This window comes from Arthrobacter sp. Alg241-R88, from assembly GCF_900537115.1.
Classification (GTDB): Bacteria; Actinomycetota; Actinomycetes; order Actinomycetales; family Micrococcaceae; genus Arthrobacter.
This window is the reverse complement of sequence record NZ_UNRG01000008.1, coordinates 115,344-167,766: the sequence shown is the minus strand read 5'-3', so window position 1 is coordinate 167,766 and position 52,423 is coordinate 115,344. Positions and strand designations below refer to the sequence as shown.

Here is a 52,423-nt window from a genome sequence, read left to right as displayed (position 1 = left end):
GCGTTCCACCGCATGTACGCCCGGTACCGGCGCTCGAACTCCTCGTTGCCCGGGAACTGCGCTTCCTGGTCCACCGGGATGGTGTTCACGTAATCGGTGGTGGTCACCATCGGCACCCCGACGCTCTGCGCACCGGCACGCTGCAGCAGGCTCCGCATGATGTATTGGGCACGCTCGGTACCATGTTCCCTGATCAACGAATCCAGGGACTCAACCCACTCGGCGGTCTCTTCCGGATCACGATCAGGCAGCTGGTTAGTCAACCCGCTGAGGATATGGGAGGTATCTTCTCCTGCAGCCACGGGAGCCTCATTTCATCGTCGAATGGCCCATGTTTTCGTATTGTGAGAAAACATTCTTGCTATACGAGATTAGCGATACGGCGGCATGAGGGTCAATATTGGCGGCAGTGCCGAACGCCTCCGTGCCATCCAAGAGTCCTGTGAACCGATTGTGACTACGGCCGGCCGTACCCCGCCCTTGACCATGGGTGATGCAGGTCATACTCTTATTTCACTATTCAATATCTTGATTCCGCAGTGTGGAATAACAGAAACGGCTTCCAGAGCCGGTCTCACCACCGCGGATCCTCCCAGAATTGAGACCTCTATGCAGACCCCTCCACCGGTGGGCGTTGACGCGGCTTCCGACCTGACAGCGCCGTCAGTTTCCCCCGCGCACCCCTCCCTTACCGTTGAAGCCCTGTGCGAGTCAGCCAGCACAGCATCCGGCCAGGCCATCAGCCCCACTCTTTATAACGTGGATCTCGCCCCCACCAAGCGTGCCGGCCGAAGCTGGTCCGGCTACAGCATCTTCACCCTGTGGGCCAACGATGTCCACAGCCTCGGCAACTATGCCTTCGCCATCGGGCTGTTCGCTTTGGGGCTCGGCGGCTGGCAGATCCTTCTCGCCCTGGGCATCGGAGCGGCCCTGCTTTTCGGCCTCCTGAACCTTTCCGGATTCATGGGCGTCAAAACCGGCGTTCCGTTTCCGGTCATGAGCCGGATCAGCTTCGGCATCCGCGGGGCCCAGATTGCCAGCCTGCTCCGCGGAGCCGTCGCCGTGGCCTGGTTCGGCATCCAGACCTACCTTGCCTCCGTGGTCTTCCGCGTGATGCTTGTGGCAATGTTCCCGGGCCTCGGTGCCCTGGACAAAGACTCCATTCTTGGGCTGTCCACCCTGGGCTGGATCGCCTTTGTCATCCTTTGGGTGGTCCAGCTGGTCATCGTCAGCTTCGGCATGGAGATGATTCGCAAGTACGAGGCCTTCGCCGGCCCGGTCATCCTGGCCACCATGGCAGCCATCGCCGTCTGGATCTTCATTGAAGCCGGCGGCGCCATCGCCTGGTCCTCGGACAACGCCCTCGAAGGGCCCGAGATGTGGCTTACCATTTTCGCCGGCGGTGCCCTGTGGGTCTCCATCTACGGCACGTTCGTCCTGAACTTCTGCGACTTCACCCGCTCCGCCGTCTCCAAGAAGGCCGTGGTCCGCGGAAACTTCTGGGGCATCCCCATTAACATGCTCGTCTTCGGCGCCATCGTTGTGGTCATGGCCGGCGGGCAGTTCAAAATCAATGGCACCATCATCGAAAGCCCCTCGGACATCGTCCAGACGATTCCCAACACGATTTTCCTGGTGCTGGCCTGCCTGGCCCTGCTGATCCTGACCATCGCCGTCAACCTCATGGCCAACTTCGTGGCTCCCGTCTACGCACTGACCAACCTGTTCCCCAAGCGGCTGAACTTCCGAAAGGCGGCCATCGTCAGCGCGGTCATCGGCCTCGTCATCCTGCCGTGGAACCTCTACAACAACCCGCTGGTGATTGTGTACTTCCTGGGCGGCCTCGGCGCCCTGCTCGGCCCCCTGTTCGGCGTGGTGATGGCGGATTACTGGCTGATCCGGCGCGGTAAAGTCAACGTCCCCGAGCTGTACACCGCCTCCGAGGCCGGAACGTACTACTACCGGAACGGCGTCAACCCGAGGGCGATTATCGCCATGGTGCCGGCCGCCGTCGTCGCGCTCCTTATTGCGTTCGTACCGGCACTGGCCTCGGCGGCACCCTTCGCGTGGTTCTTCGCCGCCGGCATCGCAGCGGTGGTGTATTTCTCCATCGCGGACCGGTCACAGCGTCTGGAAGACCGCGACGGCGAGGCCATCGCCGTCGCCAGCACCCACTGAGCCAGCACTACCGACTAAGGAACCACCAATGCGCATACTCGTTGCGAACGTCAACACCACCGAGTCCATGACCCGCTCCATCGCCGCACAGGCACGCAGCATTGCGGCACCCGGAACCGAAATCGTGGGGATAACGCCCCGCTTCGGTGCCGACTCCTGTGAAGGCAACTTCGAAAGCTACCTGGCAGCCATCGCCGTGATGGACGCGGTAACCCGCTACCCGGAGCCGTTCGACGCCGTCGTCCAGGCCGGTTATGGCGAGCACGGACGGGAGGGGCTGCAGGAACTGCTGGACGTTCCGGTGGTGGACATCACCGAGGCCGCCGCCAGCACCGCGATGTTCCTGGGCCACAAGTACTCGGTGGTCACTACCCTGGACCGGACTGTCCCGCTCATCGAGGACCGGCTCAAGCTGGCGGGCCTGGACGCCCGTTGCGCCTCGGTCCGGGCCAGCGGCATGGCCGTCCTGGAACTTGAGGAGGAACCGGAACGCGCGGTGGAGGCGATTATCAACCAGGCCATGCTTGCCGTAACCCAGGACAAAGCCGAGGTGATCGTGCTCGGGTGCGGCGGGATGGCGGGCCTGGATGAGCAGATCCGGCAGCGCGCGGGAGTGCCGGTGGTGGATGGTGTGGCGTCAGCAGTGGCGATTGCCGAATCCTTGGTCCGGATGCGGCTGTCCACCTCCAAAATCCGGACCTACGCTGCACCGCGGCCCAAAACCGTCATAGGCTGGCCGCTGAACAGCACGGACGTGCCGGCGTCAGTTTAGGCGCTCCCTTCAGGCATGCCGGCTCGATCGGCAGTACAGGAGAAAAGTGTGAACCAACCCCAGCAGCCTGGGCGCGTCGCGGTGGTGACCGGAGCGGGTTCCGGAATCGGCCGGGCAGTGGCCCGCCTGCTCCTGGCTGATGGCTACGGCGTCGCCCTCGCCGGGCGGCGCGAGGCGCAACTTGTTGAGACAGCAGGCGGACACGAGCACGCGCTTCCGGTCACGTGCGACGTCACCCGGCCCGACGACGTCGAGCATCTTTTCGAGGCCGTCCGCCGGCGGTGGGGGCGGGTGGACCTGCTGTTCAACAACGCCGGGGTGTTCGGGCCGGCCGCGAGCGTGGATGAGATTTCGCTGGAGGACTGGGATGCCACGGTGGCGGTGAACCTTACCGGTTCCATGCTGTGTGCCGGGGCCGCAGTCCGGGCTATGAAGGTGCAGGAACCCCAAGGCGGACGGATCATCAACAACGGCTCCATCTCCGCCCACTCGCCCCGGCCCCGGACGGTGGCTTACGCCGTGACCAAGCACGCCATGACAGGCCTCACCAAAAGCATTGAGCTGGACGGGCGGGGCTTCGGGATCACGTGCGGGCAGATCGATATCGGCAACACGGCCACCGAGATCATGGACACCATCGGGGTGGGCGAGGGCGCGCTCCAGGCAGACGGCAGCCGCCGGGTTGAACCCACTTTTCCTGTTGAGGATGCCGCCCGTGCGGTCCTGATGATGGCCAGCATGCCTCCAACGGCCAGTGTTGGGTCAGTGGTGGTGACGGCAGCGGGCATGCCCTTCATCGGCCGCGGCTGAGCTCCTCAAAGCCACAGCTTCCACCTGTTCCCTCCCATTCGAGTTTTTGTCCAGATATGCAGGGTTCCAAGGCTCGGAAGCCTGCATATCTGGACAAAAACTCCGGTGGAGCGGGTGTGGGTTGTGGATAACTGCCTGGAGCCTTATTGAGCGTGGCTCAATGAAACATGAGCAGATTGTCGCCTCTCCCGGAACAGTTTGGCAGCCGGCCTTTCGGCCAGGAAGAGGCCGGGTATTCCGGTCTAAGCCGGAGCCGGCTCGCTGCCAGCGATCTGCACCGGCCCAGTAGGGGACTCCGGGTGCCAAAGTCGATCCCGCCGGACCTGGCCGCCCTTGCGCGATCCCATATCCGCCTGGACGCTGACACGTTCGCCAGCCTGGTCACCGCGGCGGAAATTCACGGCATTCCGCTGCCGCCGTGGGCAGAATTTGCGCCGGACGACGACGGCCCGGTGACAGCCGTCGTCGAACCACCTCCGTGGGGCAAGAAGTCCGGTGCCCACTTTCGGGAGCCCGGCCGCTTCCTTCATCTTTCCCGTCGAGGCGGCGGAACGCTCCCGCGGCGGAAGGGAATCGCCGGGCACCGGCTTAAAGTGCGCGACGGTGACCTCATCAATATCGACGGGCTGCGGCTGACCTCGGTGGCCCGGACTTGGGTGGACCTTGGGTCGGTCCTGCCGTTGGAGGACCTTATCGTTGCGGGCGACGCGATTATCAGCGAGCACTCCAGGACTTTCGGGGAGCCAAAGCGACCGAAGGTTCCGCTGCCCGAATTGCGCAAGTTCGTGGCAGGCGCCAACGGAATCCATGGCGTCCGCAAAGCCAGGGAGGCCCTTGAACAGCTGCGCGTCGGCGTCGACTCGCCGCCAGAAACAAGGCTGCGGTTGATGCTGGACGACGCCGGTCTTCCGGAGTTTTCCCCCAACTGCCGGGTAGACGATGCCTTGGGTAAAGCGGTGTGGACGGATCTCGGCTGCGCCCGTTTCAGGACCTGCCTGGAGTACGAGGGCCTGCACCACCTGACTCCGGAACAGCAGCTCCTTGATTCCTACCGGGACCAGCGGGTCTTTGAAGCAGGCTGGCGGCAGGTGAAGATCAACCGGATCGACATGGAGCGCGGCCCGGAGTGGGTTGTGTCCCGCGTCAAGCAGGCGCTGCGGAAGCAAGGCTGGAGGCGATGAGTTTTTGTCCAGATATGCAGGGTTCCGGGGCTCGGAAGCCTGCATATCTGGACAAAAACTCGGAAGGGGGAGGGCTAGAGCGGCAGCAGCGCAGAGAGGTCCGCGCGCAGGCCGGAGGCGGCCACCCTGCCGGCAGCGACTGCCTCCGCCCAGCTCAACCGGCCCGTCACCATCCCCAGCCAGGTGGCGGCGTCGCACTCGATGACGTTGGGCGGCGTTCCGCGGGTATGCCGCGGCCCTTCCACGCACTGCGTGACACCGAAGGGCGGCACGCGCACCTCCACCGAATTGCCCGGCGCCCGTGCAGTGACTTCCTCCAGCGTGTAGCGTACGGCAGAGGCCAGGATGGCCCGCGGAACGGGAGCGTCCGACGACGGCTCCGCGGCTTTCCGCCACGCCTCCACCGCTGCGGCGCCTTCTTGAACGTCGATGCGACGGCGGGCTACTGGCATGTGTCCGGCTTCCTTCACGTTGGGTTGCAGGGGCAAAGGCAATCAGGGTACCGCGGACGGGCGGCGGGACGGAATCGCGGCCGGGCCGCGGGTAGCATCGGTAGCACCATCGTCAGAACAGAACGGAGCTACCCGTGCAGCTCGGCGCATTTTCAGTCAGCCTCAACGTCAAGGACATCGAGGCCTCAGCGGCATTCTACGAAAAACTCGGCTTCAGCCGGTTCGCAGGCGAGATGTCCCAAAACTGGCTGATCCTGAAAAACGGCCAGGCCGTCGTCGGCCTCTTCCAGGGAATGCTGGAGAAGAACGCATTGACCTTCAACCCCGGATGGGGCCAGGACGCACAGCCGCTGGAGACCTTCACGGATGTTCGTGAGCTCCAGCGCGAACTTCAGGGCCAGGGCATTCCGTTCCTGGCGGAAGCTGAGGAAGGAACCACCGGACCGGCGAGCTTCATCGTGGTTGATCCGGACGGCAATCCGGTGATCGTGGACCAGCACGTCTGAACCAGCAACTTCCGGTGAAGCGGCACTCAGTCCAGGAGCGCGGAAACTGCCGGACCAAGACGGATCTGCCCCACCGGGCGGCCGCCGCCCAGCACCGGCTCCACCACTTTCTCGAGCACGCTCGCAACCCCCGGAATCTCCACCGCGCCCGCAGCCGCTAGAAGCGTCAGGGCCACCAGCGAGGTGGCCCGGACATTCCCGTCCAGTATTTTGACGGCCACGGAGACACCCTGCGGCGTGGCCATGGCGAGGACACCTTCGGCACCGACTTTCGCGATGATCTCCAGCTCGTCCATCACCAGGGTGTTGGCCTCGCCACGGCCCTGCACCGCCCACGGGTAGTCAAGCATCGAGGTTGCGATAGTGGCGGCCCGGGCGTTGAAGCTCTGGTCGCCGGGCGCCTTGGCCAGCTGTGAAAAGCCGCGCGCCAGGCCTTTGAGTGACACTGCGGCCACGGGCGCGCCGCAGCCGTCGATTCCCAAGTGGGCGATTTTTTCGCCCGTGTACTCCTCGATGACCGTGCGGACCCGCTGCTGCAGGGGATGGTTGGGCTCCAGGTAGCTGTGCGTATCCCAGCCGTTCTCGGTGCAGGCCCACAGGAAGGCCGCATGCTTGCCGGAACAGTTGAACGCCAGCCTCGTTTTTCCGCGTTCGGAGCGCACCAGCCAGTTGCGTGCGGTTTCATCCTGGGGCCACGCTTCCGGGCACTGCAGCTGGTCCTCGCGCACACCGGCCGCCTTGAGCATGCCGGACACCACGTCCATGTGGTCCAGTGAACCCACATGGCTCGCGCACGCCAGTGCCACCTGTGCTCCGCGGAGCGGCACTCCGGACTGCATCGAGGCCAAAGCCTGGAACGGTTTCAACGCGGACCTGGCGAAGATCGGTGTGTTGATATCACCAAGCTCCGTGACGACCGACCCGTCCGCCGCCAGCAGCACGGCCGAGCCGATGTGCCGGGACTCAACAAAGCCGCTGCGCTCGATCACGGCCAGTTCGACGGCGGAGTCCACGGTGAAGGTGGCGTGCGGATTATGCGGCATGTTGCCAGTCTAGGGGCCTGCATCCCGGAAGCCGGGCTACTCCACGGTCACCATCACCGACTGCCAGCCGGAGGCGCCGTCGGGAACGGGATCCGCGCGCTGGTCCGTCTGCACCTCGCCGGAGCCGTCTGTGGCACGCACCTTGATGTAGTGCGGCCCGGGTGTGGCGTCCCATTCATAGGACCACTGGCGCCAGGTGACCAGGGACGCCTCGGCGGACAGGTCTGCCTCCACCCACTCCGCGTTGTCGATCTGGATTTCCACCTTGGTAATGCCGCGTGTCTGAGCCCAGGCGGTGCCGCCTACAGCCACTTTCCCGGCGGCAACTTTCGCGAACGACTTGGGCACGTCCACCCGCGCCATCGTCTTGATGGGCCCGCGCTCAGACCATCCGCGGTCGGTCCAGTAGGCCTTGCTGTCGGCGAACCTGGTCACTTCGAGGTCCACCACCCACTTGGTTGCCGAGACGAATCCGTAGAGGCCCGGCACCACCATGCGCACGGGGTAACCGTGCTCGAGGGGGAGCGGCTCGCCGTTCATGCCGATGGCCAGGATGGCGTCCCGGTCGTCCTGGAGGACCTCGAGCGGGGTGGACGCGCTGAAGCCGTCAATGGAGGTGGACAGCACCATGTCCGCACCATCCTTCGGCTTTGCCCGCTTCAACACCTCGCGGATGGGCAGGCCGAGCCATTTGGCGTTGCCGGCGAGGTTTCCGCCCACGGGGTTGGAGACGCAGGTGAGCGTGACGTGCGATTCGATGAGGTCGGCGTCGAGCAGGTCCTGGAACGTGAGCCGGAACTCCTCCTCCACCAGCCCATGCACCCGGAGCTCCCACTCGTCCGCGTTGATTTCCGGGACGCTGAGGGCAGTGTCAATGCGGTAGAACTCCCCGTTGGGCGTAACCCACGGCGTGACGCCCGGCACCGGCGACTGGACGCCGGCTGGAACGGCGGCCGCCGCCCTTGCCGGCACGGGAAGCTGCAGGGCCTCCCGCGCCTTGGCGATGTTGCTGCGGGCGGCACTCAGGAGGCGGCCGCCCGTGGCGGCAATGCCCGCAGCGGCGGCAGTGATCCCGGCCGCGGCGAAGAAGCGACGGCGGCTTGCCCCCGGGCGCGGTGTGTCGCCGGCAACGTCGGCGGCGGCTTCGGGCCAGGCTTTCGCCGTCCACAGCGGGGCGACCAGGAACCGCAGGGCCGCCAGGCCGGCCAGGGTCCCCAGCACTGACGGGATGGCGTCCAACGGGGTTACGCCTGCCCGGGTCACCACGCTGGCCACGATGACCGCACCCATAAACAGGACGCCCAGAACGCCCAACGCCCAGCGGCGGTATGCCACCACGCCAAGCACACAGGCCAGGACGGCAATGGTCAGTCCCATGCCCACAAAAAGGGCGGCTTTGTCATTGGTGCCGAACGTGGCGATCGCAAAATCCTTCAGCCAGGGCGGCGTGAAATCAATGAAGGTGGACCCCAACGCGAGCACGGGTGTGGCCCGGGCAGTAAAAAACGCTCCCACCAGCTCAGCCGCGGCAAGGACGACGGCGGCAGCCACCACACCTGCCAGCGCGGCCATGGCGGTGGGACCCTTGAGCCAATTCCGAAGCATTTTCATGACATAGGTTCGGAGCGAAGCGGGCCGGGGATTGTTTTGACGGCGCTGACACAGCTTAGGAGCGGGCAGGGTGCACAAAGTACCCTTGGACACTGTGAAGGTACTCGTCATCGGCCCCGGAGGCCGCGAACACGCCATTGTCCGCTCCCTGCTCGCCGACCCCAACGTGTCCGAGGTCCATGCAGCTCCCGGCAATGCCGGCATCAGCAAGCTGGTCCCCACCCACAAGATCAACGGCAATGATCCCGACGCCGTAGCCGCCCTGGCCACCAAGCTCACCGTGGACCTCGTGGTGGTGGGCCCGGAGGCGCCGCTCGCAGCGGGTGTTTCCGACGCCGTCCGCGCAGCAGGGATCCCGGTGTTCGGACCCAGCAAAGCGGCCGCCCAGCTCGAAGCCTCCAAGGCATTCGCCAAGGAAATCATGGCCGAGGCCGGTGTACCCACGGCCATGGCCATGGTGGCCACCAACGCCGACGAAGCCGCCTCAGCCCTGGACACCTTCGGGGCGCCCTACGTGGTGAAGGACGACGGACTCGCCGCCGGCAAGGGGGTGGTGGTGACCAGGAACCGCGACGAAGCCCTGGCGCATGCACAGTCCTGCTTTGACGCCGGCGGCTCGGTGGTGATCGAGGAGTTCCTGGACGGCCCCGAGGTTTCCGTCTTTGTCCTCTGCGATGGCCAGAACACCGTGCCCCTCTCACCGGCCCAGGACTTCAAGCGCATCTTCGACAACGACGAAGGACCCAACACCGGCGGCATGGGCGCTTACACCCCGCTGGAATGGGCGCCTGAAGGCCTTGTCCAGGAAGTCATTGACCGCGTGGCCCAGCCCACCGTCAACGAAATGGCCCGCCGCGGAACTCCCTTTGTGGGCGTACTGTTCGTGGGGCTGGCGCTGACCTCGCGCGGCACCCGCGTCATCGAATTCAACGTCCGCTTCGGGGACCCGGAAACCCAGGCCGTGCTGGCCCGGCTCAAGACGCCCCTCGGTGCCCTGCTCCTGGCAGCCGCCAAGGGCGAACTGGACAAGGCAGAAGAGCTGCGCTGGGCGAAGGAAACGGCAGTCGCCGTCGTCGTCGCGTCCGAAAACTACCCTGACACTCCGCGCACCGGCGACCGCATCCGCGGGCTGAAAAAGGTGGACGAGCTGGAGGGTGTGCACGTGATCCACGCCGGCACGTCCTTTGACGAGTACGGCAAGGTGGTTTCCGCCGGCGGGCGGGTGCTCGCGGTGGTCGCGCTCGGCAGCGACCTGGTGGAGGCGCGCGAAAAAGCGTACGACGGCGTGGAGCTGGTTCAGCTGGAAGGCTCGCAGTTCCGCAGTGACATCGGGGGCAAGGCTGCCCGTGGCGAGATCAAGGTCCCGTCCGCATCGGCCAGTTCCCTGCCTGTGACGAAAGCGAAGGCCTAGCATGAGCGACATTCCTGCAGCGCGCGGTTTCAACGCCAGGACCTTGGACCTGCCGGGGTGGACGCACGTCTACTCCGGCAAGGTCCGTGACCTGTACGAACCGGCAGACGAGTCCATCCTGCAGCGCGTTGGCCAGGACTGCGTGCTGGTGGTGGCCAGTGACCGCATCAGCGCGTTCGACCATGTCCTCACGAGCGAGATCCCCGACAAGGGACGCATCCTCACGCAGCTGAGCCTATGGTGGTTTGACCAGCTGGATGTGGAGCACCACGTGCTGGGCTCCACGGTGGAGGACGGCGTGCCCGAGGCCGTCGAAGGCCGCGCAATGATCTGCAAGAAGCTGGACATGTTTCCCGTGGAGTGCATCGCCCGCGGCTACCTTACGGGCTCCGGGCTGCAGGAGTACCGTTCGTCCGGAACGGTATGCAGCATTCCGCTGCCCGAGGGCCTGGTGGACGGCTCGCGGCTGGAACAGGCCATCTTCACCCCGTCGGCCAAGGCGGAAGTGGGCGAGCATGACGAAAACATCACCTATGACGCCGTCGTGGCCATGGTTGGTGACGATATCGCTGCCCGGCTGAGTGACCTCACCTTGCAGATCTATACGACGGCGGAGGCGGTTGCCCGGGAGCGTGGCATCATCCTGGCCGACACCAAGGTGGAGTTTGGCTACGATCCCGTCTCTGGCTCCATCACGTTGGGTGATGAGGTCCTGACCCCGGATTCCTCCCGGTTCTGGGACGCCGCCACATACCAGCCGGGGCAGGCGCAGCCTTCCTACGACAAACAGTACGTCCGGGACTGGCTGACGTCGGCCGAATCGGGGTGGGACAAGGCTTCCGATACGCCTCCGCCGGCGCTTCCGGACGAGGTCATCGCACGTACCCGCAGCCGCTACGTTGAGGCCTACGAGAAACTGACCGGAAAAACCTTCGCCTGATACCGTCGCTGCCGGAGCCCCAGCTGCTCCCGGCGAACGGCGTTGTGCCTAACTGGCCGCCGTGGCAGCCGCTGCCCGCTTTTGGGCCAGCTTAATTTCCAGGACCGCGTCCAGTGCCTGCTGGACGCGGTCTGCCGCTCCTGCCGCACTGAAGGCCTTCTGGGCTTCCTCGAGGTACACCAGGGCTTCGTCCGACTCGCCGGCCGCCTTCAGCGACTTGCCCAGGAGGAGGGAAACTTCTCCAGCCGTGTGCTTGGCGAGAGCGTCGCGCTCGGCGTGGATTTCCCGGAGCTTCTCGACGGCGGCAACAATGTCGCCGGTGAGGTACAGCCAGCGGGCGCGGATGAAGGCGACCTCCAGCTCATCGCTCTTGGTTCCACTGACGATGGAAAAGGCAAGCTCAGCCCGCTCGATGGACGAGAGCGTTTCAGGCTCCACTATTCCGGACGACAGCCGTACCGCTGCGGAAGCCTTGTTGAAACGGGCCCACAACTCGATATCGTTGGCCGGTGACAGCAGTTTCGCGGCCCGTTCGTGGTGCTTGACGCCTTCGACATAATCGTGCCGCATGAACGCCACGTTGCCGATGACCCAGGCCACCTCGCCGGCAAGCTGGGACATGGCGTCCTCATCTACTTGCGCGAGCAAGTCCTGGCAATATTTCCAGGCTTCATCCAGGCGGCCGCTTTCAGCCAACGCGCCGATCAGCGCCCGCAGTGCTCCGACAGTAATGATCGAGCCCTTGGGCAATTGCGCGGCGAAGGCGACGGCTTCCAGTGCATGGTCCACGGCAACCGTGAGCTGGCCCTGGCGCTGGTAGACGACGGCGAGCATCTGGCGGGCACGCGCACCCAAACCCACCGATTCCTTTGCCATCGGGTGTTCGAGCAGCCTTTCCACCAGCTGCCTGCATTCCAGCAGGTCGCCATGCTTCAGCAGGCACTCGGCCTGCATGTAACTCATGTTCCACCAGGCGCTGGTGTTTCTGCCGTCCAATGCTATTTGTGCAGCTGCAGCAGCATGGCTTGCGGCGAGCGGGTAGTCCCGCAGGTCCCAAGCCTGGCGGGCGTACAGGCCGGCCAGAACGTATTCAGCGTCGCTGAGGGTGATCGGCTGGCTCCAGGCCTCCAACGCCTTGGGCGCAAGTTCCAGCCTGCGTGCCAGTTCTTCGATGACCTCCGCTGTTGGCTCTCTACGGCCCGTTTCCAGTAGAGAAATGTAGCTGGGTGAATACAGGTCCTTGCCCAGTTCAGCCTGTGTTAGCCCCCGTTCGAGTCGCTCCGCCCGGAGCTTCTCCCCGAATCCGTTGCCCACGGGGTTCCTCCTTTCTGCACAGGTTTCCGTTTAGCGCTTGACAGCCCCTGTGGAAAACATTTTACAATGTATGTCAACAAGGACAGTGCTGGCTTTGTAACGAATCCGACTCGTATTGAGGAACATATATGTTGAAGAAGATTGCAGCGGCAGTCGCGCTGGCTGGGGCCTTGGCGTTTTCTGCAGCGGCTCCGGCCGTCTTGTCTGCAGGTTCCATCGCCGACACAGAACAGGTCTCTGTAGCGAGGACCGGGAACTGGCCGGATCCTGTATCTCAGCCGGTCAAGGAGAAGAAGTCCGGCAGCACCGGCACAGGCTACACCGCCTACACGGGCAACTGGCCTGACCCGGTTTAGTAGCTTCCTCAACTAAGGAGGCGAGGGGGGCCCCGGAGCATCTGCTCCGGGGCCTTTCCTTTTTTGTAAAGCCTTTCCGGGAAGGTTGCCGGGAACCAAAAAGAGGGCCTCCGTAAGGAGACCCTCTTTTTGTTTGGTCGGGATGACAGGATTTGAACCTGCGACCTCTTCGTCCCGAACGAAGCGCGCTACCAAGCTGCGCTACATCCCGATCCGCTGCAAAAGCAACTTTACAAGAATAGCCGATACCGGTGCCTGATGCGAAATCCGCCGTCGGGGCGGGGTTAGACCAGGGAGTCCTTCCATGCCCCGTGCAGGTCGGCGAAGCGTCCGCCGCCACCGATCAGATCTGCGGGCGACCCGTCCTCCACAATGCGGCCGTCGTGGACCACCAGCACCCGGTCCGCCGTCTCTACCGTTGACAACCGGTGGGCAATGATCAGGGCGGTCCTGCGGGCAGCATCCGTACCAGCCAGCAGCCGGGCCAAGCCGCTCTGCACCAGCCTTTCGGAGGGGATGTCCAGCGAGGATGTTGCCTCGTCCAGGATCAACACGGCCGGGCGGGCCAGGAACGCCCGGGCGAAGCTGATGAGCTGGCGTTGCCCTGATGACACCCGGCCGCCGCGCTTGTTGACGTCCGTGTCATATCCTTCAGGGAGGTCAAGAATGAATTCATGTGCTCCCACGGCCTTGGCCGCTTCCTCGATTTCGGCACGCGACGCTTCCGGCCGGCCCAGGGCGATGTTGTCTGCAACGGAGCCGCTGAACAGGAAGGCCTCCTGGGTGACCATCACGATGTTCCGTCTCAGGTCCGTGGTGCTGAGGTTGCGAAGGTCCACCCCGTCCAGCGTGAGGGAACCGGACGAAACATCGTAGAAGCGGGCTATCAGCTTGGCCAGGGTGGATTTCCCGGCTCCGGTCTGGCCCACCAGGGCAACGGTCTGGCCCGCAGGGATGTGCAGGTTCAGCGTGGGAACGATGACCGGCCCGTCGCCGTAGCGGAATTCCACGTCCTTGAAGTCGATCGAGCCCCTGGCGTTCTTCAGGGCGACAGCATTCTTGGGTGGCCGCACTGTTGGGACTTCCTCCAGGAGGCCGGACACCTTTTCCAGCGCTGCCTGGGCACTCTGGAAGGAGTTGTAGAACATCGCCATCTGGTCAACCGGCTGGAAGAACCTCTTGGTGGAAAGGATGAGGGCCAGCAGCACACCCACCGCCAGTTCGCCGGTGAGGACACGGAATCCGCCGAAGAGCAGGACCACGGCAACGCAGACGTTGCCGATTAGCACCAGCCCCGGTTGGAAGATCCCGTTGAGGTTGATGGACCGGACGGTAACCAGCCTGTAGTCCTCCGCGAGCTTCCCGTAACGTTCGGCGTTTTCGCGTTCCTTGCGGAAGGCCTTCACTGCCCGGATCCCGGTCATCGTCTCCACGAAGTGCACGATCAGCCGGGCAGACACCACCCGCGACTCCCGGAAGGCGATCTGGGAGTGCTTTTGGTACCAGCGGGCCAGGAAGTACATGGGCACGCCTGCGGCAAGCACCAGCAAACCACTGCGCCAGTCCAGGGCAAACACCGTTACAGCGGTGAAAATCATGAACAGCAGGCCGGACGCCAAAGAGCTGACGCCGGAATCCAGGAGCTCGCGGAGAGCCTCCAGGTCTGAGGTCTGCCGGGCAATAATTCGGCCGGACGTGTACTTTTCGTGGAACTCAAGGCTCAACCGCTGGGTGTGCCGGAAAACCCGAAGGCGCAGGTCCAGCAGCATGGCCTGGCTCAACTTCGCAGTGGAGGTCACGTACAGGGCGGTGAGTCCCGCCGTCGCAATCGCTGCCAACAAATACGCGACGCCGGTGAACACCAGGGGGAGGTTGTCTCCGGCCTGCAGGGCGGGCAGTGCGTGGTCGATGCCGAAGGCGATCAGCGCCGGGCCGGCCACCCGGGCGGCCTGGGAGAGGACCACGGTGGCTATCGTCAGCCAGAACCGCAGCCGGACCGACCGGATGAGGGAGCGCAGCAGTGCCAGCGACCGGCGTCGTACAGCCCTGCTGTCGCTCTTGCTGAGGTGCGCGTTGTCTTCGTTGGCGGTGCCAAACGTTGCGGTGCTCATCGGGTTACTTCCTCTGCCTGGATACCCGCTTCTTTGAGCTCCGACAGCTCGGAGTCCAGGTCGCGTGGTTCCTGGTCAAGGCTGGCGATGACGTAGCGATAATGGTCGTTGCCGGCCAGCAGTTCCGTGTGCGTTCCGACGGCGGTGATGCGGCCGTCCTCCAGCAGCGCCACCCGGTCCGCCAAAGCAACTGTGGACGGCCGGTGCGCCACGATCAGCGTGGTGGTGTCCTTCAGCACGGCGCGGAGCCGCGTTTCCACGAGTTCCTCGGTGTGGACGTCCAGGGCGGACAGCGGGTCATCCAGCACCAGCACTTTCGGGCGTGCGGCAATGGCCCGGGCCAGGGCGATGCGCTGCCGCTGCCCGCCGGAGAGGCTGAGGCCTTCCTCGCCGATGAGGGTGTCCAGGCCTTCGGGCAGGGAGTAGGCAAAGTGCGCCTGCGCCACGTCCAGGGCCTCCTCGAGGACGGCATCAGTGCGGAGCGGGGCACCGAGCAGGACGTTGTCGCGCACCGAATTGGAGAACAGCGTGGTGTCCTCGAAGGCGACTGCCACGATGCGGCGGAGCTCCTCCACGTCAAAGTCCCGCAGGTCCACGCCGTCGATGGTGATGGAGCCGTCGGTGACGTCGTACAGGCGCGGCACGAGCTGGATCAGTGCGCTCTTGCCGCTTCCGGTGATTCCCACCAGGGCCATCGTTTCGCCGGGGCGGAGGTCGAGGTTGATCTCCTTCAGGATTGGCTTGTCCGGAGCGTCCTCGAAGGCGAAGGTGGCGTTGTTGAAGCGGAGAGCACCGGCGATGTGGACGGGCAGCCGCGGCTCAGGCGGACTTGTGATGCTGTTGACCGAGTCCATCACTTCGAAGTGGCGGTCGACGGCGGTTTTGGCGGTGAGTGCCATGGCCAGCAGCATGCCGGAGAACTCAACGGGGGAGGCGATGACGGCTGCGGTGGCAAAGAAGGCCACCAGCGCACCAATGCTTAGCTGGCCGCTGGCGCACAGCATCACGCCCACAACGAGTCCGGCGCCCAGGGCGAGCTCCGGCAGCAGGGTGACCACCATGGTGAATTTTGCCTGCTGGCGTGCCTTATCGATCTCCGTCTGGCGCAGTTCCTCGGCTTGTTCCTCGAAGTTTTCGAGGGCTTCCCGGCTGCGGCCAAAGGCCTTGAGGACGCGGATGCCGTGGACGGATTCCTCCACGGTGGTGGCGAGGTCGCCCGCCTGGTCCTGGCTGCGCCGGGCGACCCTGCTGAAGCGGGTTCGAAACCGGAAACTGTAGGCCATGATGGGCACGGCGGCCGCCAGGAAGATGAGGGCCAGTTGCCAGCTCATGGCGAACATCACGCCAATGCCGATGATCACCGTGAGGGTGGTGACCACCAGCATGATGGCGCCGAAGGCCATCCAGCGGCGCAGGAAGTTCAGGTCCGTCATGGCGCGGGAGAGGAGCTGGCCGGATCCCCACCGGTCATGGAACGAGACCGTCAGGTCCTGCAGGTGGTCATACAGCGAAATCCGCATCCGGGTCTCCACGGACGTGGCCGGATTGATAACGAACTGCCGGCGGAGAGCCACCAGCCCGGCCTCAGCCACACCGAGCACAAGAATGAGGCTGGCCGAGATCCACACCGCTTGCGTGGTTCCCCCCGGCCCAAGTGATTCGTTGATCAGCACCCGGAGGACCTGGGGGATGGCCAGGGCAACAACGCTGGCCAGAAGTGCGCACAGAAGTCCCAGGAGAAGCCGGGGGATGATCGGCCTGACGTGGGGGTAGAGACGGCTGATGGATCGAAAAAATGGAGTTTGCTTGGCCATGCCCGCTTCTCAAGCTCTAAAACGAATGTAGTTTCCCGTAGCAACTACCCTATGCCATGGCGTGAGCCGATTCACAGGCTTCCGGACCGCATTCGAAGCTGGGCCAGTTATTGCTTTTCGCAATGCTTTCGGCGCCTAAGCCATCCCGTTGGGCCATCGTTCCCCGTTGCAAAACTGCTTTGGAAGCGGGATGTGATCGCGCAGCGGAGTCAGTTGGGCGAGGTGAGGGTGAGCAGGACTGCTTCCGGCCTGCATGCGATGCGGACCGGGGCGAAGCGGGAGGTGCCGATGCCGCCGGAGACGTTGACCGGCGTCGTACTGCCGTTGCTTTGCCAGTCATTAAGCCCCTTGGCCCGCCACGTGGGGAGGTCGCAGTTGGACACGAGCGCGCCGTAGCCGGGAAGGCACAACTGGCCGCCGTGGGTGTGGCCTGCGAGCAGGAGGTCGGCGCCGTCCTCGGTGAAGTGGTCCAACACGCGCTGGTAGGGAGCGTGGATGACGGCGACCTTTAAGTGGGGGGTGGCGTTCTGGTTGATGGTGCCCCGGGGCCATCCCGCGTAGCGTTCGCGGTTCAAGTGGGGATCGTCCACGCCCGAAAAGTCGAAGCGGATCCCTTTAAGAACCACCGACTGGTGGCGGTTGGTCAGGTCCACCCAGCCGCTCATGCCGAAGCCCGAACGCAGCCGCGGCCAGTCCAGCGCAGTGGGTTTGGGCTTGGCCTTGGAGGGTCCCAGCAGGTAGGAAGCCGGGTTTTTCAAACTCGGCGCGAAGTAGTCATTGGAGCCGGGGACAAAAACGCCGGGGAACTCCATGAGGGGGCGGAGAGCCTGCAGGAGCGGGTCCACAGCTTTCGCGTGACTGAGGTTGTCGCCGGTATTGACTACCAGGTCCGGCTCAAGACCGGCCAGGGACTCCAGCCAGGCAGCCTTCTTTTTCTGGCCCGGGACAAAATGGATGTCGCTCAGGTGCAGGACGCGGAACGGTGCCTGCCCGGGCGGCAGGATGTCCAGCGATTCTTCGCGGAGGACAAACTGGTTCTTCTCCCACAGGCCATATCCGAAAGCGGCCATACCTGCCGCGGTCCCGGCTGCGGCGGTGACGGCAAAGCCGCGCCCGATGGTTCGGGCGCGGCTGGCCAATGCACTGGTTGGGAACATCCGGCTAGTCGTCATTGTTCCCGCTGTTGTTCCCGTTGCCGTTCCCGTTGCCGTTGCTGCTTGGCTCGGGCTCGGGCGCGGGCGCTGGAGCCGGGGCTGCCGGCGCCTGGGTGGCCCTCGGCGCGGTGGTTGCGGGAGTCCGCGTATTGGTGCCGCCGCCACCGCCGTTCAGCAGGTTGCTGGGCGGCGCGGGGAAGGGCTCCGTACCGTAGGCAGGCGCGATCCGGGACATGAAGTTGGAGAACATCGGCCCGGCGATCATATAACCGTCGATCCCCTGGTAGAACTTGCCGTTGACCGTGATGTTCTGGCCGGCGCGGTCCTGGGCGCCGAGCGCGTCACCGAACCAGGCGGCGGTTGCCAGGCCGGTGGTGTGGCCAACAACCCAGGTGGAGCCGTTGTTGTTGGACGTACCGGTCTTGGCGCCGATCGGGAAGCTGGTACGGGTGGAGATCCTGGGCTGGATCAGCGAGCCCGAGCCGCGGTTCAGCGTTTCCTGCAGTGCGTAATTGACGCCGCGGGCTACTTCCGGCTTGAGCGCGTCCCGGCAGTTGGTTGACTGGGCGGGAAGCTGAGCGCCGGTCTGGTCCGTGACGGAGGTGACGGCGATGGCCTCGCAGTACTTTCCGTCATTGGCGAACGTCGCGAAGGCACTGGCCATGGTCAGCGGGGCGGTCTGCGTGGAACCCAGCAGGTTGCCCAGCGTTGACATGTTGATCTTCGGGTTCGGCTCGCCGTCAGCCGGAAGGCCGCCGTGCAGTCCTACGGCGTCAACGATCTTCTGGATTCCGCAGAAGTCCAGCTGGGCCGCGGACGCGAAGGTCACGGTGTTAATGGAGTTGTACAGGCCCTCCAGGACGGACAGGGGCCGGTACCACTGGGGTTCGGCGTTCTGCAGGTCATCGGCAGCGCCGAGTGCCTTCTGCGCGGTGTTGTACGCACCGGTGACCTGGCCACAGGTGTTGCGCCACGGGAAGTTAAGCGGGTAGCGGCGCTGGGCTGCGTTCACCACGGTGTTCATGGACTTGCCCTCATTGAGCCACTGGGCGAACGTAAACGGCTTCATGGTGGAGCCGGGCTGGGCACCGCCCAGGCCGTTAAGGTCGTTGCCGTCCTTGTCCAGCTTGTCCACGTTGAAGTTCACCTGCGAGTCGAAGGACCCTTCGGCCGGCAGGAACGTGGTGTTCTGGGCCATCGAGACAATCTTGCCGGTGTTGGGCTGCACGGAAACCATTGCGGCACCCCACTTGTCCGGGTTGGCGCCGGCAGAGGCGTTGACCTGCTCCTGCGCCGCTGCCTGTGCATTCGGATCCAGCGTGGTGGTGATGGTCAGGCCACCGCCGTAAATAAGGCGTTGCCGCTCGGCAAGATCCGCTCCGTAGGCCGGGTTGTTCTCCAACAAATGGAGGACATAGTCACAGAAGTACGGGGCGGTTGAAGCGTAGGCACAGCCCTGCTTCGGCTGCGTCACCTTGGTCTCCACCGGAGTGGCGACGGCGGCATCGTGGTCAGCCTGGGTGATTTTGCCCTGGTTGAGCATCAGGCTCAGAACCAGGTCGCGGCGCTGCTTGGCGTTCTCCGGGTTGCTGATGGGGTCGAACGCGGACGGGCTGTTAACCAGGCCGGCCAGCAGCGCGGCCTGGGGGAGCGTGAGGTCCTTGGCGGAGGTGCTGAAGAAGAAGCGGGATGCGGCTTCGATGCCGTACGCGTCGCGGTTGAAGAAGACAATGTTCAGGTAGCCCTCAAGGATTTGCTCCTTGCTGAACTCCTTTTCCAGAGCGATGGCCAGCTTCATCTCACGCAGTTTGTCGCCCACACCCTTGTTGACGCCATTGAGCTTGATGTCCTCGTCCCGGCCTTCGGCGGCCAGATTGGAGTTGAGGACGTTGTTCACATACTGCTGCGTGATGGTGGAGGCACCCTGCCGGTTACCGCGGGCAGTGCTGACCAGGGCACGCAGGATACCCGTGGTGTCCACGCCGCCGTGGTCATAAAAACGGCTGTCCTCGACTGCGATGACAGCTTCCTTCACGAACGGCGAAATCTGGTCCAAGGCAACCTTGGTACGGTTCTCCTTGTAGACGCTGGCGATCTCGCTGCCGTCCGCTGCGAGGATCCGGGTGGTCTGGTTGGGCGGATCGACCTTCAGCTCTGCCGGAAGGGTGTCGAAGAACTCGATCGAACCGCTGGCTGCGCTGCCTGAAACGGCTGCCGCGGGGACCAGCAGGCCTGCTACCAGGACACCGCAAATTGCACTCACGCCAAGGAAGACTAGGATCTTTCCGAGGGTGGTGGCAGTGTCGAATAATGGGTTCTTACGAGTCGCCATGTTTTCCACTTTACCGGCAAGGACTAGTCTTTCTCTCATGACCAAATGGGAGTACGCCACGATTCCGCTCATTATTCACGCCACAAAGCAGATTTTGGACCAGTGGGGAGACGACGGCTGGGAGCTCGTCCAGGTAGTCCCCGGACCCGACGGAAACGGCCTGGTTGCCTACCTGAAGCGGGAGAAGCAGTAGCATGAGCGCCTCCGCAGAAGCCCCGTCCGGCACCGCTGCCGCACCCATCTCAGCTGTTGAGCAGCGCCTTGCCGAGTTGGGAATCTCACTTCCTGAGGTTGCCGCGCCGGTCGCCTCCTACGTCCCGGCAGTGATTTCCGGCAACCACGTGTACACCTCCGGCCAGCTGCCTTTCGTCAACGGCAAGCTCGAAGCCACGGGAAAGGTTTCCGTCGGCACCGAAGGCTTTGCGGATGAGCCCACGGTTTCCCCTGAGGACGCACAGCGGTTCGCCGCGATCTGCGCCGTCAACGCCCTGGCCGCCGTCAAGAGCGTCATCGGAGACCTGGACCGGATCACGCGCATCGTCAAGGTTGTGGGTTTCGTCTCATCCGACCCCTCCTTTACGGGACAGCCCGGCGTGATCAACGGTGCGTCGGAACTGCTGGGCCGCGTACTGGGTGACGCTGGCCAGCACGCACGTTCCGCCGTCGGGGTTTCTGTACTGCCGCTCGACTCTCCGGTAGAGGTCGAACTGATCGCCGAATTCAGCTAGGACCGGTCCTTCCTTTGCCTCAGCTCGCCCGACGCCTGTTTGCACTTCCCCAGGATCTTGAAGGGGCAGCGCAGAGCTGGCTCGAACACGGCGAACGGACCCCGCGGGCCGCGCGCCTCGCTTCATCCGTTGTCCTGCTGCGTGATTCCCCCACCGGCCTGGAAACCTGGCTGGCCTACCGGCCCGGTTCCTCGCCGCTGGGGGTCCTCGCGTTCCCCGGCGGTTCCCTGGACGCGGCCGACGACGATCCGGTCGGCTGGCTGGGCCCCTCGCCCCAGCATTGGGCTGAGCAGATGGGAACGGACGACGTCGGGCTGGCGCGGCGCCACGTGGTGGGCGCCATCCGGGAACTTTTTGAGGAAACCGGCGTGCTGCTTGCCGGCGCCGACATGGCGAGTACCGTCGAGGCCACGTCCACGCCGGAATTCATGCGCGCCCGCCTTGCCGTTGCCGAACAGGAAAAGACCTTCCCGGAGGTTCTGGCCAAGCGCGGGCTGTCTGTCCGGACCGACCTGCTGAAGTCCCTCGTGAACTGGCGCAGCCCCGACTTCGCCCACCGCAGGTTCGATACCCGCTACTTCGCCGCCACCGTGCCCCTGAACCAGCAGCCCACACTGCTGGAAGGCAAGGGTGTGTGGGGCAGGTGGGTGAACGCTGCCGATCTCATCGCCAAACGTGACACCACAGCCCTCGGCGACGAGGTGGGCCAGGAAAACACCGTGGGCCGCACCCTCGGCGAGCTCCTGGTGCCCGGGTCCGAGATCATGCTCGAAAAGATGGCGGCTGCCAACGGCTGCATTGCGTACCTCAGCTATAAACGCAAAGCGCATGTGTACCAGCCGCGGCTTGTGGAAGAAGAGGGCAGGCTGCTGCTCGAAGTGGAAGCTGCGAAAACCGTCGCGGGGGACCCCCAGCGCGAACGCTAAATTCGGCGGAGCGTGGAGTACGGGCGGCTCGGAAGATTCCCTGCAGTCCAAGGCCGAACAGGCGGTTCCAGGGGAATCTGGCCCCGGCCGTCCTTGATCACCAGGACCACCGTGCCGATCACCGCGGCAAGGGAAGCCAAGCCCAACAGGATCAAAACAACAGCCATAGCCACGGACATCGCCAAGCACCTCTAGGCCTAATTTTACCGCGGTTCAGGCCCGGGGAGCCGTGGTTGATTTCGCTGCACGGCTGCCCACGCAGGTCCCAACGCTCTCTCACTTTCCGCGTGTTCTGCGCGGACGCTCTCTCACTTTCCGCGGGTTTTTGGCCAACGCTCTCTCACTTTCCGCGGGTTTTGAGCCGACGCTCTCTCACTAAACGCAAAAGGCCGCCCCTTGGGGCGGCCTTTGTGCTGCTGGTACTAGCGGGAGCGCTGGCGGAGGCGCTGCATGTCCAGGATGACGACGGCGCGGGCTTCGAGGCGCAGCCAGCCGCGCTGGACGAATTCGGCCAGGGCCTTGTTGACGGTCTCGCGGGAAGCCCCAACGAGCTGGGCCAGTTCTTCCTGGGTGAGCTCATGGGCCACCAGGACGCCGTCGGTAGCGGGGCGGCCGAAGCGGTCCGCGAGGTCCAGGAGGGCCTTGGCGACGCGGCCGGGAACGTCGGAGAACACCAGGTCAGACAGGGAATCGTTGGTGCGGCGCAGCCGGCGGGCGAGAGCCTGCAGGAGCTGTGCGGAAACCTCGGGGCGGGTGCGCAGCAGGTTGTTCAGGCTTTCGTTCTTCAACCCCGCCAGGCGGGTTTCGGAGACCGCGGTTGCCGTGGCCGTGCGCGGGCTGGGATCAAACAGGGCCATCTCACCGAAGAGTTCACCCGGGCCGAGGATGGCAAGGAGGGACTCGCGTCCGTCGGGGGAGGTACGCCCAAGCTTCACCTTGCCGGAAACGATGAAGTAGAGCTGGTCGCCCTGGTCGCCCTCACGGAAAACCGAAGCACCGCGGGAAAGGTCCACCTCGGTCAGCTCGTCCGTCAGCAGACGGAATGCGTCGTCGTCGAGCGTGGCGAAAAGGGGTGCTCGGCGCAGTACCTCGATGTCCATAAAATCTCCTGAATAAAAGTGTCGGCTGTGGCGCTTGTGCCATTGTTTCAGAATTTTCAAGGTTCTGTGACGAACTTGGCAGCCAAAACGCCCGAGCGGCGGGTGCCGAGGGCGAAGGGAACCCACAGAAGATTGTCAGCGTACGCCACTAGAATGAGGTTTCAACTGTTGATAAGGAGCCTTAGTGGTCGGCTTGACTGTCCTGGACCTGGTCCTGATCCTGGCGCTGCTGTCCTACCTGATCTACGGTCTGCGCAACGGCTTCCTTGTAACAGTTGGCGGTATTGCCGGATTCGCTGCAGGAGCCGTGGCAGCCTTCTTCGCGGTCCCCCTTGTGAGCGGCTTCGTTGAGGACTCCGGGTGGAGGCTCACCGCCATTGTGGCCGCCGCCGTCGCTCTCGTGGTTCTGGGGCACGGCCTCGGAACCATGATCGGCCGCCAAGTCCGCGGCGCGGTGCGGATTCGGCCCCTCCGGGCCGTTGACCGGCTGGTGGGCGGCGCCGTCAACGTGGTGGTCTCCGCGCTGGTGATGTCCATGCTGGCCTTCAGTGTCAGCTCCCTTGGCGTGCCCTTCGTTTCCCAGCAGCTGGCCGACTCCAGGGTTATCCGTTTCATCGACGGCCTGACGCCGGACCCGTTAAAAGCCACCATGGCCCAGTTGCGCTCAACAGTCATCGGCAACGGCATTCCCACTTTGATTGAGGGCCTGGACCAGGGCCCGACAGTGCCTGTGCCGAACGCCAGTACCGACACCCCGGCCCTGAACAGGGCGGCACAATCAGTCCTGAGAATTGCCGGCACGGCATACCAGTGCGGCCAGAACCAGACCGGTACCGGCTTCGTTGTTTCCGAAGACAGGGTGGTAACGAATGCGCACGTAGTGGCGGGCGTGTCGCAGCCCGTCGTGGAGATGCACGACGGCGGCGCGATGCCCGGCCGGGTGGTCTACTTTGATACCCGGCGCGATCTCGCGGTGCTGGCGGTCGATGACCTGCCTGCCCAGCCGCTGGCGCTGAGCGCGGACCTGCCCAGTGGCAGCCCGGCCGCGTTCGCGGGTTACCCGCATGGCGGCCCCTTCCAGTCCCGGCCCGCCACCGTCCAGGACATCACCACGGTGCTGGTGCCGGACATCTACGGCAGCAACCCCTCGCCGGAAGAGATCTACCGGCTTGCTGGAAACGTCCAGCCGGGCAACTCCGGCGGACCCCTGCTGACCACCGACGGCCAGGTGGCGGGAGTGATCTTCGCCAAGGCGACGTCGGACGCAGAGATGGGATTCGCCATCACCATGGACTACCTCAACCCGGTCGCAGCGCAGGCGCCGTCGTTGAATGCCCCCGTTTCCTCGGGGCAGTGCATCCAGAAGTAGCAGCCCCTCCAGAAGCAGCAGCGCCTCCGGAACGGGCCGCAGCGGAAACCTAGAGGACCTCAGCCAGGTAGTCGATGGCCAGTTTGTAACCGAATACGCCTGCGCCCACGATCACCGCGGAGCACACCGGCGACAGGAACGAGTGATGCCTGAATTCTTCGCGCTGGTGCACATTGGTGATGTGTACCTCAACCGCCGGCAGCTGCACGGCGGCAAGGGCATCCCGCAGCGCAACGGACGTGTGCGTGAACGCGCCGGCGTTGAGGACAATGCCGACGGCGTTTCCACGGGCGGCGTGGATCGTGTCCAGCAGGACGCCCTCGTGGTTTGACTGAACAGACTCGGTCACGAACCCGTGCGCCTCGGCAGTCCGGGCGGCTAGTTCCTCCACGTCAGCCAGGGTGGACGTGCCGTACTTCTCGGGTTCGCGGGTGCCCAGCAGGTTCAGGTTGGGCCCGTTGATTACCAGGATGGTGCCACGGCTGGTTGATGAAGAGGGTTCGGTCATGCGTGCAAATCTATCGCCTGGGCGGGGCTGCCGCGCATTCTTACGGCTCCCGTCAGCGACGAAGACCGCCCCGGCGTTCCCCGCAGCTTAGAAGAACGGGGAACGCCGGGGCAGCCTTCATGTGGCCCGTGGGGACTACAGCGCCGTGAAACGAAGCAGCAGTGCGTGCTCGGGGTTGAGGATGGGCATGGGCACGCCCACCTCGGCGAGGAAACGGCCGTTCGCCACTGCCCCGTCGGCCAGCCAGGCCGGGGGCTGGACCTGCGTGAAGGTGTGCCCGTAGTCGCTGTCACCGGGAACCGGGGAGATGGCCTCCATCCGATAGGTCCGGTCCGGCTCAAGGCCGGGGATGGTGACCTTGCCGGGCTGCTCGGCGAAAGCGGTGCGTGTGCTGACCAGGGCGAACAGTGCCGCCGTCGTGCCTGTCTGGGGCGACTCTGGGGCGACCGCACCGTGCAGCATCAGTGACTCGTCCGGCACGTCAGCGCGGACCATCCGTCCGCTGTGGATGAGGTCCCGGTGTTCCTTGAACAGCGCGATGAACCGTTTGAGGTCCTCCCGCTCGGCACCGGCAACCTGCCGGACGTCCCACTCCATGCCGAAGTGCCCGAAGAGGGCCGTAATGGCACGGAAGGACAGGTCATGCGTGCGGGCTGTGGTGTGCGAGGTGGTGGGGCCGATGTGCCCGCCCACCAGCTCCGGCGGAACCACCAGCCCGGTCCAGCGCTGGATGCTCTGCCGCTCCAGGGCGTCGTTGCAGTCCGAGGCCCAGATCCGGTCCGTCCGTTCCAAAATTCCGAGGTCCACGCGGGCGCCGCCGGAGGAGCAGCTTTCAATTTCGACGCCGGGATGCGACTTCTTCAGCTCGTCAAACAGGCGGTAGGCGGCAAGGGTCTGCTCGTGCACGGACGAGCGTCCGGCGTGGCCATGCTCCAGGAGGTCCCGGTTCTGGTCCCATTTGAGGTAACTGATGTTGTTTTCGGTCAGGAGGGCATCAATGCGGTCATAGATGTACTGCCAGGCTTCGGGGTTGACCAGGTTGATGATGTGCTGGTTCCGCCACTCCAGCGGCAGGCGCCCGCCGTCCTTGTGGGAGAGGGCTGCCGGGCCCACGATCCACTCGGGGTGCGCACGTGCAACGTCGGAATCGAGGTTGACCATTTCGGGCTCCACCCACAGGCCGAATTCCATGCCCCGCAACGTAACGGCGTCGATCAGTGGAGTCAGACCGTTGGGCCACAGGGACTCGTCCACGTACCAGTCGCCCAGGCCGGCGTGGTCGTCGCGGCGCCCGCGGAACCAGCCGTCGTCGAGGACAAAGCGTTCGACGCCGAGCTCCGCGGCTGAGTCTGCGAGCTCGATCAGCGTGGACAGGTTGTGGTCGAAGTAGACGGCTTCCCAGGTGTTCAGCACCACCGGGCGCGGCTTGCCGCCGCCGGCAGAGGGGAGGACGTGGTGGGGGCGGGACCGGAACCAGCTGTAGAAGGCTTCGCTGATGCCGTCCAGGCCGCGGTCGGAGTAGGCGGCAAACAGGGAGGGCGTGGTGTACGTGCCCTGCGGTTCGAGGATGACCTCGGCCGGTCCCAGGAGTTCCGATCCGCCGATCATGGTGCGGCCGTCGCCAAGGGTGTCGGTGAACTGCTCGTGGTTTCCACTCCACGCCAGGTGGGTGGCCCAGACTTTGCCGTGGCGGTTGCCGAAGCCGGCAGTGCCGGCGGCCAGCAGGAGGGACGAATCGTGCCCGGTGCGCCCGTGGCGGCCGGTCCGCACCCAGGTGCCCTGCTGGATGGCCCGGCGCTGCGGGTGGTTTTCCCGGCACCAGCGGCCCGTCAGGTCAAGGAGTTCGACGGCGTCCGGGGCCACCGGGAGGACCGTCGCCAGTTCGTCCAGCTGGTAAGGGGTGGTGCCGTCATTGGTGACGGTGTGCCGCAGCTCCAGCAGGCCGCCGTCGTGCAGTGCCAGGGTCGATTCGACGGAGAGCCCGGCCTCCGGATCAGCCTGGCTGATGACGGCCGTGTTGCCCTCGGTGCGCGCTGCCACCGCCCGTAGACGAGGGGAGAAGTCGAGTCCGGAGACGCCGTCGGCAATGCGGTGGCCGCGGAGGCCCGGACGGCCGCGCCAGCTGGAGGACGCCTGCGGCAGCAGGCCGGCGGGGACGGTGACGTCAATGGCGGAGTGGGGGACCGGCTCGCCCAGGATGGCAAGGTCCGGCAGGGTGCTGCCAAGATCCGCGCCCCAGTGGATGATCTCGGCCTCCCCGCTGTCGAAACTGATCACCAGGCTGGTGCCGGCGGAACGGAGGTGGAGGGGGTCCATAGGATCTCTTTCGGTGCTCAAGGGGTGCGTCCGGTGACGCGGAACGGGTAGCTCAGAGGGAAGGGTTGGCCGGATGCCGCCGCCGCGAGGAGGAGACGGCGGCATCCAGTGCGGTGGCTGCGACCACATACGCAGCCACGCTGTGGGGCAAGGCCTACTTGAAGAGGGCGTTGACCTGTTCGTTGGCCTGGGTTAGGGAGCTGGCGGGTGCCTTGCCGGAGACGACGGCGTCCATGGCCGGCTCCATGATGCCCTTGACCTTGGCGGTGTTGTCCGTGATGGGGTAGAGGAACGTGGTCTTGTTCTTGACGTGCTCGGTGAACGCGGTGACGTCCACACCCTTGGCCTTGAAGGCTTCCGCGGCCTTGTCCGAGGACGTCTTGAGGGCGGGGAAGACTACTGCCTTGGAAGCTACGACGTCCTGGCAGCCAGCCGAGGCGAGGTACTCCACCCACTTGATGGCTGCGTCCTTCTTCTCGGTGCCGGCCCAGATGGAATCAGCCAGGCCGTTGAACATTGACGCGCGTTCGCCTTCCGGGCCCACCGGGGTGGGGGCGATGCCGACTTCGATGCCCTTATAGCCGGTGTACTGGCCGATCATCCAGGAGCCGTGGGCGTTGATGGCGGACTTGCCGGCCGCGAAGGTGTCCGCCATGGCCGCACCAACGGTGGTCTCCAGCTTGGGCATGTAACCCTTGTCAGCAAGCCCGGCGAACCAGTCCATGCTCGCCTGGAATTTGGGGTCGTCGTAGTTGTACTGGGTGCCCCACGGGTTCTTGTCCGTGTGGGACCAGCCGGTGGTGTTGGTGAGGTAGCTCCATTCGGTCTGGCCGGAGGAGTCGCCGCCGCCGTTCAGGCCCAGGCCGTAGACCTCAACGTTGTTCTTGTCGAAGCCGGGCTCGTCGCCGCGCTTGCCGCTCTTGTCCACGGTGAGGTGCGCGATGACCTTTTCGTAGCTGCCGCCGTCCTGCGGGTTCCAGGTCAGATCCTTCATCTGGTCCTCGGTGATGCCGGCACCGGCGAGCATCGCCTTGTTGTAGAACAGGCCAATGGTGTCCCAGTCCTTGGGCAGTCCGTAGCGCTTGCCGTCCTGGCCCACCCAGAGATCGGCCAGGCCCTCGTTGTAGCCGGCCAGGTCCACATTGTCCTTTTCGACAGCGTCGTCGATGGGCAGCAGTTGCTTGTTTTCCGCCAGTTCGCCGTAGCGTCCGAGGTGGTTGGTGAAGACGTCGGGGGCGGTGCCGCCGACGAAACCGTTGGTGAGGGTGCTCCAGTAGTCGTCCCAGCCGCGCTGTGTGATCTTGACCGTGATATCCGGATTGGCCTTTGTGAAATCTTCAGCGCACTGCTGGTAGGCGGGGAGCTGGTTGGCGTCCCAGAGCCAGTAGCTGATTTCGCCCTTGGCGGCTTCTTCGGAGGAGGATCCGCTGCAGGCGGACAGGGAGAGCGCGACGGCTGCGGCGACGGCAACGGCGCCGAGGGATTTCTTCATGGTTCTACTTTCCGTTCGGGAATGGGATGGGGAGTACAGGGGTAATGAGGGGCGGGGTGCTTATTTGATGCCGGAGAAGCCGATGGAGTTGACGATCTTCTTGCCGAAGGCGGCGAAGAGGATCAGTACCGGCAGGGCCGAGATGAGGGTTGCGGCCATCAGGCCGGACCAGTCCGGTGCTCCCTGCGGGGACTGTGACTTGAAGACGCCCAGCCCCACCTGGAGTACGCGGACGTCGTCCTGGGAACCGACCAGCAGGGGCCAGAAGTATTCGTTCCACTGGCCGATGAAGGTGAGCAGTGCGAGCGTGGCGAGGGGGGCTGCGGCGTTGGGGAGGATGATCTGGAAGAAGATGCGCAGGTGCTTGGCGCCGTCGAGCATGGCTGCCTCTTCGACCTCGCGGGACATGTTCAGGAAGAACTGGCGCAGGAAGAAGATGGCGAACGGGGTCATAAACACGTACGGCAGGACCATGCCGAGCATCGTGTTGAGCAGGTCCAGGTTCTTGATCAGCAGGAAGTTGGGCAGGGCCGTGAAGATCGGCGGGACCAGCATGGTGCCCAGGAACAGGCTGAAGACTACGTTGCGGCCCTTCCAGCGAAGGCGGGCAAAGGCATAGGCAGCCATCGCGCTGAAGAACACGGCCCCAGCAGTGGTAATCGAGGAGAAAATAATGGAGTTCCGCAGGTAGAGCCAGAAATCGATGGCGGCACCGGAGCCGCCTTCTGCGACGGCGTCGGCCGGGCTCTGCAGCCCGAACACCCGCATAAAGGCCCCAAAGGTGAATTCCGCGGGAAGCAGGCTTGTTGAATTCGAAGCCAGCGCCGAGTTCGTTGACAACGCCGTGCGCAGCACCCAGAGGAACGGGAGGACAGAGACCGCAATCGCGAGGACCAGGAGGGCCCAGGCACCTGCGCGGCGGGGGTTGAAGGGACGACGACGGCGGGTTGCGGCCGGCAGCGGTGCGCGGCTGGTGGTGGTGGTCATGCGGGGCTCCTAGTCCAGGTCCGACTCGTTGCCCTTGAGGAACTTCATCTGGATGAAGGCCACCAGGGCGAGGATGAGGAAGAGAATGACGGCGATGGCAGATCCGTAGCCGAAGTCCGACTCGGTGAAGGCACGCTGGTAGATGTAGTACTGGATGACGCGGGTGGCGTTAACCGGCCCGCCGCCCGTGGTGACTGAAACGGTGTCAAAGACCTGGAATGAGCCGATGACCGTGACCACAAGGACGAGGACCAGCACCGGCCGCAGCAGTGGAATTGTGATCTTGCGGAAGGTCTGGAACGGCGAAGCACCGTCAAGTTTGGCTACTTCGTAGAGGTGGCCGGGGATGGCCTGCATGCCGGCGAAGATGAGCAACGCGGTGTAGCCCATGTGGCGCCAGGTGTTGATCAGGGCCTGGGTGGGGATGGCCCACTCCTCACTTCCGAAGAACGCGACGCGGGGGAGGCCGGCCCATTCGATGAACTGGTTCACCACGCCGATCTGGTAGTCGAGCATCCAGAACCAGAGCAGTGCTGCGATGACGTTTGACATCATCCAGGGCAGCAGGAGGGCGCCGCGGATAAGGGTGGACTTCGCCACCTTGTGCATCAGCAGGGCCAGGCCCAGGGCCAAGGCAGTCTGGACGATGATGTTGATGAAGACGTACTGCCCGGTGACAGCCAGGGAATTCCAAAACAGCGGGTCCTTGGCGATCGCCGTGTAGTTGTCCAGGCCGATCCATTCCGGTTCACCGAGGATGCTGTACTCCGTGAAGCTGAGGTAGAGACCCCGGATGGTCGGCACGACGTAGAAAACAATGAACCCGATCATTGCCGGGGCAATGAAAAGCAGTGCGATCTTAAGGTCTCCGAAACGGCGGTGGCTGCCCTGCGGCTTCGGGGAGGACGCCGAAGCGGGCGAAGCGGATCTCGAGTGTTTGGCAAGGGTGGTCATCTTCGACCCTTTCCTGACTGTGATGGGGGTAACAACTGGAAAAGAATCTACACGAGTAGAAAGGGGGTGGCAAGAACTTTTTCTTTATACCCTGCGACTACTGTCATCCATTCGATTGCGCTGTTGACTCGAGTAGATTGTCCTGCCACACTGGCGTCTTGAGGGACAGCGCTTGCCCGGCGCCCCTCCTTACCTCCACGGAAAGGCAGACAATGACGTTCTCAATCGGTGTAGTAGGCGCCGGCCAATTCGGCAGCCAGTTCGCCCACCTCTTCAATCTGCACCCAGGTGTTGGCGCCGTGCATGTGGTGGACGACGTGCCGGAACGCGCCACGGAGACAGTGGACCGCTATCACCTGGCCGGGTCAAAGGCGAGCTTTGAGGACCTGCTTGCCTCCGACGTCGACGCCGTGGCCATCTTCACTCAGCGATGGACCCACGGGCCCCTGGTGGAGCAGGCGCTGCGGGCCGGAAAGCACGTCTACTCGGCCGTTCCCATGGCAATCTCCGAGGAGGAAATTGCCCGCATCATCGAAGCTGTCCGGGACACCGGCCTGGTGTACATGATGGGGGAGACCAGTTATTACAACCCCGCCACGGTATATGCGCGAAAGCAGCATGCCGACGGAAAGTTCGGCAGGATCTTCTATACCGAGGGCGATTACGTCCACGACATGGACCTGGGTTTCTACGAGGCGTACCAGTACAGCGGAGGTGACCGCTGGAAGGAAACCGCCAGCTACCCGCCCATGTTGTATCCCACCCATGCCGTGGGCGGAGTCCTGGGTGCGTTTCCCGCCCATGCTGTCAGCGTCAGCTGCGTCGGGGTCAAGGATGACCGCAATGACGGTGTCTTCGACAGGGACGTCAGCATGTTTGGCAACGACTTCTCCAACGCCACGGCATTGTTTGAACTGAACGACGGCGGCGTGATGCGCACCAACGAAATGCGCCGTGTGGGCTACCCCTCACACATCCGCGAATCCCGGTTCCGGTTCTTCGGAACCGAGGGAAGCTTCGAACAGCTGGCGAAAGTCGCCGTCTGGCAGGACAAGGTGAACGTCCACGACATTTCGGAGCAGCTGGAAACCCATCCCAGCATGCCCTTGGACGACCCTTCCCTGGCCAATGTGGCAGCTGAACTAAGGGACGCCTTCGTTTCCGGCCTGGCCCCGGTTCATGATCCCGAGCGGCTTCCGGAGGAGTTCCGCGGCGCACCGAACGGCCATGAAGGAAGCCACCACTTCCTCGTGGACGACTTCGTGACCGCCGTCAACAACGGCACTCTTCCTCCCGTAAACGCCTGGGTGGCCGCCCGCTTTACCCTCCCGGGGATCGTGGCCCACCAGTCTGCCCTCCAAGGCGGCGCACGGCTTCCCATCCGTGACTTCGGCGATGCGCCGGGTACCTGTACCTAACATGGACAGCATGACTACTCCGGCCGTGCAGGCTGCCCGAGGCGGCCCGGTGACCCGCAAGGACGTGGCGAGATACGCAGGCGTCAGCACCGCCGTCGTCAGCTACGTTGTTAACGGCGGGCCCAAGAAGGTGGCACCGGCCACTGAAGCCAAGGTCCAGGACGCCATCCGCGTCCTGGGCTACCGCCCCAACGCGGCGGCACGCGCGCTGAAGCTGGGCTCCAGTGAGACGCTGGGGCTCGTGGTGCCGGATATCTCCAACCCCTTCTTTTCGCTGTTCTCCCACGCCGTGGAGGATGCTGCGGCAGCCCTGGGGTACGCCCTGGTGCTCAGCAACTCCGACGGAAACCTGGCGAAGGAGCGGCGTAACATCCGTAACCTTGCCGCCCGGCAGGTGGACGGCGTGCTGCTGGCCAGTGTCCTTTTTGAACCCGACCTGGAGGTCCTGGAAACGGCAGACATCCCTTCGGTCCTGCTGAACCAGGAACGGGATGCGCCCGGCTTCAACAGCATTGGCGTGGATCTGGCAGCCGGCGCCCGGATCGCCGTGGAGCACCTGATTGGCCATGGACACAAAAACATCGGCCTCGCCATGGGTACCAACGTTTCGGGCACCACCGACGGCCGGGAGGTGGGCTGGCGGGAAGCCTTGCAGGAAGCCGGCTTGCCGGAGGGGCCGATTGTCTACAGCGCATTTACCCGGCCCGGCGGTTATGTTGCCGGCCAGCGGCTGCTGGCGTCGGTGAACCGGCCCACAGCAATTTTCGCCACCTCAGATATGCAGGCAATCGGCCTTCTGCGGGCGGTCCATGAAGCAGGATTGGACGTTCCGCGGGATATTGCCGTGGCATCCTTTGACGGTTCCGCCGAGTCCGAATACTCATGGCCTCCGCTGACCACGGTGGAACAGCCGGTTGCCGTGATGGCGGAAGCAGCGGTAGCGGCGCTGGTGGGAGCCAGCCGTGGGGAGAAACCCCGGCACCGGATTTTCGACACTACCCTGCATGTCAGGCAATCCTGCGGCTGCACGTAGCGGCTGCTACTGAACGGGCGTGCTACTGAAGGGGCGTGCTACCGGAGGGCGGCCAGCCGCAGCCGGCCCACCCGCTCCTGGAGGATGCGCTGCGCCTCGGCACCAAGGCCGGGATCGCTGATGACCTCGTCCACTTCCTCCAGCGAGGCGATGGAACTGATGCCCAGCAGTCCCCATTTGGTGTGGTCGGCCAGCACTACGGTCTTCCGTGCGGCTGCCACGAAGGCGCGGTCCGTCTCGGCTTCCAGCAGGTTCGGTGTGGTGAACCCGGCTGCGGCATCCATGCCGTGAACGCCGAGGAACAGCACGTCCAGGTGCAGTTGCTTCAGCGCGGCTGTGGCGATGGGGCCCACCAAGGCGTCCGACGGCGTGCGCTCGCCGCCGATCAGGATCACCGTGGAGGCGAAGCGGGCGGAACCGGCGGACGCGCCGTGATGGAACAGGTCGGCGATGCGCACCGAGTTGGTGACAACAGTGATCCGGGGCCCGTTCGTGAGTTCCTTGGCCAACGCCCAGGTGGTGGTTCCCGCACTGAGGCCCACGGCCATGCCTTCCTGCACCAGCCCGGCAGCCTCCACTGCAATGGCCCGTTTCTCGTCCGTCAGCTGGGTGGACTTGAGGTCGAAGCCGGGCTCATGGGTACTGGTGTCGCCCGGAATCTTGGCGCCGCCGTGGATACGCTCGAGGCGGCCGCCTTCCTCCAACACTTCAATGTCGCGCCGCACTGTCATGAGGGACACCCCCAGCTGGTGGGCCAGATCCGAGACCCGGACAACCCGCTCCCGCTGAAGAGCGTCCAAAATAGCCTGGTGACGTGCGACGGCGAGCATCTGGGCGGTTCCTTCGGGCAGGGGGCGGGGCTGGGTCCAGTCTAGGGCGCACCACGACGAAGGAGTGGCAGTTATCCGGAAGCGTGCGTCAGAGGCGAGGAACGCGCCAGCACGCGGAGGATGACTGCCACTCCTGAGCCCACTTACTTCCTGAGTGAGGCCGCGATCTGCTGCATGATTGTCGGGTCCGAGAGGGTGGTGGCGTCGCCTGGGTCGCGGCCTTCTGCGACGTCCTTGAGCAGGCGGCGCATGATTTTGCCGGACCGGGTCTTGGGCAGTTCCGGGACCACCAGGATGGCCTTGGGCTTGGCGATGGGACCGATCTCCTTGCCAACGTGGTTGCGGAGTTCCTGGACGGTGTCATCGCCGGAATCCACCGCGTCGCCGCGGAGGATAACGAACGCGACGACGGCCTGACCGGTGGTCTCGTCCGCTGCACCCACGACGGCGGCTTCAGCCACGGCGGGGTGGGATACCAGGGCGGATTCGATTTCCGTGGTGGAGAGCCGGTGCCCGGAGACGTTCATGACGTCATCCACGCGGCCCAGGAGCCAGATGTCGCCGTCCTCGTCCTTCTTGGCGCCGTCCCCGGCGAAGTACATGTTTTCGAAGCGGGACCAGTAGGTGTCCTTGAACCGTTCCGGGTCGCCCCAGATGCCGCGCAGCATGGCCGGCCACGGTTCGCGGATCACCAGGAAGCCGCCGTGTCCGTCGGGCACGGATTCGCCCATCTCGTCCACCACATCCACGGCGATGCCGGGCAGCGGGACCTGCGCCGAGCCGGGCTTGGTTGCCGTGACTCCGGGCAGCGGGGCGATCATCTGCGCACCAGTTTCGGTCTGCCACCAGGTATCCACAATGGGCGTGCGGTCCCCGCCGATGACCTTCCGGTACCACATCCAGGCCTCGGGGTTGATGGGTTCGCCCACGGAACCGAGGACGCGGAGGGAGGACAGGTCGTACTTGTCCGGGATTTCCCTGCCCCACTTCATGAACGTCCGGATGGCTGTGGGGGCGGTGTAGAGGATGGAGACCTTGTACTTCTCCACGATCTCCCACCAGCGGCCCTGGTGCGGTGAATCCGGAGTGCCCTCGTACATCACTTGGGTGGCACCGTTGATGAGCGGGGCGTAGGCGACGTAGGAGTGGCCGGTGACCCAGCCGACGTCGGCCGTGCACCAGTACACATCGGTGTCGGGGTGCAGGTCGAATACTGCCTTGTGCGTGTAGGCGGTCTGGGTGAGGTATCCGCCGGTGGTGTGCAGGATGCCCTTGGGCCTGCCGGTGGTGCCGGAGGTGTAGAGGATGAACAGCGGGTGTTCGGAGTCGTGGCCCACCGCGGTGTGCTCGGTGGAGGCCGCCTCGACGGTGTCGGCCCACCAGTGGTCCCGGCCCTCGTGCCAGTCCACGTCCTGGCCGTTGCGCTTGACCACCACCACGTTTTGCACCGTGTGGCCGTCATTGGCAAGAGCCTCATCCACCGCAGTCTTCAAGGCGCTGGGCTTGCCGCGGCGGTAGGTGCCGTCCGCGGTCACCACGAGTTTGGCCTCGGCGTCCTCGATGCGGGAGCGCAGCGCGTCGGCGGAGAAGCCGCCGAACACCACGGAGTGCACGGCGCCGATGCGGGCGCAGGCGAGCAGCGTGATGACGGCTTCGGGAATCATCGGCAGGTACACGGCAACGCGGTCGCCCTTGACGACGCCGAGGGATTCGAAGGCGTTGGCTGCCTTCTTCACCTCTTCAGTCAGCTGGGCGTAGGTGTAGGTACGCGTGTCGCCGGGTTCGCCCTCGAAGTAGATGGCCACCCGGTCGCCGCGTCCGTTCTCAACATGCCGGTCCAGGGCGTTGTAGGCGGCGTTGACTTCCCCGCCCACGAACCACTTCGCGAACGGCGGGTTGGACCAGTCAAGCGCCTGGTCAAAGTCCTTGCTCCAGGTCAGCAACTCACGGGCCTGCCGGGCCCAGAACGCGGGACGGTCAGCGGCAGCTTCTTCATACTCCGCGGCGGTGACCACGGCGTCAGCAGCGAATTCGGGGGACGGTGGAAACGCCCTGGTTTCGTGCAGCAGGTTTTCAAAGGCATCGCCCTGCTGGCCGCCCTGCCCGAAGCCTGCGGGCGCGGTGGCGGTGGAGCTTGGAGTGTCCTGGGACATGTGAACCTCATCATTCATCGATCTTTGCTGCGCGGAGATTCGCTGCCGGCCGGGCTCCGCCGCCTGCACGACGTCGGGCACCGGCCGGTCACGGATCTTCCGCAAAGAGCTGTTCCGGAATCAAGACTAATGCGTGGGGGCAGCGGATGTGTGCGGTGTCACAGACCAGCCCGCGAACGGCATTTATTAAGCGATGAATGGTTCCACGCGCAGTCCCCGGCGGCCGCCCGGCGGCATGGCCAGCTAGTGATCAGTAAGGCTGTTGACTAGGCTGAGATGGGATTGTGACTTCACCGCGGACCGTCCTTCCCGGGCTCGGCAAGAGCTTGGGAACGACGGAACCGCTGTACGACGGCACGGTTTCGGGCCACAGCCCCGGTGCCGCCACGCTAAGGAGAACAGAATGAACCAGCAGAGCTTCGGCCAGAAAACCGGCCCCGATACAGCGGCAGGCTCAGGGGCCGCCACCGCTTCGGCCGCCGGTGCAGACCGGCAGGCCGCTACCGGAGCCAAGGGCCGGAATGGCACCGAGGCCGTGCTCGGTCCGTTCACCATCCGGGACCTGGCCGTGTTTGCCGCCACCGTCATCCTGTTTGTCGCTTCGCTGCTTCCCTTGTTCGGCGGCCGCTACAACCTCTGGAACCTGAACAACCTCTTCTTCCTGGGGCTGGGGATCGTCCTGCCATTGGCGGTGAGCGCACTCTTCGCCGCGCGGAGGCTGGCACCGGGTACGAAGATCAGGATCGGTTCGCTGTCCATCGACCAGTTCGCGTCCGTGGTGGCTTCGTTCGCCGTCGCCTTCTTCTTCCTGTCCGTCGCAGGGGCCTACGTTCCCAGCCTCATGGTGGGCCTGATTGGCGCCGTAGTGCTTTTCGCCGTGACCGTCCTGGGCCGGTTCCTTCCGTACATCTCCCCGGATTTCCAGGACCGTGCGGAAAGCCCCGCGCATGTGGTGGCCCGTGAAGCTGCCGTTCCCGTACGGAAGCCGCGGGCGCCCAAACCGCCGAAGACCGAGTCCGGCGCGGCAGACTCCCGCGGCCCGGAATCCGCTTCCGCTTCCCAGCCGGGGGTCGGGAAGTTGCTGGGCGCTGCCGGCGGCAAGCTGTTTGGCGGTGCCGGGGCCGGATCTTCCGCAGTCCAGACCGGAGCCTCCCACCAGCCGCCGGCGACAGCCGCGGTTCCTTCGGCAGCTGCATCCCATTCACCCGCCACGGCTGCTGTCCCCGCCGCCGGCGTTACTGCGGCCGGCGGGCCAGCAGCAAACGGCACCGTTTCCACCGCCCCTGAAGTTTCCGACCGTGCTCCGGAAGGTGATGCCGGCCCGCCAACCCAGGCAGCCGACGTCGTACGCCCCGCCCCTGCGCCCGCCGCCGAGGAGACGCAGTTCGGAGATGTGCCCGTGAGGGGCGGCGGAGCCACCATGGCGCATCACGACGGCGATGCCCCCGCCGGCTCTGCGGCCCGGAGTTCCTGGGAGCCGCCCGCAGCGACGGCCGTGCATCAGCAGGTCCGGGCCGAGGAGCCAATCGGGGCAACAGTGGACCCGGCCAGCCGGCCGGAGGAATCAGAGGAACAGCCCATCCACGAGGCTTTTTGGTTTGCTGTGGCCCAGCACCGGACCGCCTTCGATCCCCGCACCGGGGCGCCGGCCTTCGTCATTGAGCCGGGCGGCTGGGTGCTTGCCCTCGAGGACCGCGGGCATGAGTTCCTCGTCCAGCACACCGACGGGCGGCTGGGCGTGCTGCGCGACCTCAGCAATATCGAGCGCGGCTAACGCATGGCCTCACCCCGGGCTTCCAAGGCCGGCGGAGCGGCAGCACCCGCCGCCCAGGCTACGGGCATGCCTGTGGTATCCCAGGAGTCCCTGCTTGGGCTGAAGCGACGGGCGAGGCGCATCAACAGGGCTTTGGCCGAGAAATACCCCTACGCCCATGCGGAGCTCGATTTCCGCAACCCCTTTGAACTGCTGGTGGCCACCGTTCTGTCAGCGCAAACCACCGACGTCACCGTCAACCAGATCACCCCGCTGCTGTTCGACCGCTATCCGGACCCCCGCTCCATGGCCGAGGCGGATCCGGCAGCGATCGAGGACATCATCAAGCCCACCGGGTTCTTCCGGGCGAAGACGCGGAGCCTCATCGCCCTGTGCACCAGGTTGGTGGACGAGTACAACGGCGTTGTCCCCGGGCGGCTGGAGGACCTGGTGACATTGCCAGGCGTGGGGCGCAAGACTGCCAACGTGGTGCTGGGCAACGCCTTCGGAATCCCCGGCATCACGGTTGACACCCACTTTGGCCGCCTCGCCCGCCGCTTCGGCTGGACCCAGTCGGAGGACCCGGTCCAGATCGAGTATGACGTTGCCGAGCTTTTCGAGAAGCGGGACTGGACCATGCTGTCCCACCGGGTGGTGTTCCACGGGCGGCGGGTATGCCATTCCCGGAAGCCGGCGTGCGGGGCGTGCCCTGTCGCCAACTGGTGCCCCAGTTACGGTTTAGGCGAAACAGATCCCGCTAAGGCGGCCAAGCTGCTGAAGTACGAACTCGCACCGGGCAGCGAAGCCCTGCTGGCACAACTGCAGGCTGAAACACACAGGGCAGCCGAAATCAGGATGGCATCCCAAAAGAGGAGACCGTGAGCGCCCGCGAGGACCTGATCGAGTTGGCGCGCAGGGCGGAGGCGGGATCGGCTGCCTCCCCTGACCCCCTCTGGGCAGCCCTCACCGTGGACGCGAAACGGGCACGCAGGGCTGCCGTGCTGATGCTCTTCGGTGCGCTGGATGATGTTCCGGCTGTATCCGGGAAGCCACTGGCACCGGCAGACCTTGATGTCCTGCTCCTGGAGCGCGCCCACACGCTGGGATCACATCCCGGGCAGGTGGCTTTCCCGGGCGGCAGCATTGACGCCCGGGAAACGCCGGTACAGGCGGCCTTACGCGAAGCGGAGGAAGAAACGGGCCTGGACTCGGACGGCGTTGAGGTCCTGGGCACTCTTCAGGAGCTCGGCCTTGCGCACAGCAATTTCCTCGTCACTCCGGTGCTCGGGTGGTGGCGGTCGCCGTCGCCCGTCCGGGTGGTGGACTATGCCGAGTCCGCCCAGGTGTTCCGGATCCCGGTCCGGGACCTGCTGGACCCGGATAACAGGGTCATGGCCACGGTCCACCGCGCCGGCCGTACTTTCGACAGCCCCGCGTTCACCGTCAACGGTGTGGTGGTTTGGGGGTTTACGGGAATAGTCCTGAACGGACTCTTTGAACAGCTCGGGTGGGCTGTGCCCTGGGACCGGAGCCGGGTCCATCCGATGGGTGTCTGACTTCTGCTTGCCTGGGTTCGCCTCGCCGGCTATTGACTAGCCGGGCGTCCTTGGCTCCGGCTGGGTTTCCTTTGTCCCAACCGGTCAGGCCTGCTGCTGGCGGAGATCCACCACGATGCCGGTGGCCGCATTCTCGCGCATGGCGTTGATGCCCTCTATTAAGGTGTTGAGGGACTTGAAGTTTGGTGAAACGGCAACGATGTTGCCGTCCGCGTCCGTCAGCCTAAGCCGGTACGACTCGTCCCCTACCCGATGTATTTCAAACCTGCCCGCCATATGCCGGACCTCCCCTTGGTGTGCGTCGTTGCATCAACCTTTGGACCGATCTGTTTCAGTCACCACAAGACTGTAACCCGCGTCACCGCAGCCCGGCGAGCTACTGCCGGGTAGGTTACATTTCTCGACAATTGTCGCGGTGCGAGCCCTCTTGGGAAGCATCCGGGAGGAGCTCCTACTTTGCGTGGTCGTACGAATCGACCACTGCGACGCTCACCGGGAACTCCACGGGGATGGGTCCGAACAGCAGTTCCTTGGCGGCGTTGGCGGCGTCCTCGATCGCCCTGATGCCTGCATCGACCAAGTGCTCCGGCGCATGGACCATCACTTCGTCGTGGAGGAAGAAGACGAGTTCCGCCCGGCCGGAACCTTCCGCGTGCAAGGTACGGAGCCGCCGTCGTAATTCCGCGAGCCAGCATGCAGCCCAGTCCGCCGCCGAGCCCTGGACCACGAAGTTGCGCGTGAACCGTCCCCTGGAACGTGCGATCGATTCTGCCCGGCGCTGCTCCTCTGCGGACGAAGAGCGCTGGCTTTGGAACCACCGGTCCGACGGCGGCGGGCTGCTACGGCCCAGCCGGGTGCTGACCGTTCCGCCGGACTCACCGGCGCGGGCGGCCCGTTCCACGAAGTCCACAGCCCGGGGGTAGGTTTTGGCGAGCTGTGGCATGAGCCGCCCTGCCTCACCGGAGGTGGCTCCGTACATGGCTCCCAGCAGCGCCATTTTCGCTTTGGCGCGGTCGCCGCCGAACCCCTTTGCGGCAATGCCGGCGTAGAGGTCCTGGTCCTTGGCGGCCTCGGCCATGGTCGAGTCCTTTGCCAGGGCCACCAGCACACGGGGCTCGAGCTGGGAGGCATCCGCGACGATCAGTTTGTACCCGGGGTCGGCGTGGACGGCGCCGCGGATCTGGCGCGGAATCTGCAGGGCGCCGCCGCCTCTTGACGCCCAGCGGCCCGAAACGACGCCGCCCACCACATACTCAGGGCGAAACCGGCCGCCGGCCACCCATGCATCAAGCCAGGCCCACCCGTTGGCCGCGTGCAGGCGCGAAAGCTTCTTGTAGGCCAGGAGCGGGGCGATGGCCGGGTGCTTCGATTCCTTCAGTTCCCACTGGCGGGTGCTTTTCACCTCGATCCCGTTTCGGTGCAGGGCGCGCATCAGGTCCTGCGGGGAATCCGGGTTCAGTGTGGGCGCGTTTAAGAGGCCGCGCAGTTCGAGGTTCAACGCCTCCAGTTTTGCCGGCCGGTGGCCCACGGGCGGGCGGGGGCCGAGATAACCGGCCAGGATCTCCTCGTGCAGGTCCTCCCGCCAAGGGACCCCGGCATGCTGCATTTCAGCGGCGATCATGGCGCCGGCGGATTCGGCGGCCAGAAGAAGCTGCAGCCGGTTGCGCCGGTTTTCCTCGGGGCTGACCGACGCCAGGGCTACCTGCTGCGCGGCGTATTCCTCCCGAAGGTCCTCAAGCGTGTGCCGGGGGCTGAAGCCGGCGTCCGGATCATCGAAAAGCGCGTCCTGTTCGGGTGGCGGCGGAGGCGGTTGGAGGGCCCGGGGCGGCTGCTGCGGGTCATCGAGCGTGACCTTGTCCGAGTTCACGGCGTAGTCAGTGTGGGCGGTGAACTGCGAATGCGCAAGAATATTTCCGCACAGATTCAGGTCGTAGCACCGGTCCAGTTCCACCCCGGACGCCAGCAGGGACGGGTACCAGTCCTGGGTCCGGTGCCAGATCCAGCGGGGCGGCTGCCCGCCCTGCGGCCGGCGTTCCAGATCACGGACGACGGCGGCCAGTTCGCTTGCGCGGACGGGCCGGGGTTCCGGGTTGGACGGATGGGGGCTGCCGGCCTGCGTGAGTTCCTGCAGGACCGCGCCCTCGGGGTGGGCGGCAAGCAGGAGGTACATGGTCCAATTCTGCCTTGTCTTCGACGGTCCTTATGCCGGACGACTCTTCCTGCACAGGGCGGGTGGAACCGGCGTTGTTCACATACGGACTCGCGGCCCTTATCCCCGCCGGTTCGTGAGGGAACAGTGGCTTCATGAGCAGGCACCAGCTGACCCCGTCCCACGTTGATCCCGGCCGGTCCGCGCCCTCGTTCGGGCGGATCGCTGATGCGCTCCCGGGGGCACCGCCGGGCGGGGTGGCTAACGGCGCGGATCCTGGCGGGAGCGGAGGCGCGTGGCTGCCGGACGGTGCGGAAGAGGTCCTGCTGGTTACCTCCTCCGCCTTCCTGCGGGCAGAAGTGGAGCGCATTGTCGCCGCCGCCGGAGCCCACCTTCGCGTTGTAGCCGATGCACTTGAGGGCGGCAGGTACTGGGACGGCGCAGCGGCAGTTCTGGTGGGGAGTGACATCCGTGAACTGCCGCCCCGGCGGCGGGCACCAGCCGTTCTTGTGGGACTGGATGGTGAAGGTGACAGCCTGTGGCACCTGGCGGCAGCCCTCGGCGCGGAGAGGGTGGCCGTGCTGCCGGACGCCGCTGCCTGGCTCGCCGATCATCTGAGCCGCTCCCGGTCTCCGGGCCCTGGCGGACTCATCCTGGGCGTTACCGGCGGGTGCGGCGGGGCCGGCGCCACCACAGCCGCCATCTGGATAGCCCAGGCGGCCGCCGGAATGGGTGCCCGGGTACTGCTCGTTGACGGCGACCCGTGGGGTGGCGGGCTGGAGCTGGCCATCGCTGCGGAAGAGACACCGGGCCTGCGTTGGCCTGATCTCTCTGAAGCCCGTGGCAGCATCGATCCCGGCCAGCTTTCCGACTCGCTTCCGGTCTCGGGGGGATTCTCGTTCCTGTCCTGGCCCGCCAGCCGGGAACAACCTGTTCCGGTGGCAGCGGCTACCACCACGGGGGTGCTGGATGCCGGGCGCCGGGGGTATGAGCTGGTGGTCGTGGACATTGGCAGGGGAACCGGTCCGTTGCAGTCCTATGCGTGGGACTGCGACCGCATCATGATGGTGGTTCCCGCGCAGCTCAAGGCTGCTGTCGCAGCCGTGCGCCTGCTTCAGGAGTTTCCGCCGATCGAAGCTGCGCTTCTGGTGCGGGGCAGGCCGGGGGCGGCACTGGACGGATCCCTCATTTCCGAGGCCATCGGGCTTCCCGTGCAGGGACGCGTTCCTGAGCTTCGCGGTGTCAGTGCGGCCATGGAGTCCGGCCGCCTCCTGGACCTGGGCAGGCGGCGGAACGTCCGGCATTTTGCTGCCGCCGTGCTCGATTCCCTCGGGGATGACTTGCCCGCAGGCGAACTGGGATGAAGCAGCAGCCCTCTCCGCATGGAACGGGACCGGTGGACGGACTGCGGCGGCGTGCCCGAAACATTGAAAGCCAGCGCCGTGACCCGCGCCGGGATGCCCGCCTTCCGGTGGACTCGGGACTGCTGGAATCGGTCCGTGAGTCCATGATGGCCGATGCAGGGGCAGTGACACCGTCCCGGGTGGCAGCCGCCGTTCAGGCTAGCGGAAAGTTGCTGGGCACGGCGGGGTCGCTCGCGGCGGTGGAGCGGATCAGCGCGGAGCTGAACGGGCTGGGACCGCTGCAGGAGCTCACCCGGGATCCGGCTGTTACGGACATCTTCGTCAACGCGCCGGATTCCGTCTGGGTGGACCGCGGCAGGGGCATAGAACGCGCCGCTGTGGCTTTCGCTGAAGAGGCACAGTTGCGGGCGCTTGCCTGCAGGCTGGTGGCCGCAGGAGGGCGCCGCCTGGATGACGGATCGCCGTGCGTGGACGTGCGGCTGCCCGGCGGCTACCGCGTCCATGCCGTGCTGCCGCCGGTGTCCACCGCGGGAACGCTGCTCAGCATCAGGATCCGGCGGGAGCGGGTCTTCACCCTGGACGAGTTGCAGGCTGCCGGCATGTTCGGCTCCCTCGTGAAAGAAGTCCTGGGAAAGGTGCTGGAGCTCAAGCTGAGCTTTCTGATCAGCGGCGCCACCGGTTCCGGCAAGACCACCCTGCTGTCCACGTTGCTCGGTCTTTGTGCCCCGCAGGAGCGGCTGGTCCTCATCGAGGATGCTTCGGAACTGAATCCCGTCCATCCGCATGTGGTTTGCCTCGAATCCCGGCACGGAAACCTTGAAGGCGGCGGAGAAGTGAGCTTGGGCGAGCTTGTCCGGCAGGCCCTGCGCATGCGGCCGGACCGGCTGGTGGTCGGGGAGTGCCGCGGTGCCGAGGTACGCGAATTGCTGACAGCCATGAACACCGGCCACAGCGGCGGGGGCGGAACCATCCACGCGAATACTGCTTCTGCCGTTCCCGCCCGGCTCACGGCACTGGGTGCGCTCGCGGGGTTGAGCCCGGAAGGTGTTCAGCTTCAGGCGGCCAGTGCCCTGGACGTGGTGATCCATGTCGAAAGGACCATCCGCGGCAGGGAAGTGACATGTATTGGCGTCATTTCCGACGGCCCCGCCGGGCTTCACGTGCTGTCCGCCCTGGAGGCACCAGAGGGCACGGCGGTTCCGGGTCCGGCATGGCCCGCCCTCGCCGGCCGGCTTGGACTTGAGCCGGGGAGAACCATGTGAGCGTTTACCTTGCGGCGGCTCTGGTGCTCGCTGCGGTATTGATTCTTCGTCCGCCCCGGGGTGCGCCAGCGAGGCTCCGCCGCGTAGCCGGAGGTTTTGCTCCCTTAGCACCAGGGAGTCGTTTGGGCCGCCGGTTCGGGTGGCTCAGGCCCGGCGCCAGGGGAGCGGCAATATCTGGTTCCGCAGTACCCATGACTCTCGTGGTTCAGCAACTGGCTGCCCTGCTTAAAGGCGGGCGAACGCCGGCCCGGCTGTGGGACGAGCTGTGGTTTGTCTATGGCGCTGCTGCGGAACCCGGGGCCGCGGCCTTGACTGCGTCCGGCCTTGGTTCCGGTGCTCGATCCCTGTCACCGTCCGACCGGGCGCAGGGAGACACTGCAGGGTTGCGGGCGAGCGGCCTGAGCGCAGGGTCGGCCGTGGTGCTGGCTGTGGCCCGAGGGGCTGCCAGCACTGGGACGCCGGTATCGGAGGCCATCCGCCGCTCCTTGCCAGGGGTCTTTTCGCGGGCCGACAGGGAACTCCGGATCTGGTCGGAACTGGCCGCCTGCTTCGACATCGCAGAAGCAAGCGGCTGCCCCCTGGCCGACGTACTCACCAGGTTCGCGGCGCAGCTCGAAGTGGAGGACGACGCCGATGCCGCCCGCCAGACAGCCTTGGCCGGACCCAAGGCCACGGTCACTCTGTTGACCTGGCTTCCGCTCATGGGACTAGGCCTGGGAATCGCCCTTGGCGTGGACCCGCTGGCCATACTGCTGGGAACTCCGCTGGGGCTCGCAGCCCTGGCGGCCGGGATTTCGCTGACCGTGGCGGGCAGGGTGTGGTCCGCCAAGCTCGTGGCAGCGGCGGCCGGTGCGGGTCTGCCATGACCGAAGCTGCTGTTTTGGCAATTTCGTTCTTCCTTGCCACGGCCTCGGCAGCGTGGCTCCTGTGTCCTGGCAAAGGCAGCGTACGGAAGCGGCTCATGAACCTGCCACCGGCAGGCCCCCACGTTTCAGGAACCGATCCGCCGGGTGCGGACGGACGGCATCAGAACGGGGCCGGTTCCGATGGCCTGAGGGACACAGCCATGATGCTCGAACTGGTGGCAGCCATGCTGGACGCCGGGTCCGGGATTGGGCGTTCCCTCGAACTGGTGTCCGCCTGTGCATCGACCGAGTACAGGGAGTCCCTCCGGCCGGTTGTTTCGGCGCTCGCAATTGGAGCGGACTGGGAAACGGCGTGGCGCAGCTCAGCAGTCCGGCTTCCCGAAATCCTGGAGCTGCGGGACGCGCTGGGGTTCGCGGCACTCACGGGTGCGCCGTCCTCCGCCATCCTCTATGCGCAGGCTGCCACGCTCCGCCGCGAAAGGTTTCGTGCTGCTGAGAAGCGGGCGGCCTCGCTGGGCGTGAAGCTGGTGGTCCCGCTGGGCCTGTGTTCGCTTCCAGCCTTCATTTGCCTGGGCGTTGTGCCCGTCCTGCTTGCCCTCGTGCCGTCCGGATCCTAGCCCGCACAAGGGTGCCGGCTGGAAGCACAAATACGCACTCTTTCCCTCCACAGGGGGAAACAGACCTGACTTTTCCACTTACGCCAGCCCAGGCCTTAGCGGTTGCAGCCGGGCCCGGAAGAGTCGAAGAAGCCGGCAGCCCTGCCGGCCCACAGAAAGGAAACAGCCCATGTCCATCAACCAGGACCGCCACTACGCCGCCGGAGCCGCAGCACTCACCGCATCCCGGGCGAACCCAAAACGACGCCTCAGCGGCCGCCAGCCCGCGTATTCCCGCCGCGCTGGCGCCGTTGGCCTGCCGGCCAACGTTGTGGAGCTCTACCCGGGCGCAACTCTTCCGCGTCACCGTTCTGGCGTGCGTCGGCTCATGGGATCGGAAGCCGGCATGGCCACCGCTGAATACGCCATCACCACTCTCGCAGCCGTCGGGTTTGCGGGGCTGTTGGTCTTCATCCTTCGCAGCGAGGAAGTACGGGGGTTCCTGCTCAACCTGATTCGCACGGCACTGGCACTGCCATGACCTGTGCACCCGACGTTTTGCGCCTCCGGCTGCCTCCGGGTCCAGGCAACCGGAGGAGTCCGTGGCCGAATTCGGGGGTAGCCGGGTACTGCGCGCTACGGGATCGCTGCCATAGCAAAGGCCGACACATTGCGGGGTCCTGCGGGGCAGTCACCGCGGAGTTCGCGGTGACGCTGCCTGCGGTCCTGCTGTTGCTGGCCATGCTCCTTGCAGGTGCCGCGGCCGGTGTTACCCAGCTGCGCCTGGAAGAGGGAGCACGGGCCGGTGCCCGGGCCTTGGCCCGCGGTGACGATTCCGCGGCAGTGGAAAGGATCGTCCGGACCCTCTCGGGTGCGTCAGCCTCCGCGGTTATCGCAGCAGAGGGGGAGTGGTTGAGTGTGACCGTCACGGATCGCGTAGGCGGCCCGCTGGGGGCGTCGATTCCCTGGACGCTCACTGCCCGCGCTTCGACACGCAGTGAAACGGCAACCGCAATGCCGCACTGGCCGAACCACTGGGGCACCTACGGCGGCGGGGCTGCCGGTCAGTTACATGTGAGGCTGGCTGGTGGCGCCGGGGCAGGGGCAGGATGACGGGCTTCAGTGCGGAGATGAAGCACGGCACGGACAACCGGGAACGCGGGTCCGGGACTGTCCTGGCCGCGGGACTGGCCCTGGTAGTGACGATGGCCATGGCGCTGCTGCTGCTCCTGGCGCAGTCGGCCGTGATGGCCAGCAGGGCAGCCGCCGCCGCTGATCTTGCTGCGCTCGCCGGCGCCGACGCCCTGCGCGGCATCACGGACGGGGAACCATGCACGCTCGCTGCGGAGGTAGCTGCCCGGCATGCTGCCTCGGTGCTTAGCTGCTCGGAAGGGGAAGGGCACACGCTTGAGGTTCACACCGAGCTGACGGAGAGGACCATCTTGGGGTCAGCTACCGGCCATGCCCGGGCAGGACCTCCGCCGTAGCCCGCGACTCCTCTTGGCGCCGGATCCCCAACGCCGGACTTCCCCTCAGAAGGAATCCCGGTGACCCGTCAGCGCTGGACGTCCACGCTCATGCCGCTGGCCTCGGTGGCGTCCTTAAGCAGGACATCGAGCAGGGTGACCGCCGCTGCCTTGTCGAGCGGGTTGTTCTTGTTACCGCACTTGGGTGACTGGACACAGGAGGGGCAGCCGGATTCGCACTCACACGCTTTGATGGCGTCCCGGGTGGCGGCCAGCCACACCTTCGCCTTGTCGAATCCGCGTTCGGCGAAGCCGGCCCCGCCAGGGTGCCCGTCATACACAAAAATGGTGGGCACCCCGGTGTCGGCATGCAGGGCAGTGGAGACGCCGCCGATATCCCACCGGTCACTGGACGCCACCAGCGGAAGCAGGCCGATTGCTGCGTGTTCCGCGGCATGCAGGGCGCCCGGGAACTGGGCCTCGATCAGTCCGGCGGCGGTAAGGGACCGGTTGTCCACAACGAACCACACAGCCTTGGTGAAGAGGTCCCTGGCACCAAGATCAAGCGGTTCCTCGCCGAGGATCTCATTGGAAATCAGGGCCTTGCGTTGAAAGGAAACCACCTGCATAGTGACCTTCACGTCGCCGAAATGCAGGGAAACATCACCCCACGTGGCTGTGCGCTGGGTTTCCAGTACCTCGATCTGCGTCACATCCCGCGCCGTGGTGTAGTAGTCGGGATTGGCCCGGCGGACCACCACGCAGTGATCGTCCTCGTTGAGGTCCTCCACAACGTAGCTGTCGCCCTGGTGGATGTAAACGGCGCCGGTGTGCGCCTGGTAGTGGGTCTGGGGAGAGTCCATCGTTCCGAGGAGGGAGCCAGTATCAGCATCGACAATGCTCACCGGCCCACCCCCGTCAGCCCGCAGGTTCACCAGTGCCGCGGCGCTCTGGGAATGGGTCCAGAACCAGCCGGCGGGCCGTCGGCGCAGATAGCCTTGGGCCACCAAGCGGTCCAACAGCATCTCCGCAGTGCTCCCAAAAAGGTCAAGCTCGCCGACACCGAGCGGAAGTTCGGCCGCTGCCGCGCAGAGGTGCGGACCGAGTACGTACGGGTTCGACGGGTCGAAGACGGTAGCTTCCACCGAAACATCAAAAATCGCTTCCGGATGGTTCACCAGGAACGTGTCCAGCGGATCGTCACTGGCCACAAACGCCGCGATGGCGTCCTGCCCCGCCCGGCCGGCCCGCCCGATCTGCTGGAATAGCGAAGCCCTGGTGCCTGGCCAGCCGGCCACCAGGACGGCGTCCAGCCCGGAAATGTCGATGCCCAGCTCCAGGGCGGAGGTGCTCGAAACACCCAGGAGCCTGCCCGAGCGCAGCGCCTTCTCCACGGCCCGGCGTTCCTCGGGAAGATAGCCGGAACGGTAGGCAGCTACGCGCTGCGGCAGGCTTGGATCAACCTCGTCCAGGAGGCGTTTGGTGATGGACGAGATGGTCTCCGCGCCGCGCCGGGATTTGATGAAGGCTATGGTGCGGACCTGCGCTGACACCAGGTTAGCCAGCAGGTCCGCGGTTTCCGCGACAGCGGTACGCCGCTCCCTGGCACCGTTCTCACCCTTGAGCTCGGTCAGCGCCGGCTCCCAGAAAGCCACGGTGGTCGAACCATGCGGTGAACCATCCTCCGACACCGCCTTGACGGGTGCCCCGATCAGCCGGGCGAAGGAGATATTGGGGTCGGATGCGGTTGCCGAGGCAGCGATGAAGACAGGCTCCGGGAAAGCCGAGCCGGCACCGTAGTACGCGCAGATCCGGCGGAGGCGCCGCATCAGGTTGGCTACATGCGAGCCGAAAACACCACGGTAGCTGTGCGCCTCGTCAATGATCACGTAGCGGAGGCGGCGGAAAAACCCCGCCCACCAGGCGTGGTTGGGCAGGATGCCAAAGTGCAGCATGTCCGGGTTCGCCAGGATGAAATTGGCGTGGTCGCGGATCCACCGGCGGGACGCCGGGTCGGTGTCGCCGTCGTAGGTTTCCGCCCGCACGGTGGGCAGTTTCAGGGCCCTGATGGCGTTCAGCTGGTCGGCTGCGAGGGCCTTGGTGGGGGACAGGTACAGGGTGACCGCGCCGTCGTCGTGAATCTTTCCGGGGTCGGCAAGGACCCGCAGTTCGGAGCGGTGGATGGCGTCCAGCGCCGGCAGTTGATAGGCGAGCGATTTTCCGGAGGCGGTGCCGGTAGCAACCACAACATGCTCCCCGCCATGGGCGATGTTCGCCGCTTCAACCTGATGGCAGTAGGGCTGGTGGACACCGAGCGAACCATAGGCGGCCACGAGATCGGGGTGAACCCATTCGGGCCACGGCCCAGGCACGGCTTCACGGGCGGGGATGGTGCGGACATGACGCAGCTGTTCCGGGTCCGGGCCGCGGCCCAGCAAGGGAATCAGGGAGTCATGGGGGTTCACCCCAATATTCTTTCACTCCGTAACAAACCGGCAGGCCCGGTTCGCCCTCGGGGTAACCGGTTAAGGCGAGTCCGGGACCCGGACTAGCTCAGGGACAGATCGGACCCGTCGTGGGATGCCGAAAGCATCAGTACGCGCGAGACAGTGGTCCAACCCAGGTGGGAATAGAGCTTCTGGCCGTCCAGGGATGCCAGCAGCAGGCCGCTTTGCACGTCATGTTCAAAAGCCTGCGCCGCCAGTGCCCGCATGATGAAACTGCCCAGTCCACGCCGTTGGAAGGCCGGTTCGGTGATGATCTTGTCGAACACCGCGGTATCGCCCACCACGTAGACGCGGCCGCTGGCAGCCAAAGCCTCCCCGGACCGGACAACCGCGTAGTGCACACCGTCCTGCGAGGAGGTTGTGAGCGCCAGGTCATCGTCGGAAAGCCAGGGATCCTCGGCGTCCTGGGTTTCCATATCCACGATCATCATGGCTTGGGAGTCGGAGGTGACGTTCAGCCCGTGCTGCCGGGCCAGGGCCGAGTAGCGGGCGAGGTCGTTGGTCAGGATCGTCAGGACCCTCGCCGGCACTTCCGCCGTCTTCGCAGCCAAAGCCGCAAACTCACCATCCGTGGGCTCGGACGCGAAAAACTCCCACTCCCCGCTGGTGTCAGCGCGGAATGCGGCGGGGAAGCGGCCTTCGGAGGATGTCCGGTACCCGCGACAACCTGCCCAGCCGGCCACCCATACTTCGAGAAGGCCAGTGATGTCGTTAACCATGGTTTCCGGGCTCATGGGATGAGACTATTCCAGCCCGGTCACAAGCAACAGGGGTAGCCGCGGCCGAAGCGCGGTGCTTATGCAATTGTGATGCGCCGCCATGATGGAGGGCTGCCGGGCCAGGCGGGCAGGCTGCCGGAATTCGAGCCGGTACCCTTAAATACGTGGCTTTGAACCGAATTGTGCTCTTTTACGGCTTTACCCCCATCGCAGATCCTGATGCGGTGCGGCTGTGGCAGCGTGCCCTGTGCGAGAAGCTGGGACTGACCGGCCGCATCCTCATTTCCAAGGACGGCATCAATGCCACGGTGGGCGGCGAAATTGGTGCAGTTAAGCAGTACGTCAAGACCACGCGCGAATACAAGGGATTCCACGGTATCGATGTCAAGTGGTCCGACGGCGGCGCCGAGGACTTCCCGCGGCTGAGCGTCAAGGTGCGCGATGAGATCGTCTCCTTCGGCGCGCCCGGTGAACTCAAGGTGGACGCCAACGGCGTGGTGGGCGGGGGTACCCACCTCAAGCCTGAAGAGCTGCACGAACTGGTTGACGCCAAGAAGCAGGGCGGCGAGGAGGTTGTTTTCTTCGACGGCCGGAACGCCTTCGAGGCCCAGATCGGCCGGTTCAAGGACGCCATCGTCCCCGACGTTGCCACCACCCACGACTTCATCAAGGAGCTCGAATCCGGCAAGTACGACTCCCTGAAGGACAAGCCGGTGGTCACCTACTGCACCGGCGGCATCCGGTGTGAGGTGCTCTCCAGCCTGATGGTTAACCGCGGCTTCAAAGAGGTGTACCAGTTGGACGGGGGCATCGTCCGGTACGGCGAAACGTTCAAGGACCAGGGGCTGTGGGAAGGTTCGCTGTACGTGTTCGACAAGCGCATGCACCTCGAGTTCAGCGAGGATGCCAAAACCATCGGGCAATGCACCCGCTGCGCCGCCCCCACCAGCAAGTTCGAAAACTGCTCCAACCCCAGCTGCCGCACCCTCACCCTGTACTGCGGCGAGTGCGCATCCAGCCCGGAAACCCTCCGTTGCCCTGAAGGCTGCGCGGCCTGATGACGGCGGCTGTGCAGCCTACGCCCCGCCGGCCTAAAGCCCGCCGGAGGGCGTCACAGCCGCCGCACGCGATAGGCGTAGTTGGCAGAAGTCCGGGCCTCCACCGTGATAGTCAAGGCAGTTTCGGCCGAGAGATAGATGACGTTTTCACGGGTTACCCCGCACCGCAGCCCCAGCTCCACCAAGGTGAGTGAATCGCTTCGGACCGTAAAAGTCACGCGCCGCTGGCTTCGGCATGTGAGGGCCACCGCGTAGGTGCCCGTCCCCATGACGGCAGTGGTTTCGGTCCGCACCTCGCCCAGGGCCAGCAGTCCGGCCGCGGCGTGGACCACCGGGTGGCCGGTGTCGGGAAGGGTCCGGGCCACCCACGCTTCAAGCTCGGCCTCACTGACGGGCTCGCGCTGCAACGGATCCCTGGTGAATATCGGCGCAGGGGCCACAGTCTCCGCAGGCTCGGCAGTATCGCCCCAGTTCCGGCCGTCGTCGTACGTGTATTCACAGCCGCTGAGCGCCGGCCCTGCCGCCAGCACAAGGCCGAGGACGACGGCGGCCACTGGGTTCCGCGTCAGCGGCGCCCGGGCTGTCCGCCCCGGGGAAGGCGCGGAGGTGGTCCGCACACTGGGCATAGTCCGACTTTAAGCCCGCGCGCCGCTGCGGGCCATACCTATTCGGCGGGCGTCAATTGATAGGCGTAGATCAGGGGTGCGTCCACGCTGGAGGTGCTGATTTCGAGGGTCCCGGGCCGTGGCAGCGTGATCCTGGTGATCTCCCTGCTGCCATTGCACGCCGCTCCGGCGTCCACCACAGCCTCCCCGTCCAATGACACGGCAAAGAAGGCCTTGCCCCCGCCCTCGCACGTCGCCGTCAGGGTGTAGCGGCCGGCAGGGATGTCACGCGCCTCCTGGACGATGCGGTCCCGGTTGAGGATCTTGCCGGCGTCTTCGATCAGGGTGCCGGGGGCTGTTGGCAGTGCAGTGGCGCGCCACCCGGGAACGTCCGCATTTTCGATCGAGACCACGGGCGAACACCCCGCCAGGGCCGCAGCCGCCGCACCTGCCAGTGCCAAGGCAGAAAGGCGGCGGCGCCCTGGCTTGACAGGCTGTTTCCGGGCGCGCAAAAGGATGGGAGGCGGTGTCGGCATACCTCAACGCTACCCCGTCCGGGATCCGTCCCGGTTTCCGGTGGCCATGGCCGGACTAAACTTGGGCGGTGCCTAAATCCCTATACGAGTTCACCGCCGGCAACATCCCCGACGCTCCCCGCAGCGACCTCCCGGAGCTCCTCACGGCACTTGCCGCGGACCTGCGCCAGGTGGATTACACGCTCGA

Annotated in this window: 49 protein-coding genes, 1 tRNA gene and 1 pseudogene (1 of these 51 running past the window's edge); 26 read left to right on the top strand and 25 right to left on the bottom strand. The window is 65.3% G+C overall.

Features of this window, described 5'->3' with window-relative positions:
• Positions 1 to 302: pseudogene (locus G6R19_RS16510) on the bottom strand (pyruvate dehydrogenase (acetyl-transferring), homodimeric type); the annotation flags it as partial.
• 307 nt (positions 303 to 609) lie between these two features.
• Here G6R19_RS16510 and G6R19_RS16505 point away from each other — a divergent pair.
• The 4 genes from G6R19_RS16505 (at position 610) to G6R19_RS16490 (ending at position 4,941) form a co-directional block, all read left to right on the top strand.
• Complete coding sequence (locus G6R19_RS16505; protein WP_163166920.1) at positions 610 to 2,178, top strand: NCS1 family nucleobase:cation symporter-1; 1,569 nt, start codon at positions 610 to 612, stop codon at positions 2,176 to 2,178.
• 28 nt (positions 2,179 to 2,206) lie between these two features.
• Positions 2,207 to 2,950, top strand: a complete 744-nt coding sequence (locus G6R19_RS16500; RefSeq protein WP_163166918.1) for an aspartate/glutamate racemase family protein — start codon at positions 2,207 to 2,209, stop codon at positions 2,948 to 2,950.
• 48 nt (positions 2,951 to 2,998) lie between these two features.
• Positions 2,999 to 3,760, top strand: coding sequence for an SDR family oxidoreductase (locus G6R19_RS16495; protein WP_163166916.1), 762 nt, complete (start codon positions 2,999 to 3,001; stop codon positions 3,758 to 3,760).
• A gap of 299 nt (positions 3,761 to 4,059) precedes the next feature.
• Complete coding sequence (locus G6R19_RS16490) at positions 4,060 to 4,941, top strand: hypothetical protein (RefSeq protein WP_240341921.1); 882 nt, start codon at positions 4,060 to 4,062, stop codon at positions 4,939 to 4,941.
• A 74-nt stretch (positions 4,942 to 5,015) separates the two neighbouring features.
• On the opposite strand, the gene G6R19_RS16485 is transcribed toward G6R19_RS16490, so the two are convergent.
• Positions 5,016 to 5,393, bottom strand: coding sequence for a sterol carrier family protein (locus G6R19_RS16485; protein WP_163166914.1), 378 nt, complete (start codon positions 5,391 to 5,393; stop codon positions 5,016 to 5,018).
• A gap of 134 nt (positions 5,394 to 5,527) precedes the next feature.
• Between G6R19_RS16485 and G6R19_RS16480 the strand changes: the two genes are divergently transcribed.
• Positions 5,528 to 5,899, top strand: a complete 372-nt coding sequence (locus tag G6R19_RS16480) for a VOC family protein (protein WP_163166912.1) — start codon at positions 5,528 to 5,530, stop codon at positions 5,897 to 5,899.
• 26 nt (positions 5,900 to 5,925) lie between these two features.
• On the opposite strand, the gene G6R19_RS16475 is transcribed toward G6R19_RS16480, so the two are convergent.
• On the bottom strand, positions 5,926 to 6,942 hold the full coding sequence (locus G6R19_RS16475; RefSeq protein ID WP_163166910.1) for an asparaginase: 1,017 nt from the start codon (positions 6,940 to 6,942) through the stop codon (positions 5,926 to 5,928).
• 36 nt (positions 6,943 to 6,978) lie between these two features.
• The gene (locus tag G6R19_RS16470) at positions 6,979 to 8,553 is read right to left on the bottom strand and encodes a molybdopterin-dependent oxidoreductase (RefSeq protein ID WP_205484503.1); all 1,575 of its coding nucleotides are present in this window, start codon (positions 8,551 to 8,553) and stop codon (positions 6,979 to 6,981) included.
• A 94-nt stretch (positions 8,554 to 8,647) separates the two neighbouring features.
• On the opposite strand from G6R19_RS16470, the gene purD reads away from it, so the two are divergent.
• Positions 8,648 to 9,964: a phosphoribosylamine--glycine ligase gene (gene purD, locus G6R19_RS16465; protein ID WP_163166943.1), complete on the top strand. Its 1,317-nt coding sequence runs from the start codon at positions 8,648 to 8,650 to the stop codon at positions 9,962 to 9,964.
• A gap of 1 nt (position 9,965) precedes the next feature.
• Positions 9,966 to 10,904, top strand: a complete 939-nt coding sequence (locus G6R19_RS16460; protein WP_163166906.1) for a phosphoribosylaminoimidazolesuccinocarboxamide synthase — start codon at positions 9,966 to 9,968, stop codon at positions 10,902 to 10,904.
• 48 nt (positions 10,905 to 10,952) lie between these two features.
• On the opposite strand, the gene G6R19_RS16455 is transcribed toward G6R19_RS16460, so the two are convergent.
• Positions 10,953 to 12,218 (bottom strand): helix-turn-helix domain-containing protein, encoded by a 1,266-nt coding sequence (locus G6R19_RS16455; RefSeq protein ID WP_163166904.1) that lies wholly within the window; start codon positions 12,216 to 12,218, stop codon positions 10,953 to 10,955.
• A gap of 128 nt (positions 12,219 to 12,346) precedes the next feature.
• Here G6R19_RS16455 and G6R19_RS16450 point away from each other — a divergent pair, with 128 nt between their 5' ends.
• Positions 12,347 to 12,574: a hypothetical protein gene (locus G6R19_RS16450; protein ID WP_163166902.1), complete on the top strand. Its 228-nt coding sequence runs from the start codon at positions 12,347 to 12,349 to the stop codon at positions 12,572 to 12,574.
• A 134-nt stretch (positions 12,575 to 12,708) separates the two neighbouring features.
• Here the strand turns inward: G6R19_RS16450 and G6R19_RS16445 are convergent.
• From G6R19_RS16445 to G6R19_RS16425, 5 genes are all read right to left on the bottom strand, one after another.
• Positions 12,709 to 12,785 (bottom strand) — tRNA-Pro (locus G6R19_RS16445).
• A gap of 73 nt (positions 12,786 to 12,858) precedes the next feature.
• On the bottom strand, positions 12,859 to 14,685 hold the full coding sequence (locus G6R19_RS16440) for an ABC transporter ATP-binding protein (protein ID WP_163166900.1): 1,827 nt from the start codon (positions 14,683 to 14,685) through the stop codon (positions 12,859 to 12,861).
• Positions 14,682 to 16,499, bottom strand: coding sequence for an ABC transporter ATP-binding protein (locus G6R19_RS16435; protein ID WP_163166898.1), 1,818 nt, complete (start codon positions 16,497 to 16,499; stop codon positions 14,682 to 14,684). Before G6R19_RS16435 ends, G6R19_RS16440 begins: the two co-directional genes overlap by 4 nt.
• Positions 16,500 to 16,708: 209 nt before the next feature.
• Positions 16,709 to 17,656 carry a metallophosphoesterase gene (locus G6R19_RS16430; protein ID WP_163166896.1) on the bottom strand — a complete coding sequence of 316 codons (948 nt, stop codon included), beginning with the start codon at positions 17,654 to 17,656 and terminating at the stop codon, positions 16,709 to 16,711.
• Positions 17,657 to 17,660: 4 nt separating this feature from the next.
• Complete coding sequence (locus G6R19_RS16425; protein WP_163166894.1) at positions 17,661 to 19,985, bottom strand: transglycosylase domain-containing protein; 2,325 nt, start codon at positions 19,983 to 19,985, stop codon at positions 17,661 to 17,663.
• A 37-nt stretch (positions 19,986 to 20,022) separates the two neighbouring features.
• Between G6R19_RS16425 and G6R19_RS16420 the strand changes: the two genes are divergently transcribed.
• From G6R19_RS16420 to G6R19_RS16410, 3 genes are read left to right on the top strand one after another with little or no spacing between them, the layout of a single operon-like run.
• Positions 20,023 to 20,178: a DUF4177 domain-containing protein gene (locus G6R19_RS16420; RefSeq protein ID WP_003797879.1), complete on the top strand. Its 156-nt coding sequence runs from the start codon at positions 20,023 to 20,025 to the stop codon at positions 20,176 to 20,178.
• 1 nt (position 20,179) lies between these two features.
• Positions 20,180 to 20,713, top strand: coding sequence for a RidA family protein (locus G6R19_RS16415; RefSeq protein ID WP_163166892.1), 534 nt, complete (start codon positions 20,180 to 20,182; stop codon positions 20,711 to 20,713).
• A gap of 14 nt (positions 20,714 to 20,727) precedes the next feature.
• Positions 20,728 to 21,639: an NUDIX hydrolase gene (locus tag G6R19_RS16410; RefSeq protein ID WP_163166890.1), complete on the top strand. Its 912-nt coding sequence runs from the start codon at positions 20,728 to 20,730 to the stop codon at positions 21,637 to 21,639.
• Here the strand turns inward: G6R19_RS16410 and G6R19_RS16405 are convergent.
• Both G6R19_RS16405 and G6R19_RS16400 read right to left on the bottom strand, forming a co-directional pair.
• A complete protein-coding gene (locus G6R19_RS16405; protein WP_240341920.1) occupies positions 21,636 to 21,818 on the bottom strand; it encodes a hypothetical protein in 183 nt (60 codons plus the stop codon). The genes G6R19_RS16410 and G6R19_RS16405 overlap by 4 nt on opposite strands.
• Positions 21,819 to 22,061: 243 nt before the next feature.
• Positions 22,062 to 22,739, bottom strand: a complete 678-nt coding sequence (locus tag G6R19_RS16400) for a Crp/Fnr family transcriptional regulator (protein ID WP_009359192.1) — start codon at positions 22,737 to 22,739, stop codon at positions 22,062 to 22,064.
• A gap of 184 nt (positions 22,740 to 22,923) precedes the next feature.
• On the opposite strand from G6R19_RS16400, the gene G6R19_RS16395 reads away from it, so the two are divergent.
• Positions 22,924 to 24,108: a MarP family serine protease gene (locus tag G6R19_RS16395; protein ID WP_163166886.1), complete on the top strand. Its 1,185-nt coding sequence runs from the start codon at positions 22,924 to 22,926 to the stop codon at positions 24,106 to 24,108.
• Positions 24,109 to 24,157: 49 nt separating this feature from the next.
• Here the strand turns inward: G6R19_RS16395 and aroQ are convergent, their stop codons facing one another.
• From aroQ to G6R19_RS16370, 5 genes are all read right to left on the bottom strand, one after another.
• Complete coding sequence (gene aroQ / locus G6R19_RS16390) at positions 24,158 to 24,616, bottom strand: type II 3-dehydroquinate dehydratase (protein WP_163166884.1); 459 nt, start codon at positions 24,614 to 24,616, stop codon at positions 24,158 to 24,160.
• Positions 24,617 to 24,751: 135 nt separating this feature from the next.
• Positions 24,752 to 26,932: an alpha-galactosidase gene (locus G6R19_RS16385; RefSeq protein WP_163166882.1), complete on the bottom strand. Its 2,181-nt coding sequence runs from the start codon at positions 26,930 to 26,932 to the stop codon at positions 24,752 to 24,754.
• A gap of 154 nt (positions 26,933 to 27,086) precedes the next feature.
• Positions 27,087 to 28,424: a sugar ABC transporter substrate-binding protein gene (locus tag G6R19_RS16380; RefSeq protein WP_163166880.1), complete on the bottom strand. Its 1,338-nt coding sequence runs from the start codon at positions 28,422 to 28,424 to the stop codon at positions 27,087 to 27,089.
• 60 nt (positions 28,425 to 28,484) lie between these two features.
• On the bottom strand, positions 28,485 to 29,411 hold the full coding sequence (locus tag G6R19_RS16375; protein ID WP_163166878.1) for a carbohydrate ABC transporter permease: 927 nt from the start codon (positions 29,409 to 29,411) through the stop codon (positions 28,485 to 28,487).
• A 9-nt stretch (positions 29,412 to 29,420) separates the two neighbouring features.
• Positions 29,421 to 30,365 carry a sugar ABC transporter permease gene (locus tag G6R19_RS16370; protein ID WP_163166876.1) on the bottom strand — a complete coding sequence of 315 codons (945 nt, stop codon included), beginning with the start codon at positions 30,363 to 30,365 and terminating at the stop codon, positions 29,421 to 29,423.
• A 212-nt stretch (positions 30,366 to 30,577) separates the two neighbouring features.
• Here G6R19_RS16370 and G6R19_RS16365 point away from each other — a divergent pair, with 212 nt between their 5' ends.
• Complete coding sequence (locus G6R19_RS16365; RefSeq protein ID WP_163166874.1) at positions 30,578 to 31,783, top strand: Gfo/Idh/MocA family oxidoreductase; 1,206 nt, start codon at positions 30,578 to 30,580, stop codon at positions 31,781 to 31,783.
• A 10-nt stretch (positions 31,784 to 31,793) separates the two neighbouring features.
• Positions 31,794 to 32,816 carry a LacI family DNA-binding transcriptional regulator gene (locus G6R19_RS16360; RefSeq protein WP_163166872.1) on the top strand — a complete coding sequence of 341 codons (1,023 nt, stop codon included), beginning with the start codon at positions 31,794 to 31,796 and terminating at the stop codon, positions 32,814 to 32,816.
• A 38-nt stretch (positions 32,817 to 32,854) separates the two neighbouring features.
• On the opposite strand, the gene G6R19_RS16355 is transcribed toward G6R19_RS16360, so the two are convergent.
• Together G6R19_RS16355 and acs are read right to left on the bottom strand one after the other, a co-directional pair.
• Positions 32,855 to 33,646, bottom strand: a complete 792-nt coding sequence (locus G6R19_RS16355) for a DeoR/GlpR family DNA-binding transcription regulator (RefSeq protein WP_163166870.1) — start codon at positions 33,644 to 33,646, stop codon at positions 32,855 to 32,857.
• Positions 33,647 to 33,789: 143 nt separating this feature from the next.
• Positions 33,790 to 35,799: an acetate--CoA ligase gene (gene acs, locus G6R19_RS16350; RefSeq protein ID WP_163166941.1), complete on the bottom strand. Its 2,010-nt coding sequence runs from the start codon at positions 35,797 to 35,799 to the stop codon at positions 33,790 to 33,792.
• Positions 35,800 to 36,202: 403 nt separating this feature from the next.
• On the opposite strand from acs, the gene G6R19_RS16345 reads away from it, so the two are divergent.
• The 3 genes from G6R19_RS16345 to G6R19_RS16335 all read left to right on the top strand — a co-directional run bounded on the left by G6R19_RS16345 (position 36,203) and on the right by G6R19_RS16335 (position 39,108).
• The gene (locus G6R19_RS16345; RefSeq protein ID WP_163166868.1) at positions 36,203 to 37,573 is read left to right on the top strand and encodes a hypothetical protein; all 1,371 of its coding nucleotides are present in this window, start codon (positions 36,203 to 36,205) and stop codon (positions 37,571 to 37,573) included.
• A gap of 66 nt (positions 37,574 to 37,639) precedes the next feature.
• The gene (gene nth, locus G6R19_RS16340) at positions 37,640 to 38,434 is read left to right on the top strand and encodes an endonuclease III (protein ID WP_163166939.1); all 795 of its coding nucleotides are present in this window, start codon (positions 37,640 to 37,642) and stop codon (positions 38,432 to 38,434) included.
• Entirely contained in the window at positions 38,431 to 39,108 is a 678-nt protein-coding gene (locus G6R19_RS16335; RefSeq protein WP_163166866.1) for a CoA pyrophosphatase, read from the top strand. The genes nth and G6R19_RS16335 overlap by 4 nt, the downstream gene beginning before the upstream one ends.
• Positions 39,109 to 39,192: 84 nt before the next feature.
• Here G6R19_RS16335 and G6R19_RS16330 read toward each other — a convergent pair whose 3' ends face one another.
• Entirely contained in the window at positions 39,193 to 39,384 is a 192-nt protein-coding gene (locus G6R19_RS16330) for a DUF1508 domain-containing protein (protein ID WP_163166864.1), read from the bottom strand.
• Positions 39,385 to 39,559: 175 nt separating this feature from the next.
• Positions 39,560 to 41,278: a bifunctional 3'-5' exonuclease/DNA polymerase gene (locus G6R19_RS16325; protein WP_163166862.1), complete on the bottom strand. Its 1,719-nt coding sequence runs from the start codon at positions 41,276 to 41,278 to the stop codon at positions 39,560 to 39,562.
• A gap of 278 nt (positions 41,279 to 41,556) precedes the next feature.
• Here G6R19_RS16325 and ssd point away from each other — a divergent pair, with 278 nt between their 5' ends.
• The 7 genes from ssd (at position 41,557) to G6R19_RS16290 (ending at position 46,832) form a co-directional block, all read left to right on the top strand.
• Positions 41,557 to 42,621, top strand: coding sequence for a septum site-determining protein Ssd (gene ssd, locus G6R19_RS16320; RefSeq protein ID WP_240341924.1), 1,065 nt, complete (start codon positions 41,557 to 41,559; stop codon positions 42,619 to 42,621).
• Positions 42,618 to 43,883, top strand: a complete 1,266-nt coding sequence (locus G6R19_RS16315) for a TadA family conjugal transfer-associated ATPase (protein WP_163166858.1) — start codon at positions 42,618 to 42,620, stop codon at positions 43,881 to 43,883. Before ssd ends, G6R19_RS16315 begins: the two co-directional genes overlap by 4 nt.
• On the top strand, positions 43,880 to 44,749 hold the full coding sequence (locus G6R19_RS16310; RefSeq protein ID WP_163166856.1) for a hypothetical protein: 870 nt from the start codon (positions 43,880 to 43,882) through the stop codon (positions 44,747 to 44,749). The genes G6R19_RS16315 and G6R19_RS16310 overlap by 4 nt, the downstream gene beginning before the upstream one ends.
• The gene (locus tag G6R19_RS16305) at positions 44,746 to 45,366 is read left to right on the top strand and encodes a type II secretion system F family protein (RefSeq protein ID WP_163166854.1); all 621 of its coding nucleotides are present in this window, start codon (positions 44,746 to 44,748) and stop codon (positions 45,364 to 45,366) included. Before G6R19_RS16310 ends, G6R19_RS16305 begins: the two co-directional genes overlap by 4 nt.
• Before the next feature lie 169 nt (positions 45,367 to 45,535).
• Positions 45,536 to 45,886: a DUF4244 domain-containing protein gene (locus tag G6R19_RS16300; RefSeq protein ID WP_163166852.1), complete on the top strand. Its 351-nt coding sequence runs from the start codon at positions 45,536 to 45,538 to the stop codon at positions 45,884 to 45,886.
• A gap of 128 nt (positions 45,887 to 46,014) precedes the next feature.
• Positions 46,015 to 46,458 (top strand): TadE family type IV pilus minor pilin, encoded by a 444-nt coding sequence (locus G6R19_RS16295; RefSeq protein ID WP_240341923.1) that lies wholly within the window; start codon positions 46,015 to 46,017, stop codon positions 46,456 to 46,458.
• Entirely contained in the window at positions 46,455 to 46,832 is a 378-nt protein-coding gene (locus tag G6R19_RS16290) for an Rv3654c family TadE-like protein (protein WP_240341919.1), read from the top strand. Before G6R19_RS16295 ends, G6R19_RS16290 begins: the two co-directional genes overlap by 4 nt.
• 68 nt (positions 46,833 to 46,900) lie before the next feature.
• On the opposite strand, the gene G6R19_RS16285 is transcribed toward G6R19_RS16290, so the two are convergent.
• Both G6R19_RS16285 and G6R19_RS16280 read right to left on the bottom strand, forming a co-directional pair.
• On the bottom strand, positions 46,901 to 49,276 hold the full coding sequence (locus tag G6R19_RS16285; RefSeq protein WP_163166848.1) for a DEAD/DEAH box helicase: 2,376 nt from the start codon (positions 49,274 to 49,276) through the stop codon (positions 46,901 to 46,903).
• Positions 49,277 to 49,359: 83 nt separating this feature from the next.
• Positions 49,360 to 50,052, bottom strand: coding sequence for a GNAT family N-acetyltransferase (locus G6R19_RS16280; protein WP_163166846.1), 693 nt, complete (start codon positions 50,050 to 50,052; stop codon positions 49,360 to 49,362).
• A 149-nt stretch (positions 50,053 to 50,201) separates the two neighbouring features.
• On the opposite strand from G6R19_RS16280, the gene G6R19_RS16275 reads away from it, so the two are divergent.
• Positions 50,202 to 51,095: a rhodanese-related sulfurtransferase gene (locus G6R19_RS16275; protein ID WP_163166844.1), complete on the top strand. Its 894-nt coding sequence runs from the start codon at positions 50,202 to 50,204 to the stop codon at positions 51,093 to 51,095.
• Positions 51,096 to 51,148: 53 nt separating this feature from the next.
• Here G6R19_RS16275 and G6R19_RS16270 read toward each other — a convergent pair whose 3' ends face one another.
• On the bottom strand, positions 51,149 to 51,721 hold the full coding sequence (locus tag G6R19_RS16270; RefSeq protein WP_163166842.1) for a hypothetical protein: 573 nt from the start codon (positions 51,719 to 51,721) through the stop codon (positions 51,149 to 51,151).
• Between the two features lie 38 nt (positions 51,722 to 51,759).
• Entirely contained in the window at positions 51,760 to 52,236 is a 477-nt protein-coding gene (locus tag G6R19_RS16265) for a hypothetical protein (RefSeq protein WP_163166840.1), read from the bottom strand.
• 68 nt (positions 52,237 to 52,304) lie between these two features.
• Between G6R19_RS16265 and G6R19_RS16260 the strand changes: the two genes are divergently transcribed.
• Positions 52,305 to 52,423: the beginning of a methyltransferase gene (locus G6R19_RS16260; protein ID WP_163166838.1), read on the top strand. The gene runs 1,543 nt beyond the window's last position; only the first 119 of its 1,662 coding nucleotides appear in the window; the start codon lies at positions 52,305 to 52,307; its stop codon lies off the right edge, out of view.

Coding starts and splice junctions, on each gene's coding strand:
- G6R19_RS16500 (WP_163166918.1), top strand. CDS start 2,207: ATGCGCATACTCGTTGCGAACGTCAACACCACCGAGTCCATGACCCGC.
- nth (WP_163166939.1), top strand. CDS start 37,640: ATGCCTGTGGTATCCCAGGAGTCCCTGCTTGGGCTGAAGCGACGGGCG.
- G6R19_RS16435 (WP_163166898.1), bottom strand. CDS start 16,499: ATGGCCAAGCAAACTCCATTTTTTCGATCCATCAGCCGTCTCTACCCC.
- G6R19_RS16425 (WP_163166894.1), bottom strand. CDS start 19,985: ATGGCGACTCGTAAGAACCCATTATTCGACACTGCCACCACCCTCGGA.
- G6R19_RS16470 (WP_205484503.1), bottom strand. CDS start 8,553: ATGAAAATGCTTCGGAATTGGCTCAAGGGTCCCACCGCCATGGCCGCG.
- G6R19_RS16475 (WP_163166910.1), bottom strand. CDS start 6,942: ATGCCGCATAATCCGCACGCCACCTTCACCGTGGACTCCGCCGTCGAA.
- G6R19_RS16345 (WP_163166868.1), top strand. CDS start 36,203: ATGAACCAGCAGAGCTTCGGCCAGAAAACCGGCCCCGATACAGCGGCA.
- G6R19_RS16385 (WP_163166882.1), bottom strand. CDS start 26,932: ATGGACCCCCTCCACCTCCGTTCCGCCGGCACCAGCCTGGTGATCAGT.
- G6R19_RS16415 (WP_163166892.1), top strand. CDS start 20,180: ATGAGCGCCTCCGCAGAAGCCCCGTCCGGCACCGCTGCCGCACCCATC.
- G6R19_RS16365 (WP_163166874.1), top strand. CDS start 30,578: ATGACGTTCTCAATCGGTGTAGTAGGCGCCGGCCAATTCGGCAGCCAG.
- G6R19_RS16460 (WP_163166906.1), top strand. CDS start 9,966: ATGAGCGACATTCCTGCAGCGCGCGGTTTCAACGCCAGGACCTTGGAC.
- G6R19_RS16290 (WP_240341919.1), top strand. CDS start 46,455: ATGACGGGCTTCAGTGCGGAGATGAAGCACGGCACGGACAACCGGGAA.
- G6R19_RS16330 (WP_163166864.1), bottom strand. CDS start 39,384: ATGGCGGGCAGGTTTGAAATACATCGGGTAGGGGACGAGTCGTACCGG.
- G6R19_RS16355 (WP_163166870.1), bottom strand. CDS start 33,646: ATGCTCGCCGTCGCACGTCACCAGGCTATTTTGGACGCTCTTCAGCGG.
- G6R19_RS16400 (WP_009359192.1), bottom strand. CDS start 22,739: ATGGACATCGAGGTACTGCGCCGAGCACCCCTTTTCGCCACGCTCGAC.
- G6R19_RS16375 (WP_163166878.1), bottom strand. CDS start 29,411: ATGACCACCACCACCAGCCGCGCACCGCTGCCGGCCGCAACCCGCCGT.
- acs (WP_163166941.1), bottom strand. CDS start 35,799: ATGTCCCAGGACACTCCAAGCTCCACCGCCACCGCGCCCGCAGGCTTC.
- G6R19_RS16265 (WP_163166840.1), bottom strand. CDS start 52,236: ATGCCGACACCGCCTCCCATCCTTTTGCGCGCCCGGAAACAGCCTGTC.
- G6R19_RS16305 (WP_163166854.1), top strand. CDS start 44,746: ATGACCGAAGCTGCTGTTTTGGCAATTTCGTTCTTCCTTGCCACGGCC.
- G6R19_RS16440 (WP_163166900.1), bottom strand. CDS start 14,685: ATGAGCACCGCAACGTTTGGCACCGCCAACGAAGACAACGCGCACCTC.
- aroQ (WP_163166884.1), bottom strand. CDS start 24,616: ATGACCGAACCCTCTTCATCAACCAGCCGTGGCACCATCCTGGTAATC.
- G6R19_RS16270 (WP_163166842.1), bottom strand. CDS start 51,721: ATGCCCAGTGTGCGGACCACCTCCGCGCCTTCCCCGGGGCGGACAGCC.
- G6R19_RS16315 (WP_163166858.1), top strand. CDS start 42,618: ATGAAGCAGCAGCCCTCTCCGCATGGAACGGGACCGGTGGACGGACTG.
- G6R19_RS16370 (WP_163166876.1), bottom strand. CDS start 30,365: ATGACCACCCTTGCCAAACACTCGAGATCCGCTTCGCCCGCTTCGGCG.
- G6R19_RS16505 (WP_163166920.1), top strand. CDS start 610: ATGCAGACCCCTCCACCGGTGGGCGTTGACGCGGCTTCCGACCTGACA.
- G6R19_RS16325 (WP_163166862.1), bottom strand. CDS start 41,278: ATGTACCTCCTGCTTGCCGCCCACCCCGAGGGCGCGGTCCTGCAGGAA.
- G6R19_RS16485 (WP_163166914.1), bottom strand. CDS start 5,393: ATGCCAGTAGCCCGCCGTCGCATCGACGTTCAAGAAGGCGCCGCAGCG.
- G6R19_RS16405 (WP_240341920.1), bottom strand. CDS start 21,818: ATGTCCGTGGCTATGGCTGTTGTTTTGATCCTGTTGGGCTTGGCTTCC.
- G6R19_RS16380 (WP_163166880.1), bottom strand. CDS start 28,424: ATGAAGAAATCCCTCGGCGCCGTTGCCGTCGCCGCAGCCGTCGCGCTC.
- G6R19_RS16300 (WP_163166852.1), top strand. CDS start 45,536: ATGTCCATCAACCAGGACCGCCACTACGCCGCCGGAGCCGCAGCACTC.
- G6R19_RS16450 (WP_163166902.1), top strand. CDS start 12,347: ATGTTGAAGAAGATTGCAGCGGCAGTCGCGCTGGCTGGGGCCTTGGCG.
- G6R19_RS16360 (WP_163166872.1), top strand. CDS start 31,794: ATGACTACTCCGGCCGTGCAGGCTGCCCGAGGCGGCCCGGTGACCCGC.
- G6R19_RS16430 (WP_163166896.1), bottom strand. CDS start 17,656: ATGTTCCCAACCAGTGCATTGGCCAGCCGCGCCCGAACCATCGGGCGC.
- G6R19_RS16280 (WP_163166846.1), bottom strand. CDS start 50,052: ATGAGCCCGGAAACCATGGTTAACGACATCACTGGCCTTCTCGAAGTA.
- G6R19_RS16420 (WP_003797879.1), top strand. CDS start 20,023: ATGACCAAATGGGAGTACGCCACGATTCCGCTCATTATTCACGCCACA.